This is a genomic window from Nocardiopsis ganjiahuensis DSM 45031 (assembly GCF_000341085.1).
In the GTDB taxonomy this organism is placed as follows: Bacteria; Actinomycetota; Actinomycetes; order Streptosporangiales; family Streptosporangiaceae; genus Nocardiopsis; species Nocardiopsis ganjiahuensis.
This window is the reverse complement of the sequence record NZ_ANBA01000014.1, coordinates 114,314-171,984: the sequence shown is the minus strand read 5'-3', so window position 1 is coordinate 171,984 and position 57,671 is coordinate 114,314. Positions and strand designations below refer to the sequence as shown.

The following is a 57,671-nucleotide window of genomic DNA, read 5'->3' as shown; positions in this document are numbered from 1 at the left end:
CTACGTTCGCGGCAAGCGGGAGTCCCCGCTGATCCAGACGGTGGAGGCGCTCACCCGCGAGGAGCGCATCCAGCGCCTGCGCATCAACGTCGACCGCTTCGCCACCTCCTTCCTCAGCCACGGGAGCTGAGCCGGGGCGACCGGCCCGGGCTCAGGAGCGGGCACCGACCCCTTCCGGGGTGTCAGGGCTCTCCGGGGTGATGAGCTGACCGGCGGCGAGGTCGCGGTACAGGTCGTCGCCCTCGACCAGTTCGGCGTGGGTGCCCACAGCGCGGACGGTGCCGGTCTCCATGACCACGATCCGGTCGGCGCTGGTGACCGTGGACAGGCGGTGCGCCACCACGATCACGTTGGTGGTGCGGGCGGCCTCCAGCATGACCGCCTTCAGCGCGCCCTCGTTGGCGGCGTCCAGCTGGGAGGTGGCCTCGTCCATCAGCAGCAGGCGGGGGCGGCGGAGCAGGGCCCTGGCGATGGCCACGCGCTGGCGCTCACCGCCGGAGATGGTGACGCCCCGGTGGCCGATCGCGCTCTCCAGGCCGTCGGGCAGGCGCTCGACCAGGTCGGTGAGCCGGGCCGTGCGGACGACCTCCCGGACCTCGGCCTCGGTGGCGCGGGGCGCGGCCATGGTGAGGTTGGCGCGCAGGGTTCCGTCCAGGACCGGGGCGTCCTGTTCGACGTAGCCGATCTGGGAGCGCAGCGCCTCCAGCGGCCAGTCGCGCACGTCGGTACCGTCCAGGCGCACGCTGCCGGTGGTCGTGTCGTAGAAGCGCTCGACGAGGGAGAAGACCGTGGTCTTGCCCGAGCCCGAGGGGCCGACCAGTGCGGTCAGGCCCGCACCCGAGGCCTCGAAGCTCACACCGTGGTGCACCAGGGGCAGGTCGGGGTGGTAGCGGAAGGTGACGTCGGTGAGGGAGAGCTCGGCCGGGCGTTCGGAGTCGGGTTCGGCGCGGTTTCCCTCGGGGTTCTCCTGGTCCAGGTCGGCGACCTCGTCGATGCGGCGGACGGCGGCCAGCCCGGTCTGGAGTTCGGTGGCCGACTGCACGAGGGTGACGATGGGCTCCATCAGGTAGAAGAGCAGCAGCAGGAAGGCGATGAGGGTGGACACATCCATCGTCCCCGCGGCCACCATTCCGCCGCCCACGCCCAGCACCACGAGGAACGAGGCGTTGACGGTGAGCGAGGCCAGGGTGCCCGAGAGCGCGGTCCACCCCGCCACGGAGACACCCTTGCGCCAGGACTCCACGGCGGCGACGTCCAGGCGTTCGATCTCGGCCCGCTCGGCGGAGGAGGACTTGACCGTGCGGAAGGCACCGAAGATCCGCTCCAGGAGGGAGCCCATCTCACCGAGCGAGGCCTGCGCGGCCTGGGTGGCCCGGCCGATCCTGGGCAGGATCACCCCCATGAGGACGCCGACCACGACGATCATGCCCAGGGTGATCAGGAGCAGCAGCGGGCTCAGGAACCCCATGATGACGACGGCGCCGACCAGCAGGACCGCGCTGGTGAAGAGGTTGGTGATGCCGCTGGTGGCGACGGACCGGAGCAGGGTGGTGTCGGCGGTCAGCCGGGAGACCAGGTCGCCCGGTTTGAGCCGGTCGAGTTCGCCCACGCGCAGCCGGACCAGGCGCCCGACCAGGTTGCGGCGCACTCCGAGCACGACGCTCTGGCCGGTGCGTTCCAGGACGAAGGCGCCCAGGGCGCCGATGACCGCACCGGCGAGCACCACGGCCAGCAGAGCTGTGATCGGGCCGGCGATGGCGGTGCCCTCGCCCAGGGCGTCGATGACGTACTTGGCCATGAGCGGCTGCACCAGGCCGGTCGTCCCGCCGAGGAAGGTGAGCACACCGCCGAGGACCAGCATGCGCCAGTGCACGCGGGCGTACTCCCACAGGCGGCGCAACGGCGCCTTCGGAGCCTGTCTGAGCAGCGCCCGGTGCTCCATGTCCGACCTCGGCATCCGTGCCCCCGTTGTCCCCTGATGGTCCCCTGCGTGCGGAATCTCCTCCCAGACAACCGCGTTGGCGGGGGCGGCCACAACCGTCGAAAGTAGGGGACGCCCCCTTCTTCCGAAGAGACCGGCCCCGCCGCTCGCACTATTTGTTACCGGCGAGTAGCATGGAGCCCATACAGTCCACCACTGCTTGGAGAAGGAGGGGCCATCGTGTCGCGAACTGCCCGCGATGTCGTGTTTGTCGATGGGGTCCGCACCCCGTTCGGCAAGTCAGGCAAGGGCCTCTACGCCGAGACGCGCGCCGACGACCTGATCGTCCGCGTCATCCGCGAACTGATGCGCCGTAACCCGGGCCTGCCCCCGGAGCGCGTCGACGAGGTCGCCATCGCCGCCACCACCCAGATCGGCGACCAGGGCCTGACCCTCGGGCGCACCGCCGCGATCCTCGCCGGGCTGCCCAAGAGCGTCCCCGGTTACTCCATCGACCGCATGTGCGCCGGCGCGCTCACCGCGGCGACCACCGCGGGCGCGGGCATCTCCTTCGGTGCCTACGACGTCGTGATCGCAGGCGGCGTCGAGCACATGGGCCGCCACCCCATGGGTGAGGGCGTCGACCCCAACCCCCGGATCATCTCCGAGAAGCTGGTCGACCCGTCCGCGCTGGTTATGGGCAACACCGCCGAGAACCTGCACGACCGGTACCCGGCCATCACCAAGGAGCGCGCCGACGCCTACGCGGTGCGCAGCCAGGAGAAGGTCGCCAAGGCCTACGCCGACGGCAAGATCCAGCCCGACCTGGTCGAGACCCTGGTCCGCTCCGCGGAGAAGGGCTTCGGTCTGGCCACCCAGGACGAGCCGCCGCGCCCCGGCACCACCATGGAGTCGCTCGCCGGCCTGAAGACCCCGTTCCGCGCGCACGGCAACGTGACGCCCGGTAACGCCGCCGGTCTCAACGACGGCGCCACCGGCACCCTGCTCATGGCCGAGGAGGTCGCCGAGGAGCTGGGCCTGGACGCCAAGATGCGCCTGGTTGACTTCTCCTTCACCGGTGTCGAGCCTGAGGTCATGGGCGTGGGCCCGGTCCCGGCCACCGAGAAGCTCCTCGCCCGCCAGGGCATCACGATCGACGACATCGGTCTGATCGAGATCAACGAGGCCTTCGCCGTCCAGGTGCTCGCCTTCCTGGAGCACTTCGGCATCGCCGACGACGACGCCCGCGTCAACCCGTGGGGCGGCGCGATCGCCGTCGGCCACCCGCTGGCCTCCTCGGGCGGCCGCCTGATGATGCAGCTCGCGCGCCAGTTCGCCGAGCGTCCCGACGTCCGTTACGGCATCACCACCATGTGCGTGGGCCTGGGCATGGGCGGGACCATCCTGTGGGAGAACACCAACTACGAGGGGGGCAAGTGAGCACCGCCATCGAGCAGGCACGAGAGCTGTTCAAGGACGAGGTCGTCACCAAGGCGATCTCCCGTGATGTCGAGCTCCCCTACGGCGCTGGCACCGCTGTCCTGATCACCCTGGACAACGGGCACGACCACACCAAGCCGAACACCTTCGGCCCCGGCGGCCTGCTCAGCCTGGACGCCGCGATCGAGGCCGCCAAGGCGCGCACCGACATCGTGGCCGTGGCCGTCACCGGCAAGCCGTTCATCTTCGCCGTCGGCGCCGACCTGACCGGTGTCCCCGCACTCCAGAACCGCGAGCAGGCCGAGGCCATCGGCAAGCTGGGGCACGACGTGTTCCGCAAGCTCGGCGAGCTGGACGTACCGACCTTCGCGCTGGTCAACGGCGCGGCCATGGGCGGCGGCGTCGAGGTGGCGCTGCACTGCACCTACCGCACCGTCTCCGCCGGCGTCCCGGCCTTCGCGCTCCCCGAGGCCTTCCTCGGCCTCGTCCCCGGTTGGGGCGGCACCTACCTGCTGCCGAACCTGATCGGCGCCGAGAAGGCCCTGAAGCTCATCGTCGACAACCCGCTCGCCCAGAACAAGATGATCAAGGGCAAGCAGGTCTTCGAGATGGGGATCGCCGACGCGATCTTCGAGCCGGCCGACTTCGTCGAGGAGTCCCTGCGCTGGGCCGCCAAGGTCCTCAAGGGCGACGTCGAGGTCGAGCGCCCCGAGGTCGACAAGGGCGAGGCCTGGGACAACGCGGTCAACATGGCCCGTTTCGTGGTCGAGGGCAAGCTGCACGGCGCAGCCCCGGCCCCGGCCCGCGCCGTCGAGCTGGTCGCCGCCGCCAAGACCGCCACCCGTGACGAGGGCTTCGACGCCGAGGACCAGGCGCTCGCCGACCTGATCATGAGCGACGAGCTCAAGGCCGGCCTGTACGCCTTCGACCTCGTGCAGAAGCGCGCCAAGCGCCCCGCCGGCGCCCCGGACAAGTCGCTGGCCCGCAAGGTCACCAAGGTCGGCGTCGTCGGCGCCGGTCTGATGGCCGGTCAGCTGGCCCTGCTGTTCGCGCGCCGCCTGGACGTGCCGGTCGTCATGACCGACCTGGACCAGGACCGCCTGGACAAGGGTGTCGCCTACGTCCACGGCGAGGTCGACAAGCTCCTCAAGAAGGGGCGCGTCAACCAGGACAAGGCCAATCACCTCAAGGCCCTGGTCAGCGGTTCGCTCACCAAGGACGCCTTCTCGGACGCCGACTTCGTCATCGAGGCCGTCTTCGAGAAGATGGAGGTCAAGCAGCAGGTGTTCGCCGAGGTGGAGGCCGTCGTCTCCCCCGAGGCGATCCTCGCCACCAACACCTCCTCGCTCTCGATCACCGAGATGGCGTCGAAGCTCGAGCACCCCGAACGGGTCGTGGGCTTCCACTTCTTCAACCCGGTCGCCGTCCTGCCGCTGCTGGAGATCGTCCGCGGCGACAGGACCGACGACGCCTCGCTGGCCACGGCGTTCGCCACGGCCAAGAAGCTGAAGAAGACCTCGGTGCTGTGCAAGGACGCTCCGGCGTTCGTCGTCAACCGCCTGCTCACCCTGTTCATGGGCGAGGTCCTGAGCGCCGTGGGCGAGGGCACCGAGCCCGAGGTCGCCGACCGCGCGGTCGCGCCCCTGGGCCTGCCGATGTCGCCGCTCATGCTGCTGCAGCTGGTCGGCCCGGCCGTCGGTCTGCACGTCGCCGAGACCCTCAACGAGGCGTTCCCCGAGCGCTTCGCGGTCTCGCCGCAGCTGGAGGCCGTGGTCAAGGCGGGCAAGACGGCGATCTTCGCCCCGGACTTCACCATCGACCCCGAGGTCAAGGAGCTCCTCAAGGGCGGGGACAACCCGTCCGAGGAGAAGGAGATCCTGGACCGCGCCCTGCGCGCGCTGGCCAAGGAGATCCAGCTGATGCTGGACGAGGGTGTCGTGGCCGAGGCCGCCGACATCGACCTGTGCCTGATCACCGGCGCCGGTTGGCCCTTCCACACCGGTGGCATCACCCCGTACCTGGACAAGGTCGGCGTCTCCACCGCCGTGAACGGCAAGCCGTTCCACGAGGGCGACCCGAAGGCCTTCTAGGCTCGAGTCGGCCCTTCAGGGCCCGTACTCCCTTCCCGGGAGTTCGGGCCCTTTTCGCTTTTCCCCGCGCAGGCGACTTATCAACGCATTACGACTACGGGAACACACTCATCAGTAACCCTGTGTAATTTATGGCTCATGGCCATCTCTCCCGAACACCAGATCTACTCCGAGCTGTTCGCGGACGCCCCCGACATGGCGGTGGACTTCCTGCGCGACCTCGGGGTGGTGGTCCCGGACTACGACCGCAGCGAACTGACCTCCTGCGACCTCGGCCACGTCGACCCGGTGGAGCGCCGGTCCGACGTGGCGATCATGCTGCGAGGCAAAGTTCGCGAAGACCCCCTCGGCAACCTCATGGGCATCGTCGTGGAGGTTCAACGAGACGAGAAGGAGCGCAAACGCTTCAGCTGGCCCGAGTACGTAGCCGCACTCCGCTCCAAGCACGAGTGCCCGGTGACGCTGTTGGTCATCTGCCCCCGGCAGCATGTGGCCGACTGGTACGACAAACCGATCCCCCTGGGCCATCCGGGGTTCGTCCTCAACCCCATCGTGCTGGGCCCGGAACGGATCCCGGTCATCACCGACCCGGCCGGAGTGAGCCGACATCCGACCCTGGGCGTCCTGTCCGCGGCGGCCCACGGCCCGGTCGACCCTGACGTGATCAAGGCCCTGCACACCGGCTTGGATTCCATCGACCAGGAAAGGGCGACGAAGTACATTGGATACGCGCTGCACCTGCTCACCGACAGCAACGGCCAGCGGGTTCTGGAGGAACTGATGATGACGGAAACCTACGAGTACACCAGCGCCTGGACCGAGAGCCTCAAAGCCGAGGGCCGTGCCGAGGGCAAGGCAGAGGGCAAGGCGGAGGGCAAGGCAGAGGCGATCCTGCGCATCATGGACGCGCGGGGAAAGATCCCCAGCGATGACGCCCGCAAGCGCATCGAGGAGTGCCGTGATCTCGACCTGCTCGACGTCTGGTTCAACAGGGCTCTGAACATCACGCGCGCGGACCAGCTCTTCGAGGACTGACATTCCTACGTCCGGCAGACTGTCCCCGGGACCTACGGTCGACCGGACGTAGGATGCCTGCATGAGCGAGGCGAATGAGGGGGTCTCCCCCCTGTGGCACCTGACCGGGTTTCGGCTGATCAAGCTGGGTGAGCTGGTGCAGGCGACCACGGCCTCGGTGTTCGAGGCGATGGAGCTCAACGCACGGCAGTTCCACGTGTTGGCGACCGCGGCGACGATGGCCGAGCCCTCGCAGCGGGAGCTGAGCCGGACTCTGGGAATCGACCCCAACGTCATGGTGGGGGTCGTGGACGAGCTGGAGCGGCTGGAGCTGGTGGAGCGGGTGCGCAACCCCCAGGACCGGCGGCGGTACATCGTCACGCCGACGCTGCGGGCCCTGGAGGTGCTGGCGCGGGCCCAGGCGGCCGTGGCGCGGACCGAGGAGGAGTTCTTCGCCGGGATCTCCGAGGAGGAACGCCGGGTCCTGCACGAGCTGTCCGGGCGGCTCATCGGCCAGCACCCCCGGGTGACCAAGTCCGAGTAGGTCAGTGGGCCAGGCCGAGTGCGGCGTGCACACGGCGCAGCGGACGGGGTGCCCACCAGTTGGCTCGGCCCGCGAGGCGCATGAAGACCGGCACCAGCACGCCTCGGATGAGGGTGGCGTCGACCAGGATCACCGCGGCCATGCCCACGGCCAGCATGATCAGGTAGAACACGCTGGAGGTCGCGTAGACCGCGAAGGACGCCGCGAGCACGACGGCGGCCGCGGTGACCAGCGGGCCGCTGCGTTGGAGTCCGGTGGCCACGGCCGAGGCGGTGTCGCCGGTCAGGTCGTACTCCTCCTTGATCCTGGCCAGCATGAACACCTCGTAGTCCATGGACAGGCCGAAGGCCACACAGAACATCAGGATCGGGAAGGTCACCTCCAAGGTGCCGTCGGCGGTGAATCCCAGGAGGCCGGACAGGTTCCCCTCCTGGAAGATCCAGACGATCACGCCGAACATCACCGCCAGGCTGAGCACGTTGAGCACGATCGCCTTGAGCGGCAGCAGCAGGCTCCCGGTCATCAGGAACAGCAGGACGAACGTGAGGGCCAGGATCAGCCCGAACACCAGGGGCACCCGTTCGAGCAGGGCGTCGCTGAAGTCGGTGAGGTCGGCCGGGTAGCCGCCGATCGAGGTGTCGGCGGGCGCGGGGACGTCGCGGAGGCCGTCGATGAGCCTCGGGGTGTCCTCGAGTGCCGCCATGGTGGGCACCACCGAGAACCAGGTGGCCTCCTCCCCCGCGAAGCGCTCCGCGGCGGCTCCGGGTTCGATGGTGTGCTGCCCGTCCTGGTAGGTGCCGGTGTGGGCGTCGACCTGGGCGACCCCGGCCACGCGGGACAGGGCGGCGGCGTAGGCGTCGACCTCATCGGTCTCCCCGGACGGCAGGTCCGCCAGTACGTGGACGGCGTCCATCTCCTCCTGGCCGAACCCCGCCTCGATCTGCTCTTGGACGTCGCGGCCGGAGTGCCCCTCGGGCAGGACCCGGGCGTCGGGCGGGCCGAAGGCGACCCCGAGCGCCGGGGCGGCCAGCAGCAGGACCAGGCCGAGGGCGGGCACACCGTACAGCAGCGGGCGGCGCATCATCCGCAGGGAGTTGGTGTGCCACCACCCCTGGTCGGCGCGGGGTTCGCGGCGGGCGCGGACCCGGTGGCCCGCCTTGGCCAGGGCGGCGGGCAGGAGCACCAGGGCGGCGACCACCGAGGTCAGGACCACACCCACCCCGGCGTAGGCGAAGGACTGCAGGAACGGGAACGGGAAGAGCATCAGGCAGGAGAGCGCGATGGCCACGGTGAGCCCGCTGAAGACGACTGTGCGCCCCGCCCGGGCCACGGCCAGTTCCACCGCCTCGGGCACGTCGCGGCCGCGGGCCAGTTCCTCGCGGAACCGGTTGATGACGAACAGGCTGTAGTCGACCCCGAGCCCGATCCCCATGACCAGGGCCAGGTTGGCGGCGAAGGTCGACACCTCGGTGAGCGCGGCGGCACCGCGCAGCAGGGCGAGGGTGGTGACCACCGAGAACACGCCCATGGCCAGGGTGAGCCCGGCGACCGAGGCCCTGCGGTAGAGCAGTAGGAGCAGGGCGAAGACCAGCGGGAGGATGACGATCTCGGCGCGGACGAAGTCGGCCTGGGCCTGGGCGGCGGCCTGGCGGAAGACCTCGTCGCCACCGCCGACCTCGACCCGGATCAGGTCGTCGGTGCGGGTGAAGTCCGGCGAGATCTCGGCGAGGGCGGCGCGGGCCTCGGTGACCGTCCCGGTCATGCGCACGGTGACCAGGGCCTGGGTGGCGTCCTCCGAGCGCATCGCCGGTGAGCCGTCGCGGGACCAGTAGGAGGCGGTCTCGGCGACGCCGTCACGGGCGGCCACCTCACGTTCCAGGGCGGTGGCGGCCGCGGCCACCTCGGGGTCGTCGACGGTGCCCCGCTGTGCGGTGACCAGGAGCAGGAAGTGGTGTTTTCCCGTACCGAAGTCCTCTTCCAGGGCCTGCTCGACCCGGTGGGACTCCGATCCGGGACTCTCGAAACGGCTGAGCTGGAGCCGGTCGAGGGTGCCCGAGGCCAGAACGAGCGAGGCCAGGCTGACGGCGAGCGCGGCGAGGAGCACCCGGCCGGGGCGGCGGGCCACGCCCCTTCCGAGCCGGGCCAGCAGGGGTGGCCGGGGCGGTTCCGGGGCCCGGGGGCCGGATGGCGTGGTCGTGGTGGGTGAGGCGGCCATGGCGTCTCCTGGAGGGTGCGTGTGGCGCCGGGTCAGGTGCACCGTTTCCAGTTCAATATCTTGGCCATATCGTATGCACAACCTACGATCATGGGAAGCGATCGTCTGACTTACCCATCACTGTTGTCGCGAGAGCCCGGATTCTCTCTTTCTTGACCGAGCATTCTTGAAAGGAGTAGCCTTCCCACCATGGCGAGAACCAAGGAGTTCGATCCGGACACGGCACTGCTCCGTGCGATGGAGCTGTTCTGGAGCAAGGGCTACGAGGCCACCTCCATGGCCGACCTGGTGGAACACCTGGGGGTGAGCCGGGCCAGCCTGTACAGCACCTTCGGCGACAAGCACGAGCTCTACGTGCGGGCGTACGACCGCTACCTGGAGGAGGGGGTCGACTTCGTCGGCGAACTCTCCCAGCCGGGCCCGGTGATGCCGGTGGTCCGGTCGCTGCTGACCAGGTACGCGGAGGAGTCGGCAGCCGACGCCGCGCGCCGCGGATGCTTCGTGGTGAACACGGCCGTGGAGCTGTCGCCGCACGACCCCGTCCTGGCCCGACGGGTCGAGGCCAACTGGAACCTCGTGGAGACGGCCCTGTTCTCGGCCCTGGTCAGGGCCCGCGCCCAGGGTGAACTGCCGCAGGGCCGCGACCCACGGGCGCTGGCGCGCCTGCTGCTCGTGACGCTCCAGGGCATGCGGGTCGTCGGCAAGAGCAGTGACGATCCCGCCCGCCTGCGTGACGCGGCCGCGGAGATGCTCGCCCTCCTCTAGCCACCCGAACCCGAGGCGCTCCCGTGCCGCCCCCGAATCGGAGACGGGCCCGACACAGGTCGACCTCTGCCCAAATTCAAGAATGATCGTTCTTAAAAGAGAGAGGTCGTCCCTTGCCCGACCCCGCAGCCCCGCCCGCCTCGGAGCGGGACTCCCCTGCCGTGCGCAGGCCCCGCACCGCCTTCGCCCTCCTCGGCACCGTCCAGGCCACGCTCATCGCCGGGATCACGGTGCTCACCGTGGCCCTGCCCGAGGTACGCCTCGACCTGGGCCTCACGGACAGCCGGCTCGCCCTGGTCACCAGCGCCTACGGGATCTCGTTCGCGGGCCTGCTCCTCCTCGGCGGCCGCCTCGCCGACCTGTACGGGCGCCGTCGCCTCCTGGTGGTCGGACTCGTCCTGTTCACACTGGCGTCCGCGGCCTGTGCCGTGGCCCCGACCGTGTTCACCATGGTCGCGGCACGGTTCGCCCAGGGTGTCGGAGCCGCGCTGGCCTCTCCCGCAGCCATGGCGCTGGTCTCCTCGGTCGTCACCGAACCCGCCAGGCGCGTCCGCGCCCTGGCGCTGTGGGGCGTGCTCTCCGGGACCGGGGCCACCCTGGGCACACTGCTGTCCGGCGTGTTCGCCCACGGAGGGGCCTGGCGAGGGGTGTTCACCGTCCTCGTGGCGGTGGCCCTCCTCTGCCTGGTCGGCGTCCTCCGGTTCGTGCCCGCGCCGACCCCCGCGGGGAACGGGCGCCTGGACGTGCCCGGCGCGGTGCTGGCCACCGCGGGGCTGACCGCGATCGGAGTCGGCGTTCTCGAGGCCGTTCCGGCCGTAGTCGTGGCGGGGGTCGCGTCCCTGGCCGCCTTCGTGGCCGTCGAGGCCCGTTCGGCGGAGCCCTTGGTACCGCTGGGGCTGTTGGCCACCCGGCCGCGTGCCGTGGCGCTGGGTTCGATCGTTCTCGCCTCGGCCGCCATGGCCGCCGGGTTCTTCTTCCTGTCCCTGTACGTCCAGGACGAACGGGGCGCGTCCGCCCTGGCCACGGCGGCGCTGTTCCTGCCCTACGGCCTCGCGCTCACCGCGACCGGGCTCCTGTCCGGCCGCCTGCTCTCCCGCTACGGCGTGCGGCCCGTTCTCACCGTCGGACTGGTCGTCGCCGCCACCGGGCTGCTTCTGCTGGCCCCGCTGGGCGCGACAGTGCTCGCGGGGCTGGTGGTGATGCCGGTCGGCGTGGGCCTGGTCTTCTCCTCCGCCACCGTCCTGGCCGTACACGGCTCCCCCGCCCACCGGACAGGTGTGGTGGCGGCGGTGGCCACCACCGCCATGGAGGTCGGCCCGACGGCCGGTTTCGCCCTCCTGGTCGCGCTGGCCTCCGCCGCGGGCGGCTACGGGCCGGCCCTGACCGGTGCGGCTCTGCTCTTCCTCCTCCTGACCCCCGCCGCGCTGACCCTGCGCCGGATCCCCCGGACCGTCTGACCCGCTCTCCGAACAGCGGGCCCGCTCTCCGAACACCACCCTGCGAACACCGCCGAACGGCGGACACACCAAGGAGCCCCAGCCATGAACCCCAGATTCCACCAGCGCGTCGTCCTCGTCACCGGGGCCGGCTCCGGCATCGGTCGGGCCAGCGCACTCGCCTTCGCCCGGGAGGGCGCCACCGTGGTCGCGGCCGGCCGGGACAAGGACCGCCTCGCCGAGACCGTCGAACTGGTCCGCCGGGCCGGGGGCACCGCCGACCACGCCGTCGCCGACGTCACCCGGGAGGAACAGGTCAAGGAGCTGGTCGCCACCGTCGTGGAGCGCCACGGCGCGCTGCACGTGGCCCACAACAACGCGGGGACGCTCGGACCGGCCGCTCCCGTGGCGGACCTGGACCCCGACGAGTGGCGGCGCACCCTGGAGACCAACCTGACCGGCACCTTCCTCGCGCTCAAGTACGAGATCGCCCACATGCGCGAGCACGGGGGCGGCGCCGTCGTCAACACCGGTTCCAACATCGGGGCCCACCTGCGCCTGCCCCACCTGGCCGCCTACGCGGCCTCCAAGGCCGGGCTCAGCACCCTGACCAGGGTCGCCGCTCGGGACCACATCGCGGACGGTGTGCGGATCAACGCGGTCAGCCCCGGGGCGGTGGACGCGCCGATGTCGCGCCGACCGGGTGAGAGCGACGAGGAGCGCGCCGCCCGCCTCGGCCCGGCCTTCCCCGTCGGCCGGATCGCCCAGCTGAACGAGGTCGTCTCCGCCGTCCTGTGGCTCGCCTCGGACGACGCCGGCTTCACGGTGGGGTCCGACCTGGTGATCGACGGCGGCGCCAGCGCGTAGCCGACAGCACCGCGCCCGGTCCTCGGGGAAGGAGGGCCGGGCACGGGTCCTGCCGCCGGGCGGCGGCAGGCGGAAGGGGTCAGACCCCCGCGTGGGCCTTCTCGCGCCGCTCGCTCCCCTTGGCCGCGGGGACCGTCACGTCCTCGTCGTCACCGCCCTCGGAGATGCCGATCCGGTCGTGCAGCCAACGCAGCGGGCGCGGCAGCCACCAGTTCCAGTCGCCGAGCAGGCGCATGGTGGCGGGCACCATGACCGCCCGGACGAGGGTGGCGTCCACCAGGACCGCGAGAGCGAGCCCGATGCCGATGATCTTCAGGAAGAGCAGTCCCGAGGTGCCCATCGCCACGAGCACCACGCCCAGCAGCAGGGCCGCGCTCGTGATGATCTGGCCCGTGCGCTGCAGCCCCAGGGCCACGGAGCGGGTGTTGTCCCCGCTGCGCAGGTACTCCTCCCGCACCCGGCTCAGCAGGAACAGCTCGTAGTCCATCGCCAGGCCGAAGGAGACGATCATGATGAGCACCAGATACGTGGGGTCGATCGTGCCGACCGCCTCGAATCCGAGCAGTCCGGCGAAGTGCCCCTCCTGGAAGCCCCAGATCACCACGCCCAGCGAGGCACCCAGGGACAGGGCGCCCATGAGCACCGCCTTGACCGGCAGCACCACGGAGCCGAAGGCGAGGAAGAGCAGGAGCAGGGTGGAGCCGATGATGAAGCCGACCGTCCTGGGCGCCTCCTCGACGATGGCGTCCAGGTTGTCCAGCTGCATGGCGGCCACACCGCCCACGAGGGTCTCGTCGGCGCCCTCGGGTCCGGGCTCGGCCCGCACGTCACGGACCAGGTCCTGGACCTCCGGGTCGTCGGCGGCGCCCTGGTAGGCCACCTCCACGTGCGCGATGCCCTCCCCCGTGCGCACGAGCTGGGTGCGGACCGCGCCGGGCAGGGAGTCGAGGCGCTCCACGTAACCGTCGAGCTCCTCCTCACCGCTGTCACCGAGCACGGCCACGTGGAGCCGGCCGACCTGCCCGGCGGGGAAGTCCTCCCCCATGACCTCGGTGCCGATCCGGCTGGAGGCGTCGGCGGGCAGGTAGCGCTGGTCGGTGGAGCCGAACTGGGTCGAGGCCAGCCCGGAGCTGAAGGCGATCAGGACGCAGCCGACCGCGACCAGTGAGACCGCGGGGCCGCGCATCACGGTGCGGGCCAGCCTGGCCCAGGCGCCGGTGTTCTCGTCGACCACTCCGGTCGCGGTCCGGCGCGGCAGCGGCAGCTTGAGCCGGTCGATGCGGCGGCCGACCACCGACATCAGGGCGGGCAGGAAGACCAGGGCCGCGATGAGGTCGAAGGCGACCACGGCGATCCCGCCGAAGCCGATGGACTTCAGGATGGGCTGGGGGAAGAACAGCAGGCCGGCGAAGGCGATGCCCACGGTGATGCCGGAGAAGGCGACGGTGCGTCCGGCGGTGTCGACGGTGCGGCGGACGGCGTCGGGGACCGCGCGCCCCCGGTTCAGCTCCTCACGGAAGCGGCTGACCATGAACAGGCCGTAGTCGATCGCCAGGCCCAGACCGAGCAGGGTGGCCACGTTGATGGCGAACACCGACACCTCGGTCACGGAGGTGAGGGCGCGCAGGACCGTGAGGGAGCCGAGGATGGCCAGGCCGCCGACGGCGAGGGGGACCAGCCCGGCGACCAGGCCGCCGAAGATCAGGACCAGGAGGAGGAGCAGGACGGGGAGCGTGACGATCTCGGCGCGGATGATGTCGCTCTCCGCGGTTTCGGAGAGTTCGTGTTCGACCGCGATCGAACCGCCCAGGTGGCTCTCCAGGGGACCGGACTCCAGGACCTCGGCCGCCGCCTCGAACTGGTGCAGGCGTTCCTCGTGGGTCTGGCCGGTGAGGGTGATCGGCATGTAGGTGGCGTGCATGTCCTCGGAGACGAGCATGCCGCGCTCGACGTCCTCGAGCTCCTCGTCGAGGTAGACGTCGTAGCCCGCGACGACGTCCTCGGGCAGGTCGTCGGCGATGCGCTGCACGGCCTGGGCGAAGGTCGGGTTGTCCACCTTCATCTCGTCGCTGCGGTAGACCGCGATGATGTCGATGTCGTCGTGGCCGAGCTCGTCCTGGAGCACGTCCATGGCCCGGGAGGACTCCGAGTCCGGGTCCTCGAAGCCGCTGTCACTGACGTCGGAGAAGACCCCGAGGCCCCACACGACGGACAGGACCGCGAAGAGTCCGGTGAAGGCGAGCACCCACCACCTGCCCCGGTGGGCGCCGAGCCCCAGTCGGCCGAAGAACCCCGTGTGTGTCGGCATGGGCCGCCCTTTCAAGCGAACAGTCGTCATGTCCGTGAACAGTGTTTGCTAACGGTGTTCACTTAAGCGTGCGGGCATTACGATGTCAATATCGCCGAAGAGGATCCAGAGCGCCGCGACCCTGGCGCGTGAGACGGGGTGTACCGCAGCAGATGACGAAACCGCCGGTCGGAAGCGACCAACGGACCGGAGGCACCCTGAGCCGTCGCGAACGTGTGCGCGAGGCCACACTCGCCGAGATCAAGGAGATCGCCCGCAGGCACCTCGTGGAGTTCGGGGTCGCCGGGGTCTCCCTGCGTGCGATCGCCCGGGAGATGGGCATGACCGCCCCGGGCCTGTACCGCTACGTGCCGGGGATCGACGCCCTGCTCGTGGCGATCACGGCTGACATGTACGAGGAGCTGGCCGACGTGGTGGCCGAGGCCGACGCCGGGATGCCCGCGGAGGACACGGACGGACGCATCCTCGCCTCGCTGCGCGCCTTCCGGTACTGGGCGATCACCCACCGGGCCGAGTTCTCGGTGATGTTCGGACCGCGCACCCGGCTCGACCCCGACGCCGACATCACACGCGCCCTGGAGGCGGGGCGCCGGTTCGGGTCCACCTTCTTCACCCTCTTCGACCGCCTGGTCACCGAGGAGCGCTTCCCTCTGCCCGCGGACGAGGACCTTCCCGAGTCCCTGCGCAGGGAGCTGCGCTCCTTCACGGGGACCATCGGCTTCACCTCCCCCGACATCACCGAGGGCGCGGCCATGGTGCTCACCACGTGCTGGGTGCGCCTGTACGGGGTGGTCTGCATGGAAGTGTTCCAGCATCTGAACTTTGTCGTGGGTGACATGGAACCACTCTTCGAGTCCGAGCTTCAGAACATGACGAAGGACCTCGGGGTGCGGTACTCCCCGCCCCTGAGGGTGGCGGGTGTTCAAGGCTCGTCCTAGGACTGACTTGACCGTTTGAGCCCCATACTGGAGGTCTGCGGCACTTGCCGGATAAGTGGGTACTAATCCGGCATGCCCTACCCGTGTTGGCGCGACGACGAGGACGACCCTGTGGAGAACCGAACCGGCGCTGAGCAGCCCGGGGAAGACATTCCCCGCCCGGACCGGACCGGCACCCACCAGCGACCGCCCGAGCACACGGGGACCTACCAGCACGGCGGCCCGCCCCCCGCTCAGCACGGTCGGACTCCGCAGGGGGCCCAGGAACCACAGGGGGCACCGGCTCCGCAGAGCCCACAGCAACCTGTCCAGGGGGCAGGGGCTTCACAGGGCTCGCAGGCGCCACAGCAGCCTGCTCAGGGACCGGGGGCTCCACAGGGCTCGCAGGCACCGCAGCCCCCGCAACAGCCCTTCCAAGGGCCGAGGGCTCCACAGGGCTCGCAGGGGCCGCAGCAGCCTGCCCAGGCGCCACAGGCGCCGCTGACCTCTCAGCAGCCTCCCCGGTCACCGCAGGGGCCGCAGTCTCCACAGGGGCCGCAGGCCCAGCAGGCCCAGTGGCCGTCTCAGGCCCCGGCCCGGCAGGGCCCGCCGATACCGCGGGCTCCCGGGCAGCCCGGGGACGCCGCGCGACACGGATGGGCTCCTCCGCGGGAGGCGACGCCCCCGGCCGCTCACCCGCAGCGGCCCCCACAGCCCTGGCCGCAGCAGCAGGGTCCCCAGCACCGGGGGCCGCAGCCGCAACAGCAGTGGCATCCCCAGGGGCAGCCCGCACAGCAGTGGCCCCAGCACCCCCCGCAGCAGTGGCCGCCGCCCCAGCAGTGGGGCACCCAGCCCTGGTACCCGCCGCCCCGGCGCAACCGGGGCGGGATCGTGCTGGGCGGGGCGTTCGCCGCCGCCTCCGTCGCCCTGATCGCGCTGATCGCCAGCGTGGCCGTCGTGGCGACCTCCCCGCAGGAGGAGCCGCCCAGCGGCGGGGCGGACGTGTCCGCCTTCTACGACAGCGGCCTGTACGCCCGGCCGAACCCGGCGGAGATCGACATCGCCGACCACCCGCTCTACGACGTCGCCATGCCGGAGCCGGTCGACTGCGCCCTGCCCGCCCTCGACACGGAGTCCGACAACTCCTGGATGGCGTTCGCCGACGAGGCCGGGACCTGCCTGAACGAGCTGTGGGCCCCGGTCATGGACGATCTCGGCCTGGTCCCCGACCTGCCCGAGATCACCGTCACCAACAGTCCCCTGGAGACCGACACCGAGGAGTCCTTCACCCTGGCCTACTACGAGAGCGACCTGGGTCTGATCACCGTGGTCCTGCCCAACGTGCGCCAGGTCGGTGAAGAGATCCCCCAGGCCCACCAGGAGGACGTGTGGCTCGCGCTGATGGGCCACGAGTACGCCCACCACGTGCAGTACGCGACCGGGATCCTGAGCGTCTCCCACGAACTGCGCCGGGACGCGGGCAGCGAGGACGCGGAGCTGGACACCCTGCGCCGGACCGAGCTCCAGGCCGAGTGCATGGCGGGTGTGGGGCTGCGCGGGCTGACCGATCCGAACGGTGACTCCCTGGACGTGGTCAACCTGTACTTCAACGGCGGCGGTGACCTGGAGACCCACGGCAGCGCGGCCAACCGGGCCCTGTGGCTGGAGTCGGGCTGGTCCAGTCCGACCGTGGGCGGGTGCAACACCTACGGGGCCGAGGAGCACGAGGTCGCCTGAACCGTCCCTGAACGGACAAGAACCCCGGCCCTCGGCTCGCGCCCCGCCCCCGGAACGGTCAGTTCTCCTCCAGCGCCTTCCGGTAGGCGTCCCAGCCGTGCAGTTTGACCCGTTCCCCCCGGCCCAGCTCCGCGGCGTGGCCGGCCTCGGCGGTGTCGATGCGCAGCCAGCCCTCGTAGTCGCTGTGCGCCAGTCCCCGTTCGTCCAGGACCCGTTCGAGGGGGACCGGGTCCGGCACCGCCTCGCGCAGTTTCGGGGCGTCCTCCAGCAGTGCGCGCACGGTCCCCGCCGCGTCCGACTTGTTCGTGCCGATCACACCCGTGGCGCCCCGTTTGATCCACCCGGCCACGTAGTCGCCGGACACGACGCGGCCCTCGGCGTCCAGGACCCGGCCCCGGTCGTGCGGGACCGTGCGCCCGTCGCTGTCGAAGGGCACACCCTCCAGGGGCACGCCCGCGTAGCCCACCGAGCGCAGCACCATGCCGACGTCGAGAACGGTGTGCTCACCGGTCCCCTCCAGGCGCCCGTCGGCGTCCATCCGGGTGCGCTCGACCCGCAGGCCGCTCACGCGGCCCTGCCCCTGCTGTCCCAGGATCTCCTCGGGCCTGGTCCAGAAGTGCAGTTCCACGCGGCGGGGACGGCCTTCGGGGGGCCGCTCGGCCTGTTCCCGCAGGAGCCTGAGGTTGGTGCGCGCCGCCCGGGAGACCTCCCGCAGTTCGGGGCGCTCGGCACGGTCGGTGCCCACCGTCGTGGGGTCGATGTCCACCTGTTCCGGGCGGACGACCACGTCCGCTCCGGGCAGGGCCAGCAGGTCCCGCAGTTCGGGTGCGGTGAACTTGGCCTGGAGCGGGCCGCGGCGGGCCAGGAGGTGGACGGTGCGCACCCGGCTGGCGGCGAGCACCTCCAGGGCGGCCTGCGGGATGTCGGTGTGCCGGAGCTCGTCCGCGGTCTTGGCCAGGATCCGGACGACGTCGAGGGCGACGTTGCCCGCACCGACCACCGCGACCTCCTCGGTGTCGAGCGCGAACCGGTCCCACTCGTTGTCGGGGTGGCCGCAGTACCAGTTGACGAAGTCGGTGGCGGCCAGGCTCCCTGGCAGGTCCTCCCCGGGCACCCCCATGCGGCGGTCGACGCCGGCGCCGGTCGCGTAGACGACGGCGTGGTGGGAGCGGGCAAGGTCGGCGCGGGTCAGGTCGGTACCGAACCCGACCCCGCCGACGAACCGCACGTCCGGGTGTTCCAGGACCCTGCGCAGGGTCCGCGCGACGCCCTTGATCTTGAGGTGGTCGGGGGCCACGCCGTAGCGCACCAGCCCGTAGGGAGTGGGGAGCCGGTCCAGGATGTCCACGCGCAGCGGGACGCGGCGCTGGCGGGTGAGGGCGTCGGCGGTGTAGACCCCGGCCGGGCCGGAGCCGATCACGGCCACCCTGAGCGGAGTCTCGTCCTGAGGACTTCGGTGGTCGGGTTCGGAAGAGGTCATGAAACCATTCTGGCAGCCCCGGACGTTGGTCCGGGGCTGCCAGAAGGGTGTGGGAAGGACCTGGTCAGGCTGTTTCGTCAGCGAGCTCGCGGTGGTCCTTGGCGCCCTCGGAGCGGCGGGAGACCGTCTCGGTGAGCTTGCGGGACAGCTCCTGCGGGGTCAGGCCCTGCTGCTGGAGGATCCGGTCGCGCTTGGCGTGGTCCAGGAACTCCTGCTGGATGCCGAAGGTCCGCACGGGCACGTCCACGTCGTGGTCGCGCAGCAGGCGGGCCACGGCGTCGCCGACGGCGCCGGTGCGGCCGTTGTCCTCGACGACCGCCACCACGGAGTGCTCGGCGGCCTCGGCCACCAGGGCCTCGTCCAGGGGCTTGACCCAGCGCGGGTCGATGACGGTGACGCCGATGCCCTGGTCGGCCATGCGGTCGGCCACCTCACAGGCGACCTGGGCCATGGTGCCCACGCCGACGATGAGCAGGTCCTTGGCGTGGCCGCCGTCGGTGGCGCGGCGCAGCAGGTCCATGGTGCCGACCTTGCCGATCTCGGTCAGCTCCTCGGCGACGGCGCCCTTGGGGTAGCGCACGACGGTGGGGGCGTCCTCGACGGCCACGGCCTCGCGCAGCAGGGTGCGCAGGCGCGCGGCGTCCCGCGGGGCGGCCAGGCGCAGCCCGGGGACCACCTGGAGGATGGACATGTCCCACATGCCGTTGTGGCTGGCGCCGTCGTTGCCGGTGACGCCCGCGCGGTCCAGGCAGAAGGTGACGCCCTGGCGGTGCAGGGCGGCGTCCATGAGCACCTGGTCGAAGCAGCGGTTGAGGAAGGTCGCGTAGACGGCGACCACCGGGTGCAGGCCGTTCATCGCCATGCCGGTGGCGGCGGTGGCGGCGTGCTGTTCGGCGATGCCGACGTCGAAGATCCGGTCCGGGTAGGCGTCCGCGAACTTGTTCAGGCCGGTGGGGTGCAGCATCGCGGCGGTGATGCCGACGATGTCCTCGCGCTCGCCGCCCAGTTCCACCATGGTGTCGGCGAAGACCGAGGTCCACTTCTCCACCTTGGGGCCGGGTTTGGCCTTGCCGGTGTCGATGTCGAAGGGGCCGGGGGCGTGGAACTGGTCCTCGTCGTGGTTCTCGGCCGGGGCGTAGCCCTTGCCCTTCTGGGTGATCACGTGGACGATCGCCGGTCCGCCGAAGTCGCGGGCGCGGCGCAGCGCCTTCTCCACGGCGGGCTCGTCGTGCCCGTCGATGGGGCCGAGGTACTTGAGGCCGAGGTCCTCGAACATGATCTGCGGCTGGATCGTGTCCTTGAGGCCCTTCTTGAGGCCGTGCAGGGCCTCGTAGAGGGGCTGACCGACCACGGGGGTGCGGTTGAGGGTGTTCTTCGCAAGGTCCAGGGCCTGCTCGTAACCCGGGGTCATGCGCAACGAGGCCAGGTGGTCGGCCAGACCGCCCATCGTGGGCGAGTAGGAGCGGCCGTTGTCGTTGACGACCACGACCAGGCGCCGGTTCTTCTTCTCGGCGATGTTGTTGAGGGCCTCCCAGGCCATTCCGCCGGTGAGGGCGCCGTCACCGATGACGGCGACCACGGTCCGGTCGGTGCGGCCCTGGACCTCGTTGGCCTTGGCCATGCCGTCGGCGTAGGACAGGGCGGTGGAGGCGTGGGAGTTCTCGATGAAGTCGTGCTCGGACTCGGCGCGGGAGGGGTAGCCGGACAGGCCGCCCTCGGACTTCAGGTCGGTGAAGTCGTGGCGGCCGGTGAGGACCTTGTGCGCGTAGGCCTGGTGGCCGGTGTCGAAGAGGATGGGGTCCTTCGGTGAGTCGAAGACCCGGTGCAGCGCGATGCTCAGCTCGACGACGCCGAGGCTGGGGCCGAGGTGTCCGCCGGTCTGGGAGCAGGAGTCGACAAGGAAGTCCCTGATCTCCTGGGCCAGAGCTGGGAGCTGGTCGGCCGAAAGCTTCTTGAGCGCTTCCGGATTGTGTATCGACTCGAACAGTGCCACTGTCTCGTCAGTCCCCTCGTCCAGCGTGTCCGCTTACGTTTGCCGTGCCCGGCCCCTGACGTGGGCCGGCGTTGGCTACCGGCAGGTATACATACCCGAGTTTATGGGGCTTCGCCCACGGGTCACACCCGGCAGCCCCCGAGGCTACGGCTTTGACGGTATCCCGACGCCAGCGGTTCCCCCCATTGCCGGATACCACGGGGAACATCTGCCGCCACAGGCGTTTCGGCGTAGATTACTCCCTTTTCGGAGCACGGTTACCCCTGGCCATCCGGCTACCCACGCTATCCGAGTGCGGCCTGGGCGAGGAGGCCGATCGCGGAGACGGTCACCACGCACAGGAGCACGACCCGCATCCTGGCCGGCTCGACCCAGCGGCGCGCCCGGTTCCCGAGGAGGAATCCGAGGCCGACGAAGGGGATCGCGGCGACCCCGGCGGCGACCGTGCGGCTGTCGAGCTGCCCGCCGATCCCGAGGGAGAACAGGGAGATCGCACCGCCGAACAGGAAGAACGCGGCCAGGGTGGCGCGCACCCGCTCAGGCGGTTCGTGCTGGTAGAGCAGGGCCATCGGCGGGCCGCCCACCGAGGTCGCGGTGCCCGAGAAACCGGACAGGGCGCCCGCCGCCACCAGGGAGACCGGGGTGATGCGCACCCGTAGGGACCACACGGACAGGGCGACGGCCACGAGCACCATCACACCGACGACCGCGGCCAGGGCGCTGGGGTCGAGGACGGCCACGACCCACACCCCCAGCACGGTTCCGGGCACCCGGGCGGGCAGTCCCCAGGCCATGCCGCGCCAGTCCACGTGGCGCCACTCCTGGATGAGAGTGAGCACCGGGAGGATGATCACGGTGATGAGGAGTGCCCCGGGCATGAGCGTGGGGTCGAGGAAGGAGATCACGGGGGCGGCGACCAGGCCGAGGCCGAGGCCGACCATGCTCTGGACGGCGGCCCCGGCCAGGACCGCGGACGCCGCCACGAGGAGGAAGACCCACGCGTCGATCTGGCCGAACAGTCCGTGGGCGGTGGGTGTGAGGAGATCAGCGAACATGAGGGGAACGACGCTATATCTCCGCCACTCCGACCGGGATTAGGAGATAGGGAGATGGGATGACCGGGGTGGCAAGGTGCGCCCGCCGTGGTCGACGATCGCCCTCCTGCAGACGTCCGCGCGCAACGAGGCCATGTTGGCTCCCTGGGCGGTGACGGGGTCGTTGCTGACCACCGCATCGTCCATGCCCGGGACCGGGGTCCCGTCGGCCGACCGGGCGACGGGCTCACGCACCACCGGCGTGCAACCGCCGTGCAGGGCGGCCGCGGGGTCGGCCGGCCGGGCCCGGGAGAAGCGCTCGTGGCCCCAGGGCGCGTGGACGCGCAGGACGTCGAGCAGCACCTCCAGGACCTCCTCACCGGTCGCCCCGCGGCCCAGGGGCGGTCCAGCGGGCCGGGCGCCGTTCCCGCGGGTCGGACGGGGACCCGTTAACACGGCCGGGACCGGGCGAGGCGAAGGCCCCCGTTCCGCCACCGGGGCGGGCCCCGGTCGTCCGCGCCCCTCACTCCGAGCGCGGGGAAAGCGACACACCTCACACGGAAAGGGCCCGGGCCGGTGGGAGTGGAACCGGCCCGGACCCTGCGGCGGCCCGGGGTCGGCCGCCTTGTTCCTCCGGGAGGGGAACGGGGAGAGGAGACGCCGGTCAGGCGCCGCCTCTGGCGTGGGTCTTGCGTCCGCGCCGGGAGACCGCGTCGAGGACGACCGCGATCAGCAGGACGGCCGCCGTGATCATGAAGCGCACGGAGGTGTCCATCTGGAGCAGCAGCAGACCCGAGGTGATGGCGCCCAGCACCAGGCCGCCCAGCAGGGCGGAGTAGGCGTTGCCTCGTCCGCCGAACAGGCTGGTGCCGCCGATGACCGCGGCCGCGATGGCCATCATCAGCTCGGCGCCGCCGCCGGTGGAGACGCTCGCCGCGAAGTTGCGGGACACGAGCATGACGCCGCCGAGGGCCGCGAGGGTGGAGGCGATGCCGAAGACGGAGATCCGGATCAGGTCCACGTTGATGCCGGCCCGGCGGGCCGCTTCCGAGCTGCCGCCCACGGCGTAGACCATGCGGCCGTAGCGCGTCTTGCGCAGCACCAGGTCCAGGACGACGACGAAGCCCACGAAGATCAGGAAGGCGAGCGGCACGCCCTTGTACTGGTTGAGGATCCACACGCCGCCGACCAGCGGCAGGGCCAGCAGGACGGCCCGGAAGAGGACCTCGCTCAGCGGCTTGTAGGGCAGGCCCGCGAGGCGTCGCTTGCGTTCGACCGTCAGCACCGAGACCAGGTACAGGACCAGGGCCAGCAGGACCAGGAACCAGCCCACCACCGGAACGAAGTAGGTCTGGGTGAGCATCGCGATCGGACCGCTGGAGCTGGTGTTGATGCTCCCGTCGCCGCCCATGAGGTACAGGTGGACGCCCTGCCAGCCGAGCAGGCCGGCCAGTGTGACCACGAAGGCCGGAACGCCCATCTTCGCGAAGATGAACCCGTGGAGGAGGCCCACCAGGAGGCCGACCCCCACCGCGGCGCCGATGGCGACCCACTCGGAGACCCCGTGCCGGACCGCGAGAACCGCCAGGACCCCGGCGGACAGACCGGACACCGAACCGATGGACAGGTCGATCTCGCCGAGCAGCAGGACCATGATCACGCCGGTGGTCATGAGGCCGACGGCGGCGATCTGGACCGTCAGGTTCGACAGGTTCTGCGGTGACAGGAACCGGTCGTTCATGGACTGGAAGACGATCGCGATCAGCAGGAGGCCGACGATGACCGGAACCGCGCCCAGCTCGCCGCCCCTGAGGTTGCGGCGCAGTGCCTGGAGCCATCCGCTGGGCGAGGCCACGGTGGCCAGGAGCCGCGGGTCGCGCCGGGGAGCGTTCTCCGGCTGGCCCTCACCGGCGCTGTGGGGAACGTGTGTCTGCTGGCTCATTCCTTGTCCTTCGTGGCCGTGGCCGATGAGCCGGTACGAGTGGAGCGGCGGGTCACCGGGTTGTCCGAGGCGCCGGTGATGGCAGCCACGATCTCCTCGTAGCTGGTCGTGGCGATGGGGAAGTCACCCGCGTTGCGGCCCAGGCGGAGCACGACCGCCCGGTCGGCGACGGCTCGGACGTCGGCCATGTTGTGGCTGATCAGAACGACGCCCAGCCCCTGGTCGCGCAGGCGTTCGATGAGGTCGAGGACCTGCGCGGTCTGCGCCACTCCCAGCGCCGCGGTCGGCTCGTCGAGCATGACCACGCGGGGCTGGCCCAGCAGGGAGCGGGCGATCGCGATGATCTGGCGCTGGCCGCCGGACAGGGCGGCGACGGGCACCCGGAGGCTGGGGATGCTCACCGACAGGGAGTCGAGGAGCTCCACGGCACGGCGCTCCATCTCGACCTCGTCGAGGGTGCCGGGGAAGTGGAGGCGTTCGTTGCCCAGGAAGAGGTTGCCGACGATGTCCAGGTTGTCGCACAGCGCGAGGTCCTGGTAGATGGTGGCGATCCCGAGGCGCTGGGCGTCGGCGGGCGCGCCGATGGTGACCTGCTGCTCGTCCCAGTAGATGGCGCCGCCGCTGTCCGCGGGGTGCGCCCCGGCGATGACCTTGACGAGGGTCGACTTGCCCGCGCCGTTGTCACCGAGCAGGGCGACGACCTCGCCGGGCGCGACGTGGAAGTCGACCTCGGTCAGTGCCTTCACGGCCCCGAAGGTCTTGGAGATCCCGGACAGTTCCAGGACGGGTGTGCTCATGTGTTCGTTTCTCTTTCTCGCCCCGAGCGGACGGGGGCCGGTTGCTCCGTGACCCCACGGGGCCTCGCACCCGGGCCGCCCCGCCGTTGCGGGGCGGCCCGTCCACCGGACCTGGTTAGAGGGCTTCCTTGCAGAAGTCGTAGTCGGCGTAGTCGTCGGTGCAGATCTCCTCGATGGTGTAGAAACCGTCGGAGACGACCGTGTCACTGATGTTGTCCACCGTGACCGCGACGGGGTCGAGCAGCACGGAGTCGACCTTCTCTCCGTTGGCGTCCTCGACCTCGGTGACGGAGTACTCACCCGCGTCGAGGTCCTCCCCGGTGGCCAGGGAGACGGCCATGGCCGCGGCGATCTCGGCCTCGGGACGGATGGCCTTGTAGACGGTCATGTACTGCTCACCGGAGACGATGCGCTGGATGCCGTGGAGCTCGGCGTCCTGACCGGTGACCGGGGGAAGGTCCTCGACCGACACACCGGCGCTGCGCAGCGCGGAGATGATGCCCGCGGCCATGCCGTCGTTGGCCGAGTAGACACCGATGATCTCGTCCAGACCGAGGGAGGTGATGGCGCCCTCCATCTGGCTGTTGGCCTCGTCCGGCGACCAGTCGGGGGTGTCGAACTCCTGGCCGATCTCGACCTGGCCCTCGAAGATCTCGTGGGCGCCGGCCTTGAAGTCACCGGCGTTGGGGTCGGTGGGCGAGCCATTGATCATGACGATCTGACCGTCGCCCGCGGTGCCGGACTGGTCGAGGGCGCCCAGGAGCGCCTCGGCCTGGACCTGGCCGACGCGGAAGTTGTCGAAGGAGACGTACATGTCCACGCCGCCCTGCGCGAGGCGGTCGTAGGCGACGACGGGGACGCCCTGGCTGCGCGCCTCGTTCACGGTGCCGGCGGCGGCCTCGGAGTCGACCGCGCCGAGTACGAGCACGTCGACACCGTCGGTCAGCATCGCCTGGGCCTGGGTCTGCTGCTCGTCGACGTCCTGGTCGGCGTTGGCGTACGAGAGCTCACAGTTGGGGCACAGCTCCTCGAGCGCCTCCTCGAAGTACGGCTTGTCGAAGGCCTCGTAGCGCGCCGTCTGGAGCTCGGGAAGGAGCAGACCGACGTGGAAGCCCTCTTCCAGGCTGTGCGCCTCGGTCTCGCCGTCCTCCGAACCGGTGGTGAGCGAGCCGCAGGCGCTGGCGAACACGGCCAGAGCGGCGCTGGCGGCGGCGATGCCGAGGGCAGCCGAACGTCGGGAGTAGGGGCGTTTGTTAGTCAACGCGGGGGACCTCTCTTACGGAACCGGCGCGGGTGGGAACTCGCGTTTGATGATGTGAAGTAGAACCCCGACTCCACCTTGCCGTCAACTCATGAACACATAACCGAAACATCACGAGTGTTACCTTCACAACATAAAATCATTAAAAGCGCAGGTCAAGGGGCTTGGGCAGGTCTGTGACCTCGTGTGAAGGTCAAGGGGATTTGACCAAGACAACTTTCACGCGCGAACGCGCGGAGCCGCGATCAGCGCAGGCTGTGAGTGGCCGTGAGCAGTGCGCCGCGGAGCGGCGCGTCCTCACCCAGGGCGCTGGCCACCAGTTCGAGCTGGGCCAGGGCGCTGCCCAGGGTTCCCAGCTCCATCGACCGCCGCATCGGGTCCAGCAGGAGGCTCCCGGCCTCGGCCAGGTCACCGCCCACGACCACGCGGTCCGGGTTGAACAGGTTGGCCATGATCGCGACGCCCTGTCCCAGGGCGGTCCCGGCCTCGGCGATGATGCGGCGGGCGCCCGGGTCCCCCCTCAGGGCGGACGAGACCACGTCGTTCAGGCGGACCCGGTCCGTTCCCTGCGCGAGATCGTAGTTCCTGGGCAGCATGTTCAACAGGTACCCGGTGCCGACGAAGGTCTCCAGGCAGCCGCGGTTGCCGCAGCGGCACACCTGGCCGCGCGGATCGAGCCCTATGTGGCCGATCTCGCCCGCGGTGCCGCCCGCCCCCTGGAAGAGCCGGCCGGACATGACGATGCCGGCGCCCACGCCCTCGCCGAGGACCAGCTGGATGACGTGGTCGGCGCCCTGCGCGGCGCCGAGCCTGCGCTCGGCCACCACCGCGAGGTTGGCGTCGTTCTCGGCCAGCACGGGCAGGGCCAGCCGCTCCTGGAGAGCCGGCGCCGGGCGGAAGCCCGCCCAGCGGGGCAGACAGGAGATGGGGCCCACCGCGCCGGTGTCGGGTGCGATCGGACCGGGGACGGAGGCCACCACCGAGGCGACCGTGCCCAGGTCGATCCGGGCCCCCAGCAGAGCGGTCTCGGTCAGCCAGGCCGCCCGGCGGACCGCCCGCGGCGCGTCGGCGGCGACCTCGTAGGCGATGGCCTCGCGGGCGAGCATGTTGCCCTCGCTGTCGCCGATCGCCACCCGGATCTGGTCGACCGCGAAGTCGACGGCCACCACCGTCCCCGGCGGGCGCAGGAGGGTGACGGCCCGGGCCCGGCGCCCGTTGGAGGAGGTGTTGCGGACGGAGACGGTCCCGGCGGCGCGCAGGCCGCGCACGATGTTGGAGACGCTGGCCGCCGACAGCCCCGTGGCCCGGGCCAGTTCGGCCTGGGTCTGGGTGCCGTCGCGGCGCAGCACGTCCACGACGCGCCGTTCGTTGGCCTGGCGCAACGCGGACTGGGAACCAGGGGTCGTACCGGTGTCGGTCACCACGTACCCCTTCGTCCGTCGTTCTTCGCGCCCTGGCGTTGTTTCGAGGAATGCTACAAGCATTGAACGGGGCGCTGTACCCCGGCACCCCTGGTAACAGCGCCTCGGAGCCCCGCCCCGTTAGGCTCCGGGCATGTCAAGGGAGAGAACCGACCGGCCCGGGTGGGCGGACCGCGTGGCCGAGACAGTGGTGGACACTCCCCCGCGCGGCCCGCGGGTGCGGATCGTGGCGGTGGAGGGGCGTTCGGGTTCGGGCAAGAGCACGGTGGCCGAGGAGGTGCGCCGGGCCCTGGCCGACCGCGGCGAACCGGTGGCGGTGCTGACCATGGAGGACCTCTATCCCGGCTGGGACGGTCTGGCCGAGGCGCCCGGGCTGCTCAGGGAGTGGGTTCTGCTGCCGCTGGCCGAGGGACGCGGGGCGGCCTGGCACCGGTACGACTGGGGGCGCGGCGGTTTCGGGTCGGAGCCGGTGGGCCTGCCCGCCGACCTGGTCGAGCGCGGGGGGACCCTGGTCGTGGAGGGGTGCGGTTCGGGTGCGGCGCCCGTGCGCGACCTGGTGGACGTACTGGTGTGGGTGGAGGCACCTGAGGAGGTGCGCTCCCGGCGGCTCGACGGCCGCGCGGACGCCGGGGCGTACGCCCCGTACCGGGTCCGCTGGTCCCGTCAGGAGGACTCCCTCTACGCCGGCGACCCTCCCGAGGAATGCGCCGACCTGCGGTTGGACAACTTCTGAGGCTTCACGGCCACACAGCGCTCCACTCTGGTCACACCACTCCGGCGGCCATGATTCACTGTCATCTGCACCACAAGTGCACCTTTTGAGCCATTTGTCCGAAACTCTGCTGTTCATCGGGTCCTCTCGTGCGTATCCCGCCCGGACCCGGTCCCACGACTCCCCAGGGGCAGCCGGCTTTCCAAGGAAAGACTCTTGACTACGACGCAGAACGGGTCGGCGAAGACCCCCACCCGCAGGATGCGCCTGACCATCGGCGCCCTCTCCGCCATCGAACGCGTCGGCAACAAGTTGCCGCATCCGTTCTGGCTGTTCGTCATCATGGCCGGGTTGGTGATCCTCACCAGCGCCGTGCTCAGCGCCCTGAACGTAGCGGTGGTCTCCCCCGCCGACGGAGAGACCGTCTCCGTCACCAGCCTGCTGAGCGCCGAGGGCCTGCGCTTCATCATCGGCGACGCGGTGGCCAACTTCGCGGCCTTCCCGCCCCTGCCGCTGATCGTGTCCGTCATGATCGGTGTCTCGGTCGCCGAACAGAGCGGGCTCGTCACCGCCGCCCTGCGCGGCAGCGTCACCCGGGTGCCGAAGAAGTGGCTGACCTTCGCCGTGGTCCTCACCGGCATCAGCGCCAGCGTGGCCTCCGACGCCGCCTACGTGGTCTACATCCCGCTGGCCGCGATGGTGTTCAAGGCCGTCGGACGCAGCCCGATCCTCGGCCTGGTCGTCGGCTTCGGGGCCGTCAGCGCCGGATACAACGCGGCACTGACCATCACCCTGACCGACGCACTCATGTCGGGCCTCAGCACCAGCGCCGCGCAGATCATCGACCCCGGTTACGTGGTCAACCCGCTGGCGAACTTCTTCTTCACGTTCGTCTCGGCGATCTTCCTCGCCGTCGTGATCACCCTGCTGACCGAGCTCGTCCTGGTGAAGCTGTCCGGCAACGCCCAGGAGGACGAGGACGCCGAGATCGGCGACCTCGGTTCGATGCTCCTGACCGACGTCGAACGCAAGGGCATGCGCCGCGCGGGCCTGACCCTGCTGGTGTACTTCGGCGTGATCGCCGCCGCCCTGGCTCCCCCGGCGTCACCGCTGCGCGGGGAGGACGGCGGAGTCCTCAGTTCTCCCCTGCTGAGCGGTGTGGCCTTCGTCCTGGCGATCGCCTTCCTGCTCGTCGGCATCGTCTACGGCCGCACCACGGGCACGCTGCCGACCATGGCGTCGGTGCCGCCCGCGATGGCGGTCGGTGTACGAGAACTGGCCCCGGTGCTGGTGCTCTTCTTCGCCGCCGCCCAGTTCATCGCCTACTTCTCCTGGTCCGGCATGGCCGACGTGATCGCGATCAGCGGAGCCAACTTCCTGGAGTCCACCGGGGTGCCCCCGGCCGTGCTCTTCATCGGGTTCCTCGTGTTCGCGGCGCTGCTGAACGTGTTCATCACCAGCGGTTCGGCCCAGTGGGCCCTCATCGCCCCGGTGTTCATCCCGATGTTCATGCTCATGGGCACCAGCCCCGAGACCACCCAGGCGCTCTACCGGATCGCGGACTCGGCGACCAACATCATCAGCCCGATGAGCGCGTACTTCATCATGGTGCTCGGCCTGCTGCAGAAGTACCGCAAGGACGCCGGTGTGGGCACGATGATCTCGCTGACGCTGCCGATCAGCATCACGGTGTTCGTCTCCTGGTCCCTGTTCTTCTTCCTCTGGTGGGGTCTGGGCCTCCCGCTCGGCCCGGGCACTCCCTACACCTACTAGTCGGCCGACCGATCGCACGGAGCCGCCGTGGTCACCCGACCACGGCGGCTCCGTCGTTCCGTCCCGATGGTGCTAGTGGCGCTGCCGGGGCGGCTGTGAACACAGCCGGCGGGCCTGCTGGAGGTCGGTGTCCATCCTCCGGAGCCCCTGGAGCAGCTCCCGCCCCTGGACGGGGATGCCCTGCATCCGCTGGTTCTGCATGTGGCGCACGTACGCGCCCCCGTAGCGATTGGTGTCCCGCTGTTTCTGGATCGCCAGAGTGCTCACCAGACCCACCGCGGCCAAGAAGAACAGCATGCCCAACCCCGAGCCCTGGGCCGCCGCCGCGAAGACCACGGACAAGAGCAGGCACAGGGCGGCCACGACGCCCAGGACCTTCGTCGTCCCCGAGTGCTCCTCTGCCGACCGCGCGGCAGCGGCCAGCGCCCTGTGCTCGCTGTGCAGGGCCACAGACCGCTGCTCCCAGGCAGAACGTTGCCGGGCCAGGGTGACGACGGTCGGCAGACAGGCGTAGACCGCCGCCGCGTACCCCACGCGCTGGGTGCCCGAGGCGAGGTCGACACGCGGCCAGAGCGCGCCCGTCCAGTCCGCGACCCCGGGCAGGCCGCCGGGGTCCGGGGGCACGACGAGTTCCGGGTGCAGGAGGAAGGCCAGCACCAGTGCGGGCTCCACTCTGCCCTCGAAGCCGCGCCAGCCGGTGAGGTTCTGGGCGAGCTCCCGGTGGAAGGCCGTGCCGGTCCGTTCGGCCTCCTCGATCTCCCCGGCCAGCCGGCCCAGTCTCGGCCCGTCCCCGCCCTGGTGCTCCGCCATCTGCCGCAGCAGCTCCGGACGGGCCAGCAGCATGAGCTCGTTGGCCCGGTGGCCGCCGGTGATGAGCGGGCGGGGATCACTGAAGAGGCGGCCCAGCCCTTCGAGCGTCAGGTCGTGGCCCCGAAAACGGGGCGGCAGCTCCGGGCAGGCCTGGGCGATGAAGGAGGCCACCGCCATGTTCGCGTCCCTGACCTCCCTGCGGAACAGGGACCGGTCCACCTTGGTGTCGTGGATGTCGTTGATGACCCAGGACCCGAGCATGGACCTCTCGGCGGGGTCGCCGAGAACCGTGACCGCCTCCGACCAGTGCTCCTGCATGGCGGCGGCCAGCGCCTCGATCCGGGTGAAGCGGACCCCGGCGAAACTGTACGGCGGGGCCTCTCCCTCGCTTGTGCGGGCAAGGGCCGGGGCGGCGTAGGAGCTCTGTGTACGCGGCGGGGCGGGCGGTGGGGTGGGAGCCGGACGCCGCGGAGCGGGGTTCGGAGCGATCTCGGTGTACCGGCGGGTGGGCGGCGTCGGCGCCACCTCCTCCACCCGGGTGGGGGCCACCGGCGCCCCGGGTCCCGGCGCGCTGCCCGAGATCAGGTGGTGGAAGAGCGCGGCCGCGTCCGGACGACGCTTCGGGTCCTTGTCCAGGCAGGCCAGGACGGTGTCCAGCAGCGGCCCGGACAGGTCGCCGGTGTCGGGTTCCCCGGACAGCACCCGGGCGATGCGCGAGGCCTGGGTGGGGCCGTGGAAGGCCTCCCTGCCGGTCGCCGCGAAGACCATCACCGACGCCCAGGAGAAGACGTCCACGGCCGAGGTGAGGCGCATCCCCTCCAACTGCTCGGGAGCCATGTACCCGACCGTGCCGACGATGCCGCTGGCCGTCACCGATGTGGTCTCCACGGCGCGGGCGATGCCGAAGTCGATCACCCTCGGCCCGTCCGGGGCCAGCATGATGTTGTCCGGCTTGAGGTCGCGGTGCACCACCCCGGCGGCGTGGATCGCCGCGAGCGCGGTTGCCGTGTTGACCGCGAGGCGCTGGAGTTCGTCGCCGGTCCGGGGGCCGTCCTCGGTGACAGCGCGGTGGAGGGTGGGGCCGTCGATGTACTCGGTGGCGATCCACGGCTCGTCCGCGCCGGGGTCGGCGTCCAGGATCGCGGCGATGCAGAACCCGCTCACCCGCCGGGCCTGATCGACCTCGGCGGCGAAGCGGCGCCGCATGTCGGGATCGCCCGACCAACTGGCGTGCAACAGCTTCACCGCGGCGCGGGTGCCGTCCTCGGCCTCACCGAGGAAGACCTCACCGAAACCACCCCGTCCCAGCGAACGGGTCAGACGATACGGACCGGCCCTCCGGGGGGAGGAGGTCACGTCCGTGGTCTCGTCCACGATCCCACCCTTCCTTCTTCTCTTGTCCTGTTCCGTGCGCCGCGTCGCACGGCGCGGCACGGCCGACGACGCCGACCCGTGGTGCCGCGCCGTGGTGCCGGCCGGTGGTGTCAGCCGGCGCTGATCCTGCGCGCCTGGGCCAGGTCCGCGCGGATGCGCTCCACCCCGGAGGTGAGCTGCGGCAGCTGGTGCCCGGAGTTGTGCAGTTCCATGACCCGCTGCCGTCGACGGGGGGCGGGCCCGCAGAGCACCAGGTTCGTGGCGACGGCCCCGACCAGGACCACTGCGCCGAGCGCCCCCAGCAGGGACAGCAGGCCGAAGGCCTCGCTGTCGGTGGCCGCTCCCAGGACCAGGCCGACGGGGATGCCGAAGAGGGAGTACTTGCTCCAGCGGACGACGGTGGCGATCCGTTCCTGGAGCCGCACCTTGTCCTGGACGGCCTCGTGGGCGGTGGACACCTCGGAGTAGCGGCTCTCCCAGTAACGGCGCTGACGGGCCAGGGCCTGGAGGGTGCTCATGGAACCGTAGACCGCTGCGGCGTACCCGGCGTTGTCCGGATCCCCGGAGTTCATGACGCGCTGCCAGAGGATGTCCACCCACTCGGCGACCCCGGAGTCGCCGCCGCTTCCGGGCGGGACCATCCGGTCGGGGTTCAGGAGGAAGGCGAGGATCAGCGAGGGGTTGACGTTGGGCTTGCTGGAGCGCCACCCCACGAGCTGCTGGGCGAGCTGTTCGTGCATGAGTGTCCCGGCGCGCTCGGCCCGGTCGAGCTGTTCGGCGAGGCGCTGGTACTCGGCGGCCTCGGAGCCCTGGTGCGCGCTCAACAGCCGCAGGAGCTCGGGCCGGGCCAGCAGGACCATCTCGTTGGCCATCGGAGCACCGGTCAGGATCGGCCCGGGGTCGGAGAAGAGCGCCCGGAGCTCGGCCAGGGACACGCCCCTGCCGCGGAAGACCGGTGGCAGGTCGGGGCGGTTCTGGGCCACGAAGGAGGCGACCGCCAGGTTGGCGTCCCTGACCTCGCGGCGGAAGAGGGAGCGGTCGACTCTGGTGTCCCCGAGGTCGTCGACGATCCAGGCGCCCAGGGCGGCGCGTTCGACGGGGTCGCTGAAGACCTGGACGGCGGCGCTCCAGTTCTGCTGCATCGCCTCGGCCAGGGCCCCGGGGTCGAGGAAGCGGACGCCGACGAAGTGGTAGGGCGGCACCGCCCCGGTGTGCCCGGGCACCGGGGTCTCGGAGACCGGCGGGTACGGGGGCGGCGCGTACGGGGCCGGCGTGTGCGACACGGGCGGCGGAGCCTGCTGGAGGTGCCGCTCCGACGGGGTCTGCCCGGGCTGCGGGGTCTGTCCGGGGCGCGCCTCGGCCGGTGCCATGCGTGTGTACGCGCGGGTGGGGTCGGTCTTCCCGGGCGGGGCCACCCTGGTGGGGTCGACCGGGACCACACCGGTGGGCGGGTGCTCGGCGACCCTGGTCCCCTCGACCCCGACCCGGGTGTGGGCGTCCGGTGAGGGGGTCACCGCGGTGAGGTCCCGGCCGGGGGCGGCCGTGTGGCCGCCGGTCCCCGCCGGTGCCGGGGCCGCGCCGCCGCCGGAGGGCGCGGAGATCAGCCACCGCATGAGGGTCTCGGCGTCGGGCCGCTTCCCGGGCTCCTTGTCCAGACAGGCGCGGAGGATGTCGGCGAAGGCGCCCTCCAGTCCACCGAGGTCGGGCTCGCCGCCCAGGATGCGGGCGATGCGCGAGGCCTGGGTGGGGCCGTGGAAGGCCTCCCTGCCGGTCGCCGCGAAGACCATCACCGACGCCCAGGAGAAGACGTCCACGGCCGAGGTGAGGCGGGCGCCCTCCAACTGCTCGGGGGCCATGTAGCCGATCGTTCCGACCACCCCGCTGGCCGTCACCGAGGTGGTCTCCACGGCGCGGGCGATACCGAAGTCGATCACCCTCGGCCCGTCCGGGGCCAGCATGATGTTGTCCGGCTTGAGGTCGCGGTGCACCACCCCGGCGGCGTGGATCGCCGCGAGCGCGGTCGCGCTGCCCACGGCCAGACGCTGGAGTTCCACTCCCGAGCGCGGACCGTTCTGCTCGACCGAGGCCTGGAGGGTGGGGCCGTCGATGTACTCGGTGGCGATCCAGGGCCGTTCGGCGCCGGGGTCGGCGTCCAGGATCGTCGCCACGCAGAACCCGCTCACCCGCCGGGCCTGATCGACCTCGGCGGCGAAGCGGCGCCGCATGTCGGGGTCGCCCGACCAACTGGCGTGCAACAGCTTCACCGCGGCGCGGGTACCGTCCTCGGCCTCACCGAGGAACACCTCACCGAAACCGCCCCGTCCCAGCGAACGAGTCAGTCGGTAGCCGCCGACCTCCTCGGCCTCCGATCCCTGGTTCTGAGGGTCGTCCACAGCCCGCCCGTCTCTCTTCCGTCACCGTTCCCGTGGCGCCCCGGCGGGGCGCCATGTCAGGGTGCCACAGGGAACTGACCGCCCGTACACGGTCCCGGTTCCCGCATCCCCTGATCCGATGCCCGGACGTTATCTCGTCCGGCCCCGGCGGTCGCCGCGCAGAACACGCTCGACCAGGTCCTCACGCAGGGCGCCGTAACCGGTGGCCGCCCACACGCTCTCCTCGGCGGGCACCTCGTAGTAGGGCACCTCACGTCCCCGGTACCGGGCGGACAGCACGGTCGGGCGCTGCCGGTCCCGGACCGCCTTCGCGCACGGAGCGCACAGCGGCACCCTGATGTCGTTGCGCCCGCCGAACTCCCGCCACTTCGTCACCTTGGTGACGGTCCCGTGCAGCGGGTTCGCGTAGCAGTGCGAGCGCAGGGGCGCGGAGCGCTGGCGGCCGACGGGCCGGGTCGCCCGGTCCAGGTGGTCCTCGGCCATGTCCAACAGCACCAGCACCCCGGCGATCTCCTCCAGGGCCCCGGTGTCGGGGAGCCGGTCGTAGACCCTACGGGCCGCGGCGTGCGCGTCCAGAGCCCGGTGGAGGGCCTCCGCCGCACCGTCACCGCTGGTCGGAGCCGCCTGGCTCAGGCGCTCGCCGAGTTCGACCACCTCCTCACCCGCCCGGCGGGCCAGCTCGGACCGCCGCGCCCGGTTCGCGTTGTCGAACGCCGCGTGCTGGGCGAGCACGGGGACCGGCCGGGGCCGGCGCCAGCGGTGGAGGCCGAAGCCGAGCCCCAGCAGGGCGAGAGCCGCCAGGACCCAGGGAAGCACCGCGAACAGCGTGTACCCTCCCGGGCCGAGCGAGTACCTCCAGTCGAACGGGGCACTCTCCTGCTGCTCCCTGGCGGTGTCGTAGATCCCCTCCGGGTCGTCGGAGAGCGCGACCTCCACGGCCCGCTCCAGGCGCTCCGCGGCCGGGGCGTCCCGGCCCAGCTCCACGGAGGCCGCCTCGGAGCCGTAGAAGGCGCGGCTCGTGCGTTCTCCCCCCGCCTCGAAGTCGTGCCCGGACAGGCTCCGGCCGTCCAGGACCAGGTAGTGCGCCTCGTCCGCGCCGCTCCTGTCGTGCACGGCGGACACCATGAGGGAGGAGTCACCGTTCCAGTCGCCGCCCTCGATCATCGGGACGGCCACCACCCTCAGCGGCGCCCCGGAGTCGTTGATGCTGTTCTCCACCTGCTGGACGAGGTCCTCGGGGAGGGCGCTGGCGTAGGTGGGATCGACGTAGACGGGTGACTCCTCCAGCGCCGCCGCCAGGCGCTCGCTCGGCCCCGGTCCCTCCTCAGCGGTGTCGGCCCGGCTCGCCGCCGGAGCGGCGGCCAGGAGGAGGACGGCCAGGGGCGGCACCGCGACCGCGGCCCAACGGGTACGCGTGGTCCTGTGGTCAGTGGACATCGGTTTCCTTCAGCAGATCTTCGGCCTCGAGTCGGCCCCTGGTCCCGTAGCCGGTGGTGACCCACCGCCGGTTCAGCTCCCCGTGCGGGACGCGGCCTCCCTCCGGAGCGGCCACCCGGAGGGTGCGCCGGTCGCGTTCGCTCTTCCCCAGCGCCGTGCAGGAGGCGCACAGGGATGGGCCGGGCCCCGTCCCGCGCCGCACGGCCTGGCCGTGCAGGGGGTTGACCTCGCAGAGCTGTGCGTCGACCCCGGTCACCACCTCGGGGTCCAGCCTGCGCACGGACCGCTCCGCCAGCACGATCACCCCGACCAGGTCGAGTTCGTCCGGTTCCCCGGCCAGGACGGCCAGGGCGGTGTCGATCTCGCGCAGGGCCCGGTCCCTCCCCGGGCGGTCCTGCGGCGCCGACTCCAGCGCCCTGACCGCCCGGCGCACCGCGCGGTCGGCGCGCGGCCGCAGGGCGCGCCCCGGCACGGCACGCAGGCGCCCCCTGGCGCGGAGCGCCAGACCCGCCAGCGCGAGGAGCACCGCGGCCGTGAGCGGTCCGGCCAGGAACAGGGCCCCGGCGAACCGGCCGGAGAAGAACTCCTCCCACCGGGAGGGCTCGTAGGGCGGTTCGGCCCTGTCCTGAACCCAGTCGGGTGTCTCCGGTTCCTGCCCCGGAGCCGCCGAGACCTCCCCCAGCCAGTCGAGCAGTTCGGCCAACGCCTGGTCGACCGTCCGGTCGAACCGGTGCCCGGTCACCTCCCACAGGCCGTACGCGTCCTCGGAGAGGCCCTCGGCCTCGACACCGAACAGGGCCACCCCCACCTTGGGGGAATCCTCGACGGTGGCGTCCACGACGATGAAGAGGCCGTCCTCGTCCATGACGTGGTGGAGCGCGTAGGCGAGGACCTCCGGGTCGCCGCCTGACTCGTCGGTACGGCTCATCGGCAGCACCGCGGTGTAGACAGGGACTTCGGCCCCGGTCAGGCGGTCCGCGGTTCCGTTCAGGTCCTGGACGCCCACCTGGGCCAGGGGGTCCACGTACAGGGGATCCTCGGCCAGTTCCTCGGCGATCCGCGTGACCCGGACCGTGGAGGCGACGTAGGGGCCGACCTGCGGAGGGGTCGGCCCCCGCTGCTGTTGCTCCCAGGGCAGGGCCGCGGTGGACAGGTGGACCACGGAGGCGACCACCACGACCGCGCCCGTACCCAGGACGAGGACGCGGCCCACACCGAGGGCCCGGTCCCCGGGCAGGTCCCCGGTGTACCCCGTCTTCGCCGCCCGGCCCCGCCGCCCGGAGCGGACCGCCCCCAGCAGCAGCCCCAGCGTCACCGCCGCTCCGGCGACCCCCGCCGTGAGCTCGCCCAACTGGGCCGGTCCGGACCGGGTTTCCAGCCGTAGACCGCCGAACCGGGCCTCCAGCCACCAGGTGAACGGCAGTGTGTCGTTCCAGCGCAGTTCGGCCCGTTCGGCGAGGTCGGGGGCGGTCAGGGTGTCCACGTAGACGCCCGCCATCGTGTGCAGCGGGGTGTGGATGGTGAACGCCCGCTCCCTGCCGAGCACCCGGTCGGCCTCGGCCAGCGGCAGGTCCACCTGACGGGCCACCGCGTGGACCCGGGACTGCTGCGGCCGCAGGTGGACGTACAGGCCGGGCTTGCCCACACGGTCCTGCAACCCGGCCAGGAGGTCGTCACTCGAGGTCGCGTAGTCCGGGACGCTGCTGGCCACGACGTAGTACGGCACGTCCAGCCTGCCGAAGGAGCCGTGCAGGCTCTGTTCCAGTTCCGCCAGGCCGTAGTCCCCGGCGAGGGAGTCGTCGACGACGACCGCCGCGCCCTCGGGCTCCTCGGCGAGGAGCCCGGCGAAGTGCTCGGCGGGAGAGGGCTTGGGGTTCTCGGGTTCCGCGTGCGCGGGTCCCGCGCCTGCGGTCGCCGAGCCGAGCAGCACCAGGGCGGCCAGCAGCGGCGCGGTCAGGTACGGCAGCGCACGGCGGCCCGTTCGGGAGCGGTGGCCCGCGAGGGGGCGGGAGGAGTCCATCGGAGCAACTTTCCTGGTGTTCTGTCTGGTGGCCTTCCGGGAGGCGGTCGAACCGGTCACCGGGTGCGCTCGCCCCGGTGCTCGCCGCGCAGGACACGGTCGACCAGGTCCGCGCGCAGGGCACCGTAGCCGGTGGCCGCCCACACGCTCTCCTCGGCGGGCACCTCGTAGTAGGGCACCTCGCTCCCCCGGTACCGGGCGGGCAGGACCCGTGGACGGCCACGGCCCCGGACCGTCGAGGCGCACTCGGCGCACAGCGGTACCCGGACACTGCGGGTGCCGCCGAACTCACGCCACTCCGTCAGCTTGGTGCCGGTGCCGTGCAGCGGGTTGGCGTAGCAGTGCACCCGCGGCTTCCCGGACCTGGAACCGCTGCGCACGATGGCGTCCTCGGCCATGTCGAGCAGGACGAGCACACCGACCGCGTCGGGCAGGGTGGGTCCGGTGGCCGCCATGCGGTCGTGGACACTGGCCGCGGCGGCCCGGGCGTCCAGCGCGTGCTGGAGGAGCCGGTTGCCCTCCTCGCCCTTGGGTGCCGCGCCGAGGCGGCCCAGGCGTTCACCCAGTTCGACCAGGTCCGTCGCACCCCGTTCGACCAGCCGGTCCAGTTCGGCGCGGTCGGCGTTGTCGAACCCGGCGTGCTGGGTGACGGCCAACGCGGGCAGCGAGGGGACCCTGGCACGGCGGGCGCGCCAGGCGAGCCCGGCGGCCAGGACGAGTGCCAGGACGGCCACGGACGGCCACAGCCAGCCGGGGAGTCCGACGCCACCGGCCTCCGCCGACTCGTCCGTACCCGAGGGAGAGGGGTCCGGGGCCGGCGCCGTGTCCTCCCGCTGTTCCTCGTAGGCCGCTTCGGCGGCGAGGAAGGCGCCCTCGGGGTCGTCGGACAGAGCCGTCTCCACCGAGACCTCGACCACGGTGGCCAGATCTCCCCTGAACTGCGTGGCGTAGGAGGAGGTGAGGGCACCGTAGTGGGCGGGGCTGTCGTGGGCGGCACCGAAGTCCTTCCCGTGCATGCCGCTGTTGGCGAAGACCAGGTAGTGGCCCTCCCCGCCACCCATGCGGTCGTGGACGAGGGTGGCCAGGTCGTCGGGCTGGCCGTCCCAGGTGTCCCCTTCGATCAGGGGCACCACGATCACGTACAGGGGCAGGTCCGAGGCCTCGATGAGGGAGACGACCTCCTGCTGGGCCTCGTCGCCGAAGGCGCTGTCGTAGGCGGGGTCCACGTGGACCGGGGACGCGGCCAGGGTGTCGGCGATCGCCTGGGAGGCGTTCTCCTCCGGCTGGGCCGCGGCGGGGGACGCAATCAGGCAGGCCAGAACGAGCGCCGACGCGGCGACGGGGGTTCGGGGGCTACGCATCGCTCTTCTCCAGGATTCCGTCGACGAGGGCGCGCCCGGTCGATCCGTAGTTGGTGCGGACCCAGACCCGGTCCAGGTCCAGGTGCGGGACCCAGGCCCCGTCGATCCGCACTTCCAGCACACGGCTGTCCCGCTCTTTGTCCGAGAGGTCGAAACAGGAGTCGCACAGCGGCCTGCGGCCCGGGAGGCGGTGGACCCGGCCGGTCCTGCGCGCCTGCCCGTGCAGGGGGTCGGCCGAGCAGACCGCCCGAGTACCGTGTACGGCGTTCCCGGCGATGGCCGCCCGGGCCCGGCGGGCCAGGACCGTGACCCCGAGGAGGTCGAGCGCGTCCACGGGGCGGCGGAGCACCACCAGGGAGGCGTCGGCGTCACGCATCGCCCACTCGGGGACCAGCGCGTCCTGGACCTCCTCCAGCTCCCGGACCATGGACCGGGTCTCGGCCAGGGCGAGCCTGCGCAGGGCGCGTGTGCTCATCCGGGGCCGGCGTCCGCCCGTGCCCTTGCGCACCGCCCGCACCACGGAGACCACGACGAGGGCGATTCCGAAGAGGATTCCTGAGAGCAGCGGGCCCACGGCCAGGAGACAGGGGAGGAAGCCGTCACCGAAGAAGCGCTCCGAGGGCGAGCCGGGTTCGTGCGCGTAGTCGTCCGTGAACAGCGGTTCGGCGTCGGCCCGGCCGGGATCGGTGGGCACCTCCGCGAGCGCGGGCAGCGCCGCCTCGATGGCCTCCGCAGGGGTGGCTTCGGAGATATCCCAGAGCGTCCGGCTCAGGTCGAAGGGGTCGATACCCAGTCCGGCGGACCCGGCGGCGACCCCGACCTGCCCCCCGGTGCCGACGGTGGCGACCAGGTAGACGGCCTCCTCCCCGGTGAGCTCGGCCAGGGCGTAGGCCAGGACCTCGGGGTCACCCGCGGACTCGTCGTTCCCGGCCATGGGCACGACCACGGCGCGGACCGGGAGCTCCGACTCCTCCAGCCGTTCGGCGGTGGCCGCGAGCCCGGTCCGGTCCATCGGGACCAGGGGCCCGACGTACAGGGGGGCGGACTCTGTCTCGGCAATCAGGCGCTCCACCCGGTCGGTGCCGGTGACATAGGGCGGTTCGAAGCGGGCCTCGGCGGGATCGCGCGCGATCTCGGCGCCGTCCTCCTCCGCCGCGTTCACCGTGAGGGCGTAGGGCCCGGCGACGCTCAGCCCGGCCAGGGCCAGGCCCGTGACGATCACGACCGGGACCTCGAAGGCGGCCGCGCGGCCCTCGTGGAGCCGCCACCAGATCCAGAACCCGGCCGAGGCGATCAGGAACCCCCCGGCCAGCCCGGACAGGGTGCCGAGGTTCTCCGCGCCCATGGAGCTCGCGGGATCGGTCTCCTCGAGGAACCCCTCCCAGAACGCGGCGAGTGTCCCCGGTTCGGCCTCCGATCCCTCCGCGCCCGAGCCGTCCGGCTCCACCACGGGCGCGGCGCCCTGGAGGCGTTCGACGAGGACGGCGGCGACCGTGTCGACGGGGGTGCGGTGCTCGATCCTGGGATCGTCGTACAGCGCGCGCACGCTGTCCGCCGCGGGCAGGTCGTAACCGCGGACCTGCGCCTCCTGCGTGTACGTGTCGGGGCGCAGGTGCACGTACAGGCCGTCCTGCCCGAGCCGGTCGACCACCGGGGCCAGGACGGAGGCGCCTCCCCACTCCTCCTGGGGGCCGGGGAAGGGGCTGACGATCACGTGGTACGGGACGTCGAGGGTCGAGAAGAGCTCGTGCAGCTCCTCTTCCAGCTCGGCCACGTCGTACTGGCCGGCCATGACCTCGTCGACGAACACGGCCGCGCCCTCGGGGCGCTCGGCGAGTTCCTCGGCGTAGTACTCGGCCGGGGTCGGGGAACTCTCGTAGGCCTCGGTCGCCCCGGCCCCGGGGTCCGCCCACGCGGCGGGCGCCGCCGCGAACAGGGTCGCGAACACGGCGAAGAGAGCCACGGCGCCCAACGTCAGGAGACGTCGGCGCAGTTCAGCGAACCCTGGAGAGGAGGGGTCGGGGGTCAGGGGCATGCGCACGAGCATATCCGGAGCTTTCGGTCGACCCGGAACCCGGGACGGAGCTCCCAGCGCCGACTCCGCAGCTGGTCAGCTCGGATCAGCCACGGTGCTCTCCGCGCAGCACCCGCTCCACGAGGTCGCTCCGGAGGGTGCCGAACCCCGTCGCCGCCCACACGCTCCGCTCCGCGGGAACCTTGTAGTAGGGCACGGTGCGCCCTCGGTCCCGGTCGGGCAGGACGTTGGGACGCCTCCGTGTGCGCACCGCCTCAGCGCAGTCGGCGCAGAGCGGCACACCGGTGACACGCGTGCCTCCGACCTCCCGCCAGTCGGTGTGCTCGGTGTCGGTGCCGTGCAGGGGATTGGCGTAGCAGTGGGTGCGCACTTCGGGTGCCTCGTCACGGCGCCGGGCCACAGCTCTGGCGTAGTGGTCCTCGGCCAGGTCCAGCAGGATCAGGACCCCCACCGACTCCACCAGGTCGGGGGCGTCACCTCCCCCGTCGTGGACCCGGCGGGCAGCCGCGTGGGCATCCAGGGCGCGGCGCAGCCGCGGAGTGTTGCGCACCCGTTCCCCGGATTCGGCCAGGCGCTGGCCCACCTCGGTGAGGCGGCCCTCCGCCCGGCTCCGCAGCTCGTTGACCCGTGCGCGGTCGGCGTTGTCGAAGGCCGCGTGCTGGCGCAGGGCGGGCAGCGGTGGGAGGGCGTAGCGGCGCCAGGCCAGGAACAGGAGTCCGGCCACGGCCAGCGCAGCCAGTACCCAGGGCAAGGGGGCGGCCCAGGGTCCGAGCGGTTGAAGCGGGGCGGAGGAAGTGACAGGGAGAGGGATCATGGTGTGCGCAACAGCTCCTGGGCGCGGATCCTGCCACGCGATCCGTAGTCGCCAGACCGCCACCGTGTTCTGCGCGTTGAGGCGAATCCGGGGGTCTCTCCCTCCACCCTCGGGTGCAGCCGATAACAGTGGAAGCGGTGTTTCGGTGACCGGTTCAGACACCACGCGCACAGGAGCCTGTCTGTGTGCCTGGACCAGTAACTCCTGCCCAGACCGGCGGCGGGCCCGTGCAGGGGGTTGGTCGAACACACCCGGCTGTCGGGGTCTCCAGGGCGGGCCCCCAGACGCCGGAGGACCCGGCCCGAGATGACCAGGGAACCGACCACGTCGATCTCGTCCGGCTTTCCGTGGAGCAGGGCAAGGGCCACGTCGGCCTCGGGCGGGGTGTTGGGGGTTCGGAGCGCGTACCCCCACAGGTCCAGGAGGGTCACGGCACCGACCACCGTGCCGGTCAGCGCCGCCAGTAGGAGGGGGTCGCGTGCCGTCCACGGTACGGCGAGAAAGGCCCAGGCCAGGGCCGCCAGGGCCAGGAGGGGGACGCGGGGGAAACGAAGCACGTTCACGAACATAGCGCCGCGAAAGGCACCGGAACCCGCTCCCCGCCTCGCCTTGCTCGAAGCGCAACGAGGCGGTTGAGCGGCCGTGATGTTCACACACCCCGAATTCACGCAGCCAGGACACGAGAAGGGCCGCCGCCGTCGGTCGGACGGCGGCGGCCCTCGTCGAGCTCGGTCACACCGGTGTTGGAGAAGGTCTCCTCACCGGTCGGACCGAGGGAGTCAGCGGTGTGGCTCTCGGAGGGACGGACGGGTTCAGGGAGTCGCCTTCGAGGACTCGGCGTAGTTCTTGAAACGCTTCATGTCGCCCTTCACCCGGGCCTTCACCAGGCCGAGCTTGTCTCCGAGCTGTTCGACCACCCCTTCCGGAGCGGCCCTCAGCTGGAGGGTGACACGGCTGCGGGTCTCGGAGATGTGGTGGAAGGTCACCACGCCCGCGTGCGAGACGCCGTCCGTGCTGCGCCAGGCGACGCGCTCGCCGGGGATCTGCTCGGTGATCTCGGCTTCGAAGTCCCGCTCCTGGCCACCGATCTCGATGTACCAGTGCATGAGGCTGTCGGTGCGGCGCTCGACGCGGCTGACACCCTCCATGAACTCCGGGAAACTCTCGAAGCGGGTCCACAGCGCGTAGGCGGCGGTGACGGGCAGATCGACTTCAACAGTCTCGACAATCTCGGACACCGTGGAGTCCTTTCGTCGTCGTGTCGCGCTTCGTTCTCTTCGAGCCCTAACCGAGTTTCCTTCGTGCAAACGCCTCGGAGCGGAACGCGCCGACGCACCCCTGGTGGCCGTGTCCTCCGGGAGCCGCACGATGTCTGGGAAAATCCCTGGTCAAGGCGTATTCAAGGGGTGGTTTCCGTGCGGGAGGCGATCCCCGGGATCCCGCGGATGTGACCGGTCCCTCGGACACGAGAAGGGCCGCCGCCGTCGGTCGGACGGTGGCGGCCCTCGATGCACCGCGCTCACGCCTGTCGGGCGCGGGCTGCGGTCTCGGTCACTACTGCTTGGCGATCAGCTGACGCAGGACGTACTGCAGGATGCCGCCGTTGCGGTAGTAGTCGGCCTCACCCGGGGTGTCGATCCGCACCACGGCGTCGAACTCGACACCGGTGTCGGTGGTGACCTTCACCGTGCCGGGGACGCGGCCCTCGTTGAGGTCGGTCACACCGGTGATGGAGAAGGTCTCCTCGCCGGTCAGACCGAGGGAGTCGGCGGAGTGGCCCTCCGGGAACTGCAGCGGGAGGACACCCATGCCGATCAGGTTGGAGCGGTGGATGCGCTCGTAGGACTCGGTGATGACCGCGCGCACGCCCAGCAGGCTGGTGCCCTTGGCCGCCCAGTCACGCGAGGAACCGGAGCCGTACTCCTTGCCGCCCAGGACGACCAGCGGGGTGCCCTGCTCGGCGTAGTTCTGCGCGGCGTCGTAGATGAACGACACCGGCGCGTCGGGCTGGGTGAAGTCGCGGGTGTAGCCGCCCTCGGTGCCCGGCGCGATCTGGTTGCGCAGGCGGATGTTGGCGAACGTACCGCGGATCATCACCTCGTGGTTGCCGCGACGGGAACCGTAGGAGTTGAAGTCGCGGCGCTCCACACCGTGGGCCTTGAGGTACTCGGCGGCCGGGGTGCCCGGCTTGATCGCACCGGCCGGGGAGATGTGGTCGGTGGTGACCGAGTCGCCCAGCTTGGCCAGGACGCGGGCACCGGAGATGTCGGTGACCGGAGCGGGCGTCTGGCCCATGCCGTCGAAGTAGGGGGGCTTGCGGACGTAGGTCGACTCGGCCTCCCACTCGAAGGTGTTGCCGGTCGGCGTGGGCAGCTCGCGCCAGCGGTCGTCACCGGCGAACACGTCCGCGTAGGCGGCGGTGTACATGTCGGAGGCGATCGCGGAGTCCATGACCTCCTGGATCTCCTCGGCGGTCGGCCAGATGTCGGCCAGGTAGACCGGCTGACCGTCACTGCCGATGCCCAGGGGCTCGGTGGTGATGTCGATGTCCATCGACCCGGCCAGCGCGTAGGCGACCACCAGCGGCGGCGAGGCCAGGTAGTTCATCTTCACGTCCGGGTTGATCCGGCCCTCGAAGTTGCGGTTGCCGGACAGGACCGCGGAGACCGCGAGGTCGTTGTCCTGGACCGCCTTCGAGATCTCCTCGGGCAGCGGGCCCGAGTTGCCGATGCAGGTGGTGCAGCCGTAGCCGACCAGGTTGAAGCCCAGCTTGTCCAGGTAGGGGGTCAGGCCGGAGCGCTCGTAGTAGTCGGTGACGACCTTGGAGCCCGGGGCCATGGAGGTCTTGACCCACGGCTTGCGGGACAGGCCCTTGTCGACCGCCTTCTTGGCCAGCAGGGCGGCGCCCAGCATGACCGAGGGGTTCGAGGTGTTGGTGCACGAGGTGATCGCGGCGATCACGACGGCGCCGTGGTCGATCTCGGTCTCCGTGCCGTCGGCCATGGTGACCTTGACCGACTTGTGCGGGCGCGCACCGTTGGCGGCCTGGGCCGGGGCGTCGGAGGCCGGGAAGGACTCGTCGCCCGCCTCGTCCACCTCGTCGTCGACGTAGTTGCTGACGTCGTGGCGCCAGGTCGACTTGGCCGCGGACAGCGCGATGCGGTCCTGGGGCCGCTTGGGACCGGCCAGGGAGGGGACGACCTCGGCGAGGTCGAGCTCCAGGTACTCGGAGAACTCCGGCTCGACGGCCGGGTCGTGCCAGAAGCCGTTGGCCTTGGCGTAGGCCTCGGTCAGGGCGACCTGCTGCTCGGAGCGGCCGGTCAGGCGCATGTACCGGATGGTCTCGTCGTCGACCGGGAAGATCGCGGCGGTGGAACCGAACTCCGGGCTCATGTTGCCGATGGTGGCGCGGTTGGCCAGCGGCACCGAGGAGACGCCCTCGCCGTAGAACTCGACGAACTTGCCGACCACACCGTGCTTACGCAGCTGCTCGGTGATGGTGAGCACGAGGTCGGTCGCGGTGGTGCCGGGCTGGAGCTGACCGGTGAGCTTGAAGCCGACCACGCGCGGGATGAGCATGGAGATCGGCTGGCCGAGCATGGCTGCCTCGGCCTCGATGCCACCGACGCCCCAGCCCAGGATGCCCAGGCCGTTCTGCATGGTGGTGTGCGAGTCCGTACCGACACAGGTGTCGGGGTAGGCCTGGCCCTTGCGGTCCATCGTGACCCGCGCGAGGTGCTCGATGTTGGCCTGGTGCACGATGCCGGTGCCGGGCGGGACGACCTTGAACTCGTCGAAGGCGGTCTGGCCCCAGCGCAGGAACTTGTAGCGCTCGTAGTTGCGCTCGTACTCGATCTCGACGTTGCGCTCGAAGGCGTCGGGGCGACCGAAGAGGTCGACGACCACGGAGTGGTCGATCACCAGCTCGGCGGGGGCGAGCGGGTTGATCTTGTCCGGGTCACCGCCCATGTCGCGGACGGCCTCGCGCATGGTGGCGAGGTCGACGACGCACGGGACGCCGGTGAAGTCCTGCATGATCACCCGCGCGGGGGTGAACTGGATCTCCTGGCTGGGCTGCGCCTTGGCGTCCCAGTTGCCCAGGGCCGTGATGTGCTCGGCGGTGACGTTCGTGCCGTCCTCGGTGCGGAGGAGGTTCTCCAGCAGCACCTTCAGGCTGTAGGGAAGACGGTTGTAGCCCTTGACGGCGTCCAACCGGAAGATCTCATACGACTCGTCGCCAACGCGCAACGTGTCACGGGCGCCGAAGCTGTTCGCGGACACGGTGTCTGCCTCCTGATCTCGCCACTTTGTCCTCAGCATCCTCCCCCATGGGGTGGACGCGGGACCTACTGAGGCCGCCCTAACCGGATCACCGGGGTACGAGGGTCACGGATGAGTGACCCCGCCGCCTCCATGATCCTTCAGGGCCGCTTTGACCTGCAACGACGCCACATCGTCACGGGTCGCGGCCCGCTGGCCGCGGACGCCCAAGGGTCCGGGGCGCGGCGCCGAAAAGCGGTCGACCTCACATCGCCCGAACCCGGAGCGGGTCGGGGGGAGGCCCGCTTTTATCTTGACGTCAAGGTATCTAACTTGTATCTCGATATCAAGTTATCGGGTGGGCCCCCAGCCCTGGCGGGCACCCCCGGCGCTCGGCCCCGTTCAGTCCAACTGCGGCACCACCGCGGAGGCGAGCAGCTCCAGGTGATCCAGGTCGGACATGTCCAGGAGCTGCACGTACATCCTCTCAGCACCCGCGGCACCGAACCGGCCGATGCGGTCCACGATCTCGTCGGGGGTTCCCGCCAGACCGTTCTGGCGCAGCTCCGACACGTCGCGGCCGATCCGGGCGGCCCGCTTGGACACCTCGGCCTCGTCACGCCCCGCACACAGGACCTGGGCCGCCGAGTACACCATCGGCGCGCTGCGGCCCGACGCCAGAACGGCGTCGGCCGTGCGTCCGAAGGCCGCCTCGGTGTCCTCCAACGAGGAGAACGGCACGTTGTACTCGTCGGCGAACTTGGCCGCCAGCCGCGGTGTGCGCTTGAGCCCGGTACCGCCGATCAGCACCGGCGGGTGCGGTCCCTGCTGCGGTTTGGGGAGCGCAGGCCCCTCCGCCAGCCGGTAGTGCCTGCCCTCGTACCGGAAGGTGTCCCCCACCGGGGTGGACCACAATCCCGTGATGATGTCGAGCTGTTCCTCGTAGCGGTCGAAACGCTCCCTCGCGGAGTCGGGGAAGGGGATGCCGTAGACGGCGTGCTCCTCCTCGAACCAGCCCGCTCCGAAGCCGAACTCGACCCGGCCGCCGCTCATACGGTCGACCTGCGCGACGGAGATGGCCAACGGGCCGGGATGGCGGAAGGTCGCCGCCGTCATCAGCGTGCCGAGGCGGATCCGGGAGGTGTCCCTGGCCAGACCGGCCAGGGTGATCCAGGCGTCGGTGGGTCCGGGGAGTCCGCTGACGTGGTCGCCCATGGAGAGGTAGTGGTCCGAGCGAAACAGGGCGTCGAAACCAAGATCCTCGGCGGCTCTGGCAACGGCGAGCTGGTCCTCGTAGGTGGCCCCCTGCTGGGGCTCAAGGAAGATCCTCAGGCGCATACGCCCCAGTTTCTCCCACGCCACCGACCGTTCGGAAACCGCCGCGCGGGTACCGTGGAAAAGCCGTGGTCAGGGCCGCGAGAACACGGACCCCCCGACCCGAACCGTTCCGCCCCCGACCCGCGATAGCAGTCCACGTGAAGCTTCTCCGCCGCGCACGACGCCGCGCCCCCGCCTACGGACCCGACAGCACCGACCCCGTGCTGCTGACCGCCGTGGCCGCCGGGGAGACCGACGCCCTGGAGATCCTGCACCGGAGGCACGCCCCCTGGCTGCGCGCCCGTCTGCGCTACCGCTGTTCCGACAACGACCAACTCGACGCCGCCCTCCAGGAGACCTTCCTGGCGGTGTGGCGCAACGCCGGCTCCTTCACCCCCCGCCCCGGCGACAGCGACGCCGGGGCCTGGCTGTGGACCATCGCGATCCGTCAGCTCATCTCCCAGCTGCGCAAACGCGCCAACCGGTGGATAGCTGACAGCGAACCCGAACCGTACGAGACCATCGGCGACGCGTCAGCCGAGGACACCGTGCTCCTCAACATCGAGCACGGGCCGCTGGGCGCCGCCCTGCACGAGCTCTCCCCCGAACTGCGCTCGGCGATCCAGGCCACCGTGCTCGACGGCCTCACCGTCCGCGAGGCGGCGGAGATCCTCCAGATACCCGAAGGAACCGTGAAGACACGGGTCATGCGCGCGAAGGCGCGGCTACGGGAGGCACTGACCACATGAGCTGGCACCTGACCCACGACCAACTCCACCAGTACGCGGCCCACACCGCCGACGACGTCACCGCCATGTCCGCGGAGGCACACCTGACACACTGTGCCCACTGCCGCGGACTGCTGCCCACCGACCGGGCCTGGCTGGACCGCAGCTGGGCCGATCTGCGCGACATCGTGGACCAGCCCCGCCGCGGCCCGATCGAACGCCTGCTGACCTCGGTCGGCCTGCACGAGAGCACCGCCAAGCTGCTGGCGGCCACTCCGCAGCTGTACCGCGCCTGGCTGACCGCCACCGTGCTCGTGCTCGCCATGGCCCTGACCGTCGCGCACGAACTGCCGCGCGGATCGCTGCTGTTCGCCTTCACCGTCCCGGTCGTCCCCCTCATCGGAGTGGCCCTCGCCTACGGACGGGGCGTGGACCCGGCACACAGCCTCACCTCCGTCACCCCCCTGGCCGGGTACCGCCTGCTGTTCCTGCGCACCGCCGCCGTGCTGCTGCCCGCGCTGGCGCTGTGCACCGTGGCGGCGCTGCTGATGCCCTCGGTCTCCACCCTGTGGGAGGCGGCGTTCTGGCTGCTGCCCGCACTGGCCATGGTGGCCGGATGCCTGGCCCTGAGCCAGTGGATGCCGTTGAGCCTGGCGGGCGGTGTCGTGGGCGCCGCGTGGCTGCTCACCCTGTTCCTGCTCGGCATCGCCGAGGGCCTCGACCCGCTCCTGCTGTTCGACCCCACGGCCCAGATGGGGTGGGCCGTGGCGCTCACACTGCTGGCCGGTGCGATTCTGATCCGGGTGAGGACGGCGTGACGATTCAGGCGGGATGGCATGTCAGGTGGAAGCGGTGTCGGGTGAGGGTGGCGTGACGACCGGTACGGCCAACGGTCCGGCAGGCGGGACGGCGGACGGCACGACAACGGACCGGGTCAGCGTGCGGGGCCTGGTCCGCAGCTACGGAACACGCCGGGCCCTGGACGGGATCGACCTGAACCTGGGCCCCGGGGTGACCGGTCTCCTGGGCCGCAACGGCGCGGGCAAGACCACACTGATGCGCTGCCTGGCCACCGACCTGGAGGCCACCGGAGGACGGATCCGGGTGCTGGGGCGCGATCCGGAACGGGCCTCCGAACGCACCGAGATCCGTCGGCGGCTGGGCTACCTTCCCCAGTTCCCCTCCTTCTACCCGCACTTCACCGTGTTCGGCCTGCTGGACTACGTGGCGGTGCTGAAGGAACTGGGAGGGCGGCGCAAACGCCACGACGAGGTCCGCCGCGCCATGCGCAGGGTCGACCTGTACGACCGCAGGCACAGCAGGGTCCGCCGCCTGTCCGGGGGTATGCGCCAGCGCCTCGGCCTGGCCGCGGCCCTGCTCGGCGACCCCGAACTCCTCCTGCTCGACGAGCCCACCATCGGTCTGGACCCCGAACAGCGCATCCGTTTCCGGGACCTCGTCTCCGAGCTGGCGGTCCGGAGCACCGTGGTGCTGTCCACGCACCAGATCGAGGACGTGTCGGCGCTGTGCCGCCGGGTCCTGTGCCTGGACCAGGGCCGGGTGATCTTCGACGGCACCCCGGACGAGCTGATCGCCCGGGCCCGCGGCCGGGTCTGGGAGCAGGGTTCGCGCCCTCCGGAAGGTGTGACCTCCTGGCGGCTGGCCGACGGCCGCTACCGGGTCCTGGTACCGGAGGGTGCCGAGAACCCGGACTCGGACTCGCGCGTTCCCGTGGAACCGTCGTTGGAGGACGCCTACCTGCTGCTGACCGGAGCGCGGGGAAGCACTCGGTGACCGGCGTCCCGATCTTCTGGGGGCTGACCCGGTTCAACCTGCGCCACCTGCTGTTGAGCCCGGTCTTCCTCGTCGGCATGCCCCTGACGCTCCTGTTCCTGGGAGCGACGTCCTACATCCCGAACATGCCCACGGCGAACGACCTCCACCACCAGTCCGCGAGCAGCGCCATGGGCATCGCCGCGATCATGTTCGTGATCACGAGCTTCCCGGCACTGCGCGAGGTGCGCTACTCGGCGGATCTGGCCCTGCCCCTGTCCGCGCACACCCGCCTGCTGTCGCTGGCGCTGGCGGCCGTGGCCCTGACCTCGGTGTGCACGGGACTCCTGGTCGTCCTGTACCTCCTGCGGGCGTCGGCGCCCGTCGTCGGCGTGATGAGCCCGTACACCCTCGTCAGCGTGTTCCTGACCAGCTGGTTCGGCCCCCTGGCGGCGGTGGCGGCCGCGGCCTGGGTGCGTTCCTTCGCTCCCCTGGTCCTGTTCAGCATGCTCATCCCCGCGTACGTGCTGTACTCGTTCACGGCCATGGGCTCCAGGGCGGACGTGCTCATCTCGCGGATGAGCTGGATCGTCTCCACGGCGATGCTGCCCTTCCCCATCGGCAACCCCGGTGTGACGGTCCTGGGCCTGCTGTACCTGGTGTACGCCGTCCTGCTGGCAGCCGCCATCATGAGCGCTGCCATGGTCAGGAAGGCTCCCGGCCGGGGCCTGCGGCCGGTCCCGCTGGGCGTGAGCCTGCTGCTGGTGGCGATGACCATGGCGACCGTCGTGCACGGGAACAGGACCTACACGTACGAGACCAACTTCTCGGTCGGGCAGCTGCACGGAGTGGAGACCGCGTCCTGCCGTGTGCGGGACGGGGTGGCCTACTGCCCCCTGCCCGGCTACGAGTCGTGGGTGGACTACTGGCACGCCGCGCTGGCCCCCACCCTGGAGAGGGTGCCCGAGCGGGAGCGCCACCGCCTGGGGGCGGTGTGGCAGGTGGGCAACAACGTCCGTCACGACCTGGGCGCGGACCCTCCCGAGAGATCGATCGTCGTGGGTGAGTACTGGGACACGGAGCACATCTACTCGAGCGAGGAATTGGCCGGCGACGGCGCCTCGCTGGTGGTCGGTCTGCCGTTGATCCACGCGGACGCCTTCCCGTGCTCCGGGAGCGGCCAGTCCCGACTGCTGGTGGGGGCCTGGCTGGCCTCCGCCGACGAGGAGCTCACCCGGGAGGAGAGGATCCGGACGGCGGACAGCATGCTGCTGCGCTTCGACTCCGGACCGGAGGACCTGGCCCTGGCCCACGCGCTCATCGACCTGCCCGGGGACCGGGTCGGGGCGGTGGTGGACGAGCACTGGGACACCCTGACCGCCCCGGAGACCGGCACCGGGGAACTCGCGGACCTGTTGGACCTGCCCGAACCCGGCACCTCCGGCTTCCCGGAACCGGACTGGGAGGCCAGCATCTGGACCGAGGAGGAGCTCGAGGGATGGTGGGAGTGGGCCTCCCCCGCGTGCGCCTGAACCACTGACGTGCACCGCACGGCCCGGCTCCCGGACATCACGGGCCCCGGCTCACCGTCCTCTCGCACGCGGCGCTACCGTGGAGGCGTGAACTACTACTGGCACAAGGTCCTTCCGCCGCTGCGCGCCTGACCGGGCGCACCCGCCGACCTTCCCCGGACCCCGCGGCCCCACCGTCACGGTGAGCGGCCCCGTCCGTCGTGCGCCCGTCAACGGACCAGTTCCCAGGCGTCAAGACGGAAAGTACGAACGTGCCTGAACACACCTCTCCCCCGACCGTGCGGCGGCCGGCCCCCGCCCTGCCCCGACTGGCGAGCGGCCCGCTGCCGATCCTCGGCGCCGCCGTCCTGTGGGGCACCACCGGTACCGCCGGCTCCTTCGCACCTGACAGCGCCCATCCCGCCGCGATCGGCTCGGCCGGGCTCGTCCTCGGCGGCATCCTGCTGTTCCTGGCCGGGCGCGGCTCCACGGCCCTGGTCACCGGCTCCGACGCCCGCACCCGTCGACTGCTCCTCCTGGGCGCGGTCGCGGTCGCCGGGTACCCGCTGTCCTTCTATCCGGCGGTGGCCAACGCCGGGGTGGCGGTCGGCACCGTGATCACCCTGGGCAGCGCACCGGTCTTCTCCGGACTGCTGGCCTGGTGCGCGGACCGCACCCGGCCCACCGCGCGGTGGGCGGCGGCGACCGTCGCGGCCGCGGTCGGCTGCGCGGTGCTGGTCCTGGGCCCCGACCTCACCGGAACCCCGACCCCGGTGAACGCCCTGGGCGTGCTCCTGGCCCTGGTCGCCGGGTTCTCCTACTCGCTGTACGCGATCATCGCCGAGAAGCTGATCCGGCGCGGACACACCTCGGGCGCGGTGATGGGCTCGATGTTCGCGGGCGGCGGCGTCCTGGTCCTGCCCGTGGTGCTGGCCACCGGGACGGCGTGGCTGGCCACCGTCAACGGCGCCCTGGTCGCCCTGCACCTGGCCCTGTTCACGGTGTTCCTCGCCTACTGGCTGTTCGGCCACGGCCTGCGGCACACCCCGGCAGCCACCGCGACCACCCTCAGCCTCGCCGAACCCGCCGTCGCGGCGGTCCTGGGCGTGGCCCTGGTGGGTGAGCGCCTCCCCCCGGTCTCCTGGGCCGGCCTGGTCGTCCTGGCCCTGGGCCTGGCCGTCCTGAAGGTGCCCGCGCCCCGGATCAGTCCTCGACGGTGACCTGGACGCGGTCCGGGTAGAAGGCGACGTGGCCGGCGATCTCCGCGACCCACGGGTAGGGCTCCCCGTACGTCCACAGGGCGTCGGGGAGCCGGACCCCGTCGTCGAGTTCGAGCGTGTAGTAGGCGGCGGTCCCCTTGTAGGGGCAGTGGGTGGTGGTCGGGCTCGGCCGCAGCACCGACGAATCCACGTCGGCGAGCGGGACGTACCGGACCGGCGGGTAGGAGGCCTCGCGCAGCGTCAGCGCCGCCGTCGTCCGGGCGACGACCTGCGCACCGACCCGGACCACGACCCGCCCGGAGGCGGGCTCGACGGTGACGGGGTGGTCCGGCCCCGGAACCGTGCCGTCCTGTGCCATGGAAAGTCCCCTCTCACGCGTTCGGGCCCCACTGTACGGCGCACGGGACGGCCAGGGCCCTCGTCCGCTCTCGAACGCGTTCACATGAACGGTCCCGAGGGGTGAGAGGCCCGGTGGCGCGCCCGGCCACCGCCATCGGACCTCTCTGGGTTTCCAGGTGCCTACCAGGGCAGCTCCCCGTTCTCGTCCTGGAAGGTTCCCGTGGGGCCGTCCGCGTCGAGGGTCGCCAACCGCACGACGGCCCTGGCGCTCTCCTCGGGCGGCCTTCCGATCCCGAAGGCCGCGGTCATGTCCGTGGCGGTGGTTCCCGGCTCCAGCGCGTTGAACTTGATGCCCGGCTGGGACTTGGCGTACTGAACCGTCAGCATGGTGGCCGCCGCCTTGGAAGCGGAGTAGAGCGCGGCCGGCAGGTGGAACTCGGGCCGTTCGGGGTTGGTCACCGCCCAGAACGAACCGGCGCTGCTCGACACGGTGACGACGTTGGGATTGACGGACTTGCGCAACAGGGGCAGCGCCGCCTCCGTGACCCGCACGACTCCCACCGCGTTCGTGTCGAAAGAGCGCAGGGCCGAAGGGCCGTCGATGTCTCCGGCCGCCAGGACACCCGCGTTGTTCACCAGGACGTCGAGTCGGCCCTCCGCCGCCCCGATGGTCGCCAGCGCGCTCTTCACCAACGCGTCGTCGGTCACGTCGAGCCGCACGAACCGCGCGCCGAGCTCCGCCGCCGCCTTCTCCCCCCGCGCGGCGTCACGCGCACCGATGTAGACGATGTGGCCCAGCGCCAGAAGCTGCCTCGCGGTCTCGAAACCGATGCCCTTGTTGGCCCCGGTGATCAGCGTGATGGTCATGGGTCTTCTCCCGAGATACGCGACCCGAACGGGTCTTCGAACACGCTAGGCGAGGGCGCACCTCCGGCCCAGAGCCCTGCCGAGCCGGGGGTGCGACAGGGCCCTCTCTATCCGCCTTGCGGAGATCTAGGCTGATGACATGAGCAAGACATCGAACGCCCTCGGTACGTTCCTGCGTGCCCGGCGCGCTCTGGTCACACCCGAGCAGGCAGGCGTCCCGGACACCGGTGTACGGCGTGTGCCCGGATTGCGACGGGAGGAGGTCGCCATGCTCGCCGGTATCAGCGCCGACTACTACCTGCGGTTGGAGCGGGGCCGCGACCGCAACCCGTCGGTGCAGGTGCTGGAGTCGATCGCGCGCGTGCTGCGCCTGGACGACGACCACTTCGCCCATCTGCTGTCGCTGGTCGCCGAGGCCCCCCGGCGGCGCGGGCGTCGGACGCGTCAGGAGACCGTCCCGACCGGTGTGCTCAAACTGCTGGACTCCCTCGTCCAGCCCGCCTTCGTCGAGGGCCGGTACTTCGACGTCCTGGCCTCGAACGCGCTCGCCCGGGCGCTCGATCCCCGCCTGGCCGTGGGCGGCAACCAGTTGAGGGACATGTTCCTGGACCCGGGCCAGCAGGCGCTGTACCCGGAGTGGAAGAGCGTCACGGAGTGCTTCATCGCGAACCTGCGCCAATCCGTGGGCACCGACATCGACGATCCCCGCTTCGCCGAGCTCGTCGGAGAGCTCTCACTGGCGAGCCCGCTGTTCCGCAAGCTCTGGGCCCGGCACGAGGTGCGGGGCCAGCGCGGGACACCGATCCGACTCGACCACCCGCGGATCGGCGAGCTGACCCTCAACAGGGAGCGGCTGAGCGTGGGCGGGGCCGAGAGCCTGCAAGTCGTCGTGTACCACCCGGACGCCGGGTCCGAGAGCGCGGAGAAGCTGGCTCTGCTGGCTTCGGCGGACATGCCCGTCCGGGCAGGGAGCGGGAGCTCGGGCGCTCCGGCGCGCGAGACGAACGGCGCTGTGCCGGGGTGAACCCCCTCGGGCACCGGTCACCGCGCACGGCGCGGTCGCGCGGGCGAACAGTATTTCTCATCGAGGCTCGGTAGTGGAGGCACCTGTGACAACGATCGGGATCATCGGCGCGGGCGAGGTGGGGAGCCAGATCGCACGCGCGGCGGTGGCGAACGGGTACAAGGTCGTCATCGCCAACTCGCGGGGGCCCGAGACCCTGGAGGGGCTCATCGACGAACTCGGCCCGTCAGCACGCGCCGGGTACGCGACGGAGGCCGCGGCGGAGGGCGACTTCGCGGTCATCGCCGTACCCCTCAGACCCGTCAACGACATGCCCGTCGCGGAACTGGCGGGCAAGGTCGTGCTGGACACGAACAACTACATGACCTGGCGCGACGGCCACTTCCCGCGAGTCGACTCCGGCGAGAAGACGGTCCACGAGCTGCGCCAGGAACAGCTCCCGGCGTCGAAGGTCGCCAAGGCGTTCACCCACATCCAGGCTCCGAGCCTGCTCCGCACGGCCCGCCCCGCGGGCGACCCCGCCCGACGGGCGCTGTCGGTGTCGAGCGACCACCCCGAGGCCGTGGACATCGTCACGCGGCTGTACGACCGGTTCGGGTTCGACACGGTGGACAACAGTCCGCTGAGCGAATCCTGGCGTACCGCCCCCGGCCAGCCCGCCTGGGTCCAGCACGCACGGCAGGACCGCAAGCAGCTGATCCGCAACCTGGAACTGGCGGAGCCCGTCACCGCGACGTGACGTCACGGGGCCCACCACGGGGCAGTGCGCCGACCTGTAGGACGACGCACAGGAACGCCGGGGGCCCGGGAACCGCACACGGTTCCCGGGCCCCCGGCTCTCGTCTCTAGACGTCCTGCGTCTGCTCGGCCTCAGCGGCCTCGACCTCGGCCGCCTCGCGGTGGCGGCGGGCCAGCTTGACCGGCTCCAGGACCGCGACCATCTCGACGTGGTGGGTCATCGGGAAGGCGTCGAAGGCGCGCATTCCCACCAGGCGGTAACCGGAGCGGCCGAACTCGGCGAGGTCGCGGGCCAGGGTAGCCGGGTCACACGAGACGTAGGCGATCCGGCGCGGCATCATGCCCGCCACCTTGCGGACGACCTCGACACCGGCACCGGCGCGCGGCGGGTCGAGCGTCACGACGTCGGCGCGCACGTCGGCCCACTCACGCATCTGCTTGGCCACGTCGGCGCGCTCGACGCGCACCTGCGGCAGGTCCTTCAGGTTGTACTGGGCGTCACGGACGGCGTGCTCGCCGTTCTCCACGCCCATCACGCGGCCCTCGGCGCCCACGGCCTCGGCGAGCGCGCCGGTGAACAGGCCCGCACCGCAGTACAGGTCCAGGGCGGTCTCGCCCGGCTTGGGCTCCAGACCCTCGATGACGGCGGCGCTCAGGGTCTCACCCGCGGCCGGGTGGACCTGCCAGAACCCGCCGGCACCGACCCGGTACTCGCGCCCGGCCACGTCCTCGCGCACGCCCTTGCGGCCGCGCACCGACTGCACCCGGCCGCCCTTGAAGCGGCGCAGCACGGCGCTGGAGGCCTTGAGTTCGGGCAGCTCGCCCAGCTTGGCGGTGGTGGGGGTGACCACGATCGCGCGGTCGGCGCGGGTGGTGGAGGCGACGGCCTCGACGTCCCTGACGCCCTCCCACTTGACCTCGGTCACGCCGAGCTCGGTGACGCCGGGGTGGGCGATCAGGCACTTGTCGACCGGCTCGATGTCGTGGGAGCGGTGGCGGCGCAGGCCGGCGTTGCCGTCCTCGTCCACGGCGAACCGCACCCGGGTGCGCCAGCCCAGCCCGTCGGGGGTGCCGGGCAGCTCCTCGACGAGCACCTCGCGGTCGATGCCGGCGATCCGGCTCAGCTGGTCGGTGACGACCTGGGCCTTCATCCGGCGCTGGGACTCCAGGGTGGCGTGCTGCCAGTCGCAGCCGCCGCACATGCCGGGGCCGGAGAACACGCAGGGCGCCTCGACCCGGTCCGGGGAGGCGGTGAGGATCTCGACGGCCTCGCCGCGCAGGAAGCGGGTGGTCTGCTCGGTGACGCGGACCCGGACCCGCTCTCCGGGCAGTGCGTGGCGGACGAAGACGACCTGGTCGTCCAGGCGCCCCACGCACCATCCTCCGTGGGCGACGTCGTCCACGGTCAGTTCGATCTCGTTACCCACACGGGTCATGGCTGCGTCCTTCGCTGGTCGGGTCGTGTTCCGGGTGACCCTGCGCGCACAGCCACCAACCAGTACCAATCTACCGGCCGTCCGACACCACACGTGCTGGTCCGGACACGGTGGGGCCGGGGCGGCCGCACAGGGCGGACCGATCTGTGCCAAGGTGGAGCTGTCGGGGCACGTGAGAGGACTCCGTGCCCCCGTGGCGGCCGGCTATCTCGACGGGAGTGCGGACGAGGTGCACATCGTGATCATGGGGTGTGGCCGTGTGGGTTCCACGCTGGCGCACACACTGGTGGACCTGGGACACACGGTGGCGGTGATCGACCAGGACCCCGAGGCGTTCCGTCGGCTCCGTGCAACCGTGGCCAAGAACGCCGTACGCGGCGCGGGACACGACCGCGAGGTCCTGCTCAGCGCCGGTATCGACCGGGCGGCCGCCTTCGCCGCGGTCAGCAACGGCGACAACTCCAACATCATCGCCGCCCGGGTGGCCCGCGAGGCGTTCGGGGTGCAGAACGTGGTGGCGCGGATCTACGACCCCCGCCGCGCCGAG

At 71.3% G+C, this 57,671-nt stretch carries 45 protein-coding genes (2 of these 45 running past the window's edge); 20 read left to right on the top strand and 25 right to left on the bottom strand.

Annotation, left to right across the window (positions count from 1 at the left end):
- On the top strand, nucleotides 1–130 hold the 3' portion of the coding sequence (locus tag D458_RS0120500) for an FBP domain-containing protein (RefSeq protein WP_017588610.1). The gene continues 377 nt to the left of window position 1, outside the view; only the last 130 of its 507 coding nucleotides appear in the window; its start codon lies off the left edge, out of view; the stop codon is at nucleotides 128–130.
- 21 nt (nucleotides 131–151) lie between these two features.
- Here the strand turns inward: D458_RS0120500 and D458_RS0120495 are convergent, their stop codons facing one another.
- Complete coding sequence (locus D458_RS0120495) at nucleotides 152–1,957, bottom strand: ABC transporter ATP-binding protein (RefSeq protein WP_239648013.1); 1,806 nt, start codon at nucleotides 1,955–1,957, stop codon at nucleotides 152–154.
- Between the two features lie 228 nt (nucleotides 1,958–2,185).
- Between D458_RS0120495 and D458_RS0120490 the strand changes: the two genes are divergently transcribed.
- From D458_RS0120490 to D458_RS0120475, 4 genes are all read left to right on the top strand, one after another.
- Nucleotides 2,186–3,361 carry a thiolase family protein gene (locus D458_RS0120490; protein ID WP_017588608.1) on the top strand — a complete coding sequence of 392 codons (1,176 nt, stop codon included), beginning with the start codon at nucleotides 2,186–2,188 and terminating at the stop codon, nucleotides 3,359–3,361.
- The gene (locus D458_RS0120485; protein ID WP_017588607.1) at nucleotides 3,358–5,451 is read left to right on the top strand and encodes a 3-hydroxyacyl-CoA dehydrogenase NAD-binding domain-containing protein; all 2,094 of its coding nucleotides are present in this window, start codon (nucleotides 3,358–3,360) and stop codon (nucleotides 5,449–5,451) included. The genes D458_RS0120490 and D458_RS0120485 overlap by 4 nt, the downstream gene beginning before the upstream one ends.
- 138 nt (nucleotides 5,452–5,589) lie before the next feature.
- Nucleotides 5,590–6,486 (top strand): RpnC/YadD family protein, encoded by an 897-nt coding sequence (locus tag D458_RS0120480; protein WP_017588606.1) that lies wholly within the window; start codon nucleotides 5,590–5,592, stop codon nucleotides 6,484–6,486.
- Between the two features lie 61 nt (nucleotides 6,487–6,547).
- Complete coding sequence (locus tag D458_RS0120475; protein WP_017588605.1) at nucleotides 6,548–7,009, top strand: MarR family winged helix-turn-helix transcriptional regulator; 462 nt, start codon at nucleotides 6,548–6,550, stop codon at nucleotides 7,007–7,009.
- A 1-nt stretch (nucleotide 7,010) separates the two neighbouring features.
- On the opposite strand, the gene D458_RS0120470 is transcribed toward D458_RS0120475, so the two are convergent.
- Complete coding sequence (locus D458_RS0120470) at nucleotides 7,011–9,224, bottom strand: MMPL family transporter (protein WP_026119520.1); 2,214 nt, start codon at nucleotides 9,222–9,224, stop codon at nucleotides 7,011–7,013.
- Between the two features lie 189 nt (nucleotides 9,225–9,413).
- Between D458_RS0120470 and D458_RS0120465 the strand changes: the two genes are divergently transcribed.
- The 3 genes from D458_RS0120465 (at nucleotide 9,414) to D458_RS0120455 (ending at nucleotide 12,292) form a co-directional block, all read left to right on the top strand.
- The gene (locus D458_RS0120465; RefSeq protein ID WP_017588603.1) at nucleotides 9,414–9,989 is read left to right on the top strand and encodes a TetR/AcrR family transcriptional regulator; all 576 of its coding nucleotides are present in this window, start codon (nucleotides 9,414–9,416) and stop codon (nucleotides 9,987–9,989) included.
- Nucleotides 9,990–10,102: 113 nt separating this feature from the next.
- Nucleotides 10,103–11,446 (top strand): MFS transporter, encoded by a 1,344-nt coding sequence (locus tag D458_RS0120460; protein ID WP_204366906.1) that lies wholly within the window; start codon nucleotides 10,103–10,105, stop codon nucleotides 11,444–11,446.
- Between the two features lie 84 nt (nucleotides 11,447–11,530).
- Nucleotides 11,531–12,292 carry an SDR family NAD(P)-dependent oxidoreductase gene (locus tag D458_RS0120455; protein ID WP_017588601.1) on the top strand — a complete coding sequence of 254 codons (762 nt, stop codon included), beginning with the start codon at nucleotides 11,531–11,533 and terminating at the stop codon, nucleotides 12,290–12,292.
- A 79-nt stretch (nucleotides 12,293–12,371) separates the two neighbouring features.
- On the opposite strand, the gene D458_RS0120450 is transcribed toward D458_RS0120455, so the two are convergent.
- Nucleotides 12,372–14,600, bottom strand: coding sequence for an MMPL family transporter (locus D458_RS0120450; protein WP_017588600.1), 2,229 nt, complete (start codon nucleotides 14,598–14,600; stop codon nucleotides 12,372–12,374).
- A 152-nt stretch (nucleotides 14,601–14,752) separates the two neighbouring features.
- Here D458_RS0120450 and D458_RS0120445 point away from each other — a divergent pair, with 152 nt between their 5' ends.
- Entirely contained in the window at nucleotides 14,753–15,538 is a 786-nt protein-coding gene (locus D458_RS0120445; RefSeq protein WP_017588599.1) for a TetR/AcrR family transcriptional regulator, read from the top strand.
- A gap of 870 nt (nucleotides 15,539–16,408) precedes the next feature.
- Nucleotides 16,409–17,254: a neutral zinc metallopeptidase gene (locus D458_RS37165; protein WP_017588598.1), complete on the top strand. Its 846-nt coding sequence runs from the start codon at nucleotides 16,409–16,411 to the stop codon at nucleotides 17,252–17,254.
- 58 nt (nucleotides 17,255–17,312) lie between these two features.
- On the opposite strand, the gene D458_RS0120435 is transcribed toward D458_RS37165, so the two are convergent.
- The 8 genes from D458_RS0120435 to D458_RS0120400 form a co-directional block, all read right to left on the bottom strand.
- Complete coding sequence (locus tag D458_RS0120435) at nucleotides 17,313–18,734, bottom strand: FAD-dependent oxidoreductase (protein WP_026119519.1); 1,422 nt, start codon at nucleotides 18,732–18,734, stop codon at nucleotides 17,313–17,315.
- Nucleotides 18,735–18,798: 64 nt separating this feature from the next.
- Nucleotides 18,799–20,727, bottom strand: a complete 1,929-nt coding sequence (gene dxs, locus D458_RS0120430; RefSeq protein WP_017588596.1) for a 1-deoxy-D-xylulose-5-phosphate synthase — start codon at nucleotides 20,725–20,727, stop codon at nucleotides 18,799–18,801.
- A 284-nt stretch (nucleotides 20,728–21,011) separates the two neighbouring features.
- Nucleotides 21,012–21,782, bottom strand: coding sequence for a sulfite exporter TauE/SafE family protein (locus D458_RS0120425; protein ID WP_017588595.1), 771 nt, complete (start codon nucleotides 21,780–21,782; stop codon nucleotides 21,012–21,014).
- Nucleotides 21,783–21,821: 39 nt separating this feature from the next.
- The gene (locus D458_RS0120420) at nucleotides 21,822–22,124 is read right to left on the bottom strand and encodes a hypothetical protein (RefSeq protein ID WP_017588594.1); all 303 of its coding nucleotides are present in this window, start codon (nucleotides 22,122–22,124) and stop codon (nucleotides 21,822–21,824) included.
- Nucleotides 22,125–22,425: 301 nt separating this feature from the next.
- Entirely contained in the window at nucleotides 22,426–23,703 is a 1,278-nt protein-coding gene (locus D458_RS0120415) for a sugar ABC transporter permease (RefSeq protein WP_017588593.1), read from the bottom strand.
- Nucleotides 23,700–24,500 (bottom strand): ATP-binding cassette domain-containing protein, encoded by an 801-nt coding sequence (locus tag D458_RS0120410; RefSeq protein ID WP_017588592.1) that lies wholly within the window; start codon nucleotides 24,498–24,500, stop codon nucleotides 23,700–23,702. Before D458_RS0120410 ends, D458_RS0120415 begins: the two co-directional genes overlap by 4 nt.
- Before the next feature lie 115 nt (nucleotides 24,501–24,615).
- Nucleotides 24,616–25,761 (bottom strand): ABC transporter substrate-binding protein, encoded by a 1,146-nt coding sequence (locus D458_RS0120405; protein ID WP_017588591.1) that lies wholly within the window; start codon nucleotides 25,759–25,761, stop codon nucleotides 24,616–24,618.
- 245 nt (nucleotides 25,762–26,006) lie between these two features.
- Complete coding sequence (locus D458_RS0120400) at nucleotides 26,007–27,182, bottom strand: ROK family transcriptional regulator (RefSeq protein WP_017588590.1); 1,176 nt, start codon at nucleotides 27,180–27,182, stop codon at nucleotides 26,007–26,009.
- Nucleotides 27,183–27,315: 133 nt separating this feature from the next.
- Here D458_RS0120400 and D458_RS0120395 point away from each other — a divergent pair, with 133 nt between their 5' ends.
- Nucleotides 27,316–27,915, top strand: a complete 600-nt coding sequence (locus D458_RS0120395) for a uridine kinase family protein (RefSeq protein WP_026119518.1) — start codon at nucleotides 27,316–27,318, stop codon at nucleotides 27,913–27,915.
- A gap of 240 nt (nucleotides 27,916–28,155) precedes the next feature.
- The gene (locus D458_RS0120390) at nucleotides 28,156–29,667 is read left to right on the top strand and encodes an AbgT family transporter (protein ID WP_017588588.1); all 1,512 of its coding nucleotides are present in this window, start codon (nucleotides 28,156–28,158) and stop codon (nucleotides 29,665–29,667) included.
- Between the two features lie 72 nt (nucleotides 29,668–29,739).
- On the opposite strand, the gene D458_RS33795 is transcribed toward D458_RS0120390, so the two are convergent.
- The 11 genes from D458_RS33795 to D458_RS0120335 all read right to left on the bottom strand — a co-directional run bounded on the left by D458_RS33795 (nucleotide 29,740) and on the right by D458_RS0120335 (nucleotide 47,509).
- A complete protein-coding gene (locus D458_RS33795) occupies nucleotides 29,740–31,851 on the bottom strand; it encodes a serine/threonine protein kinase (RefSeq protein ID WP_040702601.1) in 2,112 nt (703 codons plus the stop codon).
- A gap of 110 nt (nucleotides 31,852–31,961) precedes the next feature.
- The gene (locus D458_RS0120380; RefSeq protein WP_026119517.1) at nucleotides 31,962–34,244 is read right to left on the bottom strand and encodes a serine/threonine protein kinase; all 2,283 of its coding nucleotides are present in this window, start codon (nucleotides 34,242–34,244) and stop codon (nucleotides 31,962–31,964) included.
- Between the two features lie 129 nt (nucleotides 34,245–34,373).
- Entirely contained in the window at nucleotides 34,374–35,681 is a 1,308-nt protein-coding gene (locus tag D458_RS0120375; protein WP_017588586.1) for a hypothetical protein, read from the bottom strand.
- Complete coding sequence (locus tag D458_RS0120370) at nucleotides 35,671–37,701, bottom strand: hypothetical protein (RefSeq protein ID WP_017588585.1); 2,031 nt, start codon at nucleotides 37,699–37,701, stop codon at nucleotides 35,671–35,673. Before D458_RS0120370 ends, D458_RS0120375 begins: the two co-directional genes overlap by 11 nt.
- A gap of 56 nt (nucleotides 37,702–37,757) precedes the next feature.
- Entirely contained in the window at nucleotides 37,758–39,062 is a 1,305-nt protein-coding gene (locus D458_RS0120365) for a hypothetical protein (protein WP_017588584.1), read from the bottom strand.
- Nucleotides 39,055–41,097, bottom strand: a complete 2,043-nt coding sequence (locus tag D458_RS0120360; protein WP_239648012.1) for a hypothetical protein — start codon at nucleotides 41,095–41,097, stop codon at nucleotides 39,055–39,057. The genes D458_RS0120365 and D458_RS0120360 overlap by 8 nt, the downstream gene beginning before the upstream one ends.
- 85 nt (nucleotides 41,098–41,182) lie before the next feature.
- Nucleotides 41,183–41,848 (bottom strand): hypothetical protein, encoded by a 666-nt coding sequence (locus tag D458_RS0120355; protein ID WP_017588582.1) that lies wholly within the window; start codon nucleotides 41,846–41,848, stop codon nucleotides 41,183–41,185.
- Between the two features lie 59 nt (nucleotides 41,849–41,907).
- The gene (locus D458_RS36110; RefSeq protein ID WP_152521181.1) at nucleotides 41,908–42,468 is read right to left on the bottom strand and encodes a hypothetical protein; all 561 of its coding nucleotides are present in this window, start codon (nucleotides 42,466–42,468) and stop codon (nucleotides 41,908–41,910) included.
- 255 nt (nucleotides 42,469–42,723) lie between these two features.
- Nucleotides 42,724–43,149 (bottom strand): SRPBCC family protein, encoded by a 426-nt coding sequence (locus D458_RS0120345; protein ID WP_017588580.1) that lies wholly within the window; start codon nucleotides 43,147–43,149, stop codon nucleotides 42,724–42,726.
- A 316-nt stretch (nucleotides 43,150–43,465) separates the two neighbouring features.
- Nucleotides 43,466–46,192 (bottom strand): aconitate hydratase AcnA, encoded by a 2,727-nt coding sequence (gene acnA / locus D458_RS0120340; protein ID WP_017588579.1) that lies wholly within the window; start codon nucleotides 46,190–46,192, stop codon nucleotides 43,466–43,468.
- A gap of 381 nt (nucleotides 46,193–46,573) precedes the next feature.
- Nucleotides 46,574–47,509 (bottom strand): LLM class F420-dependent oxidoreductase, encoded by a 936-nt coding sequence (locus D458_RS0120335; protein WP_017588578.1) that lies wholly within the window; start codon nucleotides 47,507–47,509, stop codon nucleotides 46,574–46,576.
- 137 nt (nucleotides 47,510–47,646) lie between these two features.
- Here D458_RS0120335 and D458_RS0120330 point away from each other — a divergent pair, with 137 nt between their 5' ends.
- The 5 genes from D458_RS0120330 to D458_RS0120310 all read left to right on the top strand — a co-directional run bounded on the left by D458_RS0120330 (nucleotide 47,647) and on the right by D458_RS0120310 (nucleotide 52,720).
- Nucleotides 47,647–48,237 carry an RNA polymerase sigma factor gene (locus D458_RS0120330; RefSeq protein ID WP_017588577.1) on the top strand — a complete coding sequence of 197 codons (591 nt, stop codon included), beginning with the start codon at nucleotides 47,647–47,649 and terminating at the stop codon, nucleotides 48,235–48,237.
- Nucleotides 48,234–49,034 carry a zf-HC2 domain-containing protein gene (locus D458_RS0120325; protein ID WP_017588576.1) on the top strand — a complete coding sequence of 267 codons (801 nt, stop codon included), beginning with the start codon at nucleotides 48,234–48,236 and terminating at the stop codon, nucleotides 49,032–49,034. Before D458_RS0120330 ends, D458_RS0120325 begins: the two co-directional genes overlap by 4 nt.
- 121 nt (nucleotides 49,035–49,155) lie before the next feature.
- Nucleotides 49,156–50,010 carry an ATP-binding cassette domain-containing protein gene (locus D458_RS0120320; protein ID WP_017588575.1) on the top strand — a complete coding sequence of 285 codons (855 nt, stop codon included), beginning with the start codon at nucleotides 49,156–49,158 and terminating at the stop codon, nucleotides 50,008–50,010.
- Entirely contained in the window at nucleotides 50,007–51,521 is a 1,515-nt protein-coding gene (locus tag D458_RS0120315) for a hypothetical protein (protein ID WP_017588574.1), read from the top strand. The genes D458_RS0120320 and D458_RS0120315 overlap by 4 nt, the downstream gene beginning before the upstream one ends.
- 251 nt (nucleotides 51,522–51,772) lie before the next feature.
- Nucleotides 51,773–52,720: a DMT family transporter gene (locus D458_RS0120310; protein WP_017588573.1), complete on the top strand. Its 948-nt coding sequence runs from the start codon at nucleotides 51,773–51,775 to the stop codon at nucleotides 52,718–52,720.
- Here D458_RS0120310 and D458_RS0120305 read toward each other — a convergent pair.
- Nucleotides 52,704–53,078 carry a DUF427 domain-containing protein gene (locus tag D458_RS0120305; protein WP_017588572.1) on the bottom strand — a complete coding sequence of 125 codons (375 nt, stop codon included), beginning with the start codon at nucleotides 53,076–53,078 and terminating at the stop codon, nucleotides 52,704–52,706. The genes D458_RS0120310 and D458_RS0120305 overlap by 17 nt on opposite strands.
- 161 nt (nucleotides 53,079–53,239) lie before the next feature.
- Nucleotides 53,240–53,926 (bottom strand): SDR family NAD(P)-dependent oxidoreductase, encoded by a 687-nt coding sequence (locus D458_RS0120300; protein ID WP_017588571.1) that lies wholly within the window; start codon nucleotides 53,924–53,926, stop codon nucleotides 53,240–53,242.
- A gap of 139 nt (nucleotides 53,927–54,065) precedes the next feature.
- Between D458_RS0120300 and D458_RS0120295 the strand changes: the two genes are divergently transcribed.
- Together D458_RS0120295 and D458_RS0120290 are read left to right on the top strand one after the other, a co-directional pair.
- Nucleotides 54,066–54,950, top strand: coding sequence for a helix-turn-helix domain-containing protein (locus D458_RS0120295; RefSeq protein WP_026119515.1), 885 nt, complete (start codon nucleotides 54,066–54,068; stop codon nucleotides 54,948–54,950).
- Nucleotides 54,951–55,035: 85 nt separating this feature from the next.
- A complete protein-coding gene (locus tag D458_RS0120290; RefSeq protein WP_017588569.1) occupies nucleotides 55,036–55,689 on the top strand; it encodes an NADPH-dependent F420 reductase in 654 nt (217 codons plus the stop codon).
- Nucleotides 55,690–55,795: 106 nt separating this feature from the next.
- On the opposite strand, the gene D458_RS0120285 is transcribed toward D458_RS0120290, so the two are convergent.
- Nucleotides 55,796–57,124, bottom strand: coding sequence for a class I SAM-dependent RNA methyltransferase (locus D458_RS0120285; RefSeq protein WP_017588568.1), 1,329 nt, complete (start codon nucleotides 57,122–57,124; stop codon nucleotides 55,796–55,798).
- Nucleotides 57,125–57,353: 229 nt separating this feature from the next.
- Here D458_RS0120285 and D458_RS0120280 point away from each other — a divergent pair, with 229 nt between their 5' ends.
- Nucleotides 57,354–57,671: the 5' portion of a potassium channel family protein gene (locus D458_RS0120280; RefSeq protein ID WP_026119514.1), read on the top strand. Its footprint extends 369 nt past the window's final position; 318 of the gene's 687 nt are visible here — the first part of the coding sequence; it begins with the start codon at nucleotides 57,354–57,356; the stop codon falls past the right edge of the window.

What these genes read in the sequence shown, in the direction of transcription:
- D458_RS0120300 (WP_017588571.1), bottom strand. Translation starts at nt 53,926, where the DNA reads ATGACCATCACGCTGATCACCGGGGCCAACAAGGGCATCGGTTTCGAG.
- D458_RS0120285 (WP_017588568.1), bottom strand. Translation starts at nt 57,124, where the DNA reads ATGACCCGTGTGGGTAACGAGATCGAACTGACCGTGGACGACGTCGCC.
- D458_RS0120435 (WP_026119519.1), bottom strand. Translation starts at nt 18,734, where the DNA reads ATGACCTCTTCCGAACCCGACCACCGAAGTCCTCAGGACGAGACTCCG.
- D458_RS0120470 (WP_026119520.1), bottom strand. Translation starts at nt 9,224, where the DNA reads ATGGCCGCCTCACCCACCACGACCACGCCATCCGGCCCCCGGGCCCCG.
- D458_RS0120365 (WP_017588584.1), bottom strand. Translation starts at nt 39,062, where the DNA reads ATGCGTAGCCCCCGAACCCCCGTCGCCGCGTCGGCGCTCGTTCTGGCC.
- D458_RS0120360 (WP_239648012.1), bottom strand. Translation starts at nt 41,097, where the DNA reads ATGCCCCTGACCCCCGACCCCTCCTCTCCAGGGTTCGCTGAACTGCGC.
- D458_RS0120465 (WP_017588603.1), top strand. Translation starts at nt 9,414, where the DNA reads ATGGCGAGAACCAAGGAGTTCGATCCGGACACGGCACTGCTCCGTGCG.
- D458_RS0120390 (WP_017588588.1), top strand. Translation starts at nt 28,156, where the DNA reads ATGCGCCTGACCATCGGCGCCCTCTCCGCCATCGAACGCGTCGGCAAC.
- D458_RS0120370 (WP_017588585.1), bottom strand. Translation starts at nt 37,701, where the DNA reads ATGGACTCCTCCCGCCCCCTCGCGGGCCACCGCTCCCGAACGGGCCGC.
- D458_RS0120325 (WP_017588576.1), top strand. Translation starts at nt 48,234, where the DNA reads ATGAGCTGGCACCTGACCCACGACCAACTCCACCAGTACGCGGCCCAC.
- D458_RS0120450 (WP_017588600.1), bottom strand. Translation starts at nt 14,600, where the DNA reads ATGCCGACACACACGGGGTTCTTCGGCCGACTGGGGCTCGGCGCCCAC.
- D458_RS0120305 (WP_017588572.1), bottom strand. Translation starts at nt 53,078, where the DNA reads ATGGCACAGGACGGCACGGTTCCGGGGCCGGACCACCCCGTCACCGTC.
- D458_RS0120495 (WP_239648013.1), bottom strand. Translation starts at nt 1,957, where the DNA reads ATGCCGAGGTCGGACATGGAGCACCGGGCGCTGCTCAGACAGGCTCCG.
- D458_RS0120395 (WP_026119518.1), top strand. Translation starts at nt 27,316, where the DNA reads ATGTCAAGGGAGAGAACCGACCGGCCCGGGTGGGCGGACCGCGTGGCC.
- D458_RS0120410 (WP_017588592.1), bottom strand. Translation starts at nt 24,500, where the DNA reads ATGAGCACACCCGTCCTGGAACTGTCCGGGATCTCCAAGACCTTCGGG.
- D458_RS0120295 (WP_026119515.1), top strand. Translation starts at nt 54,066, where the DNA reads ATGAGCAAGACATCGAACGCCCTCGGTACGTTCCTGCGTGCCCGGCGC.
- D458_RS0120415 (WP_017588593.1), bottom strand. Translation starts at nt 23,703, where the DNA reads ATGAGCCAGCAGACACACGTTCCCCACAGCGCCGGTGAGGGCCAGCCG.
- D458_RS0120375 (WP_017588586.1), bottom strand. Translation starts at nt 35,681, where the DNA reads ATGTCCACTGACCACAGGACCACGCGTACCCGTTGGGCCGCGGTCGCG.
- D458_RS0120445 (WP_017588599.1), top strand. Translation starts at nt 14,753, where the DNA reads ATGACGAAACCGCCGGTCGGAAGCGACCAACGGACCGGAGGCACCCTG.
- D458_RS0120425 (WP_017588595.1), bottom strand. Translation starts at nt 21,782, where the DNA reads ATGTTCGCTGATCTCCTCACACCCACCGCCCACGGACTGTTCGGCCAG.
- D458_RS0120455 (WP_017588601.1), top strand. Translation starts at nt 11,531, where the DNA reads ATGAACCCCAGATTCCACCAGCGCGTCGTCCTCGTCACCGGGGCCGGC.
- D458_RS0120480 (WP_017588606.1), top strand. Translation starts at nt 5,590, where the DNA reads ATGGCCATCTCTCCCGAACACCAGATCTACTCCGAGCTGTTCGCGGAC.
- D458_RS0120475 (WP_017588605.1), top strand. Translation starts at nt 6,548, where the DNA reads ATGAGCGAGGCGAATGAGGGGGTCTCCCCCCTGTGGCACCTGACCGGG.
- D458_RS0120335 (WP_017588578.1), bottom strand. Translation starts at nt 47,509, where the DNA reads ATGCGCCTGAGGATCTTCCTTGAGCCCCAGCAGGGGGCCACCTACGAG.